Annotated in this window: 53 protein-coding genes and 3 tRNA genes (2 of these 56 running past the window's edge); 32 read left to right on the top strand and 24 right to left on the bottom strand. The window is 66.1% G+C overall.

The window, feature by feature from the left end; all coding sequences use genetic code 11:
- The 9 genes from B3349_RS10030 to serS form a co-directional block, all read right to left on the bottom strand.
- A protein-coding gene (locus B3349_RS10030) for an NAD(P)H-quinone oxidoreductase (protein WP_291588480.1) crosses the window boundary here: on the bottom strand, positions 1-884 show its 5' portion. 103 nt of this gene lie to the left of the window's left edge; 884 of the gene's 987 nt are visible here — the first part of the coding sequence; the start codon lies at positions 882-884; its stop codon lies off the left edge, out of view.
- Positions 885-1,038: 154 nt separating this feature from the next.
- Positions 1,039-3,294 carry a polyribonucleotide nucleotidyltransferase gene (gene pnp / locus B3349_RS10025; RefSeq protein WP_291588479.1) on the bottom strand — a complete coding sequence of 752 codons (2,256 nt, stop codon included), beginning with the start codon at positions 3,292-3,294 and terminating at the stop codon, positions 1,039-1,041.
- A gap of 217 nt (positions 3,295-3,511) precedes the next feature.
- A complete protein-coding gene (rpsO, locus tag B3349_RS10020; RefSeq protein WP_083520526.1) occupies positions 3,512-3,778 on the bottom strand; it encodes a 30S ribosomal protein S15 in 267 nt (88 codons plus the stop codon).
- Positions 3,779-3,937: 159 nt separating this feature from the next.
- Entirely contained in the window at positions 3,938-5,068 is a 1,131-nt protein-coding gene (gene ribD, locus B3349_RS10015; protein WP_291588478.1) for a bifunctional diaminohydroxyphosphoribosylaminopyrimidine deaminase/5-amino-6-(5-phosphoribosylamino)uracil reductase RibD, read from the bottom strand.
- Between the two features lie 287 nt (positions 5,069-5,355).
- A complete protein-coding gene (greB, locus tag B3349_RS10010) occupies positions 5,356-5,916 on the bottom strand; it encodes a transcription elongation factor GreB (protein ID WP_066539335.1) in 561 nt (186 codons plus the stop codon).
- Positions 5,917-6,001: 85 nt separating this feature from the next.
- Positions 6,002-6,078 (bottom strand) — tRNA-Arg (locus B3349_RS10005).
- A gap of 150 nt (positions 6,079-6,228) precedes the next feature.
- Positions 6,229-6,305: transfer RNA gene (locus B3349_RS10000), tRNA-Arg, on the bottom strand.
- A gap of 11 nt (positions 6,306-6,316) precedes the next feature.
- Positions 6,317-6,407, bottom strand: a tRNA-Ser gene (locus B3349_RS09995).
- Positions 6,408-6,439: 32 nt separating this feature from the next.
- Complete coding sequence (gene serS / locus B3349_RS09990) at positions 6,440-7,756, bottom strand: serine--tRNA ligase (protein ID WP_291588477.1); 1,317 nt, start codon at positions 7,754-7,756, stop codon at positions 6,440-6,442.
- A 228-nt stretch (positions 7,757-7,984) separates the two neighbouring features.
- Between serS and B3349_RS09985 the strand changes: the two genes are divergently transcribed.
- Positions 7,985-8,659 carry a CBS domain-containing protein gene (locus B3349_RS09985; RefSeq protein WP_291588476.1) on the top strand — a complete coding sequence of 225 codons (675 nt, stop codon included), beginning with the start codon at positions 7,985-7,987 and terminating at the stop codon, positions 8,657-8,659.
- A 106-nt stretch (positions 8,660-8,765) separates the two neighbouring features.
- Positions 8,766-9,050: a hypothetical protein gene (locus B3349_RS09980; RefSeq protein ID WP_291588475.1), complete on the top strand. Its 285-nt coding sequence runs from the start codon at positions 8,766-8,768 to the stop codon at positions 9,048-9,050.
- A 132-nt stretch (positions 9,051-9,182) separates the two neighbouring features.
- Here B3349_RS09980 and ispH read toward each other — a convergent pair whose 3' ends face one another.
- Both ispH and B3349_RS09970 read right to left on the bottom strand, forming a co-directional pair.
- Positions 9,183-10,172, bottom strand: coding sequence for a 4-hydroxy-3-methylbut-2-enyl diphosphate reductase (gene ispH, locus B3349_RS09975; RefSeq protein WP_291588474.1), 990 nt, complete (start codon positions 10,170-10,172; stop codon positions 9,183-9,185).
- Position 10,173: 1 nt separating this feature from the next.
- The gene (locus B3349_RS09970; RefSeq protein WP_218332731.1) at positions 10,174-10,641 is read right to left on the bottom strand and encodes an FKBP-type peptidyl-prolyl cis-trans isomerase; all 468 of its coding nucleotides are present in this window, start codon (positions 10,639-10,641) and stop codon (positions 10,174-10,176) included.
- Between the two features lie 88 nt (positions 10,642-10,729).
- On the opposite strand from B3349_RS09970, the gene radC reads away from it, so the two are divergent.
- The 5 genes from radC to B3349_RS09945 all read left to right on the top strand — a co-directional run bounded on the left by radC (position 10,730) and on the right by B3349_RS09945 (position 16,590).
- Positions 10,730-11,443 (top strand): RadC family protein, encoded by a 714-nt coding sequence (gene radC, locus B3349_RS09965; RefSeq protein ID WP_291588473.1) that lies wholly within the window; start codon positions 10,730-10,732, stop codon positions 11,441-11,443.
- Positions 11,444-11,542: 99 nt separating this feature from the next.
- Positions 11,543-12,052: a sigma-70 family RNA polymerase sigma factor gene (locus tag B3349_RS09960; protein ID WP_291588472.1), complete on the top strand. Its 510-nt coding sequence runs from the start codon at positions 11,543-11,545 to the stop codon at positions 12,050-12,052.
- Positions 12,025-13,059, top strand: a complete 1,035-nt coding sequence (locus B3349_RS09955) for a FecR domain-containing protein (protein ID WP_291588471.1) — start codon at positions 12,025-12,027, stop codon at positions 13,057-13,059. Before B3349_RS09960 ends, B3349_RS09955 begins: the two co-directional genes overlap by 28 nt.
- Positions 13,060-13,299: 240 nt before the next feature.
- Positions 13,300-15,786, top strand: a complete 2,487-nt coding sequence (locus B3349_RS09950; RefSeq protein WP_291588470.1) for a TonB-dependent siderophore receptor — start codon at positions 13,300-13,302, stop codon at positions 15,784-15,786.
- 141 nt (positions 15,787-15,927) lie between these two features.
- Entirely contained in the window at positions 15,928-16,590 is a 663-nt protein-coding gene (locus tag B3349_RS09945; RefSeq protein WP_291588469.1) for a Smr/MutS family protein, read from the top strand.
- A gap of 165 nt (positions 16,591-16,755) precedes the next feature.
- Here B3349_RS09945 and B3349_RS09940 read toward each other — a convergent pair whose 3' ends face one another.
- The 5 genes from B3349_RS09940 to B3349_RS09920 all read right to left on the bottom strand — a co-directional run bounded on the left by B3349_RS09940 (position 16,756) and on the right by B3349_RS09920 (position 22,531).
- A complete protein-coding gene (locus tag B3349_RS09940) occupies positions 16,756-17,400 on the bottom strand; it encodes a LemA family protein (protein WP_291588468.1) in 645 nt (214 codons plus the stop codon).
- 195 nt (positions 17,401-17,595) lie between these two features.
- The gene (locus tag B3349_RS09935) at positions 17,596-18,000 is read right to left on the bottom strand and encodes a group II truncated hemoglobin (RefSeq protein WP_291588467.1); all 405 of its coding nucleotides are present in this window, start codon (positions 17,998-18,000) and stop codon (positions 17,596-17,598) included.
- 137 nt (positions 18,001-18,137) lie between these two features.
- Complete coding sequence (locus B3349_RS09930; protein WP_291588466.1) at positions 18,138-18,503, bottom strand: TraR/DksA family transcriptional regulator; 366 nt, start codon at positions 18,501-18,503, stop codon at positions 18,138-18,140.
- A 57-nt stretch (positions 18,504-18,560) separates the two neighbouring features.
- Complete coding sequence (locus tag B3349_RS09925; protein WP_291588465.1) at positions 18,561-19,778, bottom strand: MFS transporter; 1,218 nt, start codon at positions 19,776-19,778, stop codon at positions 18,561-18,563.
- A 233-nt stretch (positions 19,779-20,011) separates the two neighbouring features.
- Entirely contained in the window at positions 20,012-22,531 is a 2,520-nt protein-coding gene (locus B3349_RS09920; protein ID WP_291588464.1) for an ABC transporter permease, read from the bottom strand.
- A 322-nt stretch (positions 22,532-22,853) separates the two neighbouring features.
- On the opposite strand from B3349_RS09920, the gene B3349_RS09915 reads away from it, so the two are divergent.
- Complete coding sequence (locus tag B3349_RS09915) at positions 22,854-24,515, top strand: L-lactate permease (protein ID WP_066539352.1); 1,662 nt, start codon at positions 22,854-22,856, stop codon at positions 24,513-24,515.
- A gap of 87 nt (positions 24,516-24,602) precedes the next feature.
- Here B3349_RS09915 and B3349_RS09910 read toward each other — a convergent pair whose 3' ends face one another.
- From B3349_RS09910 to apbC, 5 genes are all read right to left on the bottom strand, one after another.
- A complete protein-coding gene (locus B3349_RS09910; RefSeq protein ID WP_291588463.1) occupies positions 24,603-26,078 on the bottom strand; it encodes an N-acyl-D-amino-acid deacylase family protein in 1,476 nt (491 codons plus the stop codon).
- An 11-nt stretch (positions 26,079-26,089) separates the two neighbouring features.
- Positions 26,090-27,070: a Bug family tripartite tricarboxylate transporter substrate binding protein gene (locus tag B3349_RS09905; RefSeq protein ID WP_291588462.1), complete on the bottom strand. Its 981-nt coding sequence runs from the start codon at positions 27,068-27,070 to the stop codon at positions 26,090-26,092.
- Between the two features lie 146 nt (positions 27,071-27,216).
- Positions 27,217-28,161 carry an ornithine cyclodeaminase family protein gene (locus B3349_RS09900; protein ID WP_291588461.1) on the bottom strand — a complete coding sequence of 315 codons (945 nt, stop codon included), beginning with the start codon at positions 28,159-28,161 and terminating at the stop codon, positions 27,217-27,219.
- Positions 28,162-28,470: 309 nt separating this feature from the next.
- Entirely contained in the window at positions 28,471-29,442 is a 972-nt protein-coding gene (locus B3349_RS09895; RefSeq protein WP_291588460.1) for a LysR family transcriptional regulator, read from the bottom strand.
- Positions 29,443-29,737: 295 nt separating this feature from the next.
- Positions 29,738-30,829 carry an iron-sulfur cluster carrier protein ApbC gene (gene apbC / locus B3349_RS09890; RefSeq protein WP_291588459.1) on the bottom strand — a complete coding sequence of 364 codons (1,092 nt, stop codon included), beginning with the start codon at positions 30,827-30,829 and terminating at the stop codon, positions 29,738-29,740.
- A 146-nt stretch (positions 30,830-30,975) separates the two neighbouring features.
- Here apbC and B3349_RS09885 point away from each other — a divergent pair, with 146 nt between their 5' ends.
- From B3349_RS09885 to soxZ, 14 genes are all read left to right on the top strand, one after another.
- A complete protein-coding gene (locus B3349_RS09885) occupies positions 30,976-31,551 on the top strand; it encodes a restriction endonuclease (protein WP_291588458.1) in 576 nt (191 codons plus the stop codon).
- 75 nt (positions 31,552-31,626) lie between these two features.
- On the top strand, positions 31,627-32,898 hold the full coding sequence (locus B3349_RS09880) for a patatin-like phospholipase family protein (protein ID WP_291588457.1): 1,272 nt from the start codon (positions 31,627-31,629) through the stop codon (positions 32,896-32,898).
- A 74-nt stretch (positions 32,899-32,972) separates the two neighbouring features.
- Complete coding sequence (locus B3349_RS09875) at positions 32,973-34,766, top strand: GGDEF domain-containing protein (protein ID WP_291588456.1); 1,794 nt, start codon at positions 32,973-32,975, stop codon at positions 34,764-34,766.
- A 264-nt stretch (positions 34,767-35,030) separates the two neighbouring features.
- Positions 35,031-36,122, top strand: a complete 1,092-nt coding sequence (locus B3349_RS09870) for a transglutaminase-like domain-containing protein (RefSeq protein WP_291588455.1) — start codon at positions 35,031-35,033, stop codon at positions 36,120-36,122.
- 27 nt (positions 36,123-36,149) lie between these two features.
- Positions 36,150-36,707 carry a TlpA family protein disulfide reductase gene (locus tag B3349_RS09865; protein WP_291588454.1) on the top strand — a complete coding sequence of 186 codons (558 nt, stop codon included), beginning with the start codon at positions 36,150-36,152 and terminating at the stop codon, positions 36,705-36,707.
- Between the two features lie 189 nt (positions 36,708-36,896).
- On the top strand, positions 36,897-38,966 hold the full coding sequence (gene metG, locus B3349_RS09860; protein WP_291588453.1) for a methionine--tRNA ligase: 2,070 nt from the start codon (positions 36,897-36,899) through the stop codon (positions 38,964-38,966).
- 13 nt (positions 38,967-38,979) lie between these two features.
- The gene (locus B3349_RS09855) at positions 38,980-39,276 is read left to right on the top strand and encodes a hypothetical protein (RefSeq protein ID WP_291588452.1); all 297 of its coding nucleotides are present in this window, start codon (positions 38,980-38,982) and stop codon (positions 39,274-39,276) included.
- A 364-nt stretch (positions 39,277-39,640) separates the two neighbouring features.
- The gene (locus B3349_RS09850; protein WP_083520531.1) at positions 39,641-39,997 is read left to right on the top strand and encodes a c-type cytochrome; all 357 of its coding nucleotides are present in this window, start codon (positions 39,641-39,643) and stop codon (positions 39,995-39,997) included.
- Positions 39,997-41,274: an NAD(P)/FAD-dependent oxidoreductase gene (locus tag B3349_RS09845; RefSeq protein WP_291588451.1), complete on the top strand. Its 1,278-nt coding sequence runs from the start codon at positions 39,997-39,999 to the stop codon at positions 41,272-41,274. Before B3349_RS09850 ends, B3349_RS09845 begins: the two co-directional genes overlap by 1 nt.
- Before the next feature lie 3 nt (positions 41,275-41,277).
- Positions 41,278-42,336, top strand: coding sequence for a YeeE/YedE thiosulfate transporter family protein (locus B3349_RS09840; protein WP_291588450.1), 1,059 nt, complete (start codon positions 41,278-41,280; stop codon positions 42,334-42,336).
- A 32-nt stretch (positions 42,337-42,368) separates the two neighbouring features.
- Positions 42,369-42,725 carry a hypothetical protein gene (locus tag B3349_RS09835; RefSeq protein ID WP_291588449.1) on the top strand — a complete coding sequence of 119 codons (357 nt, stop codon included), beginning with the start codon at positions 42,369-42,371 and terminating at the stop codon, positions 42,723-42,725.
- Positions 42,704-44,044, top strand: a complete 1,341-nt coding sequence (locus B3349_RS09830) for an FAD-dependent oxidoreductase (protein WP_066539371.1) — start codon at positions 42,704-42,706, stop codon at positions 44,042-44,044. The genes B3349_RS09835 and B3349_RS09830 overlap by 22 nt, the downstream gene beginning before the upstream one ends.
- 139 nt (positions 44,045-44,183) lie before the next feature.
- Positions 44,184-44,678: a thiosulfate oxidation carrier protein SoxY gene (locus B3349_RS09825; protein WP_066539373.1), complete on the top strand. Its 495-nt coding sequence runs from the start codon at positions 44,184-44,186 to the stop codon at positions 44,676-44,678.
- 14 nt (positions 44,679-44,692) lie between these two features.
- Positions 44,693-45,028 (top strand): thiosulfate oxidation carrier complex protein SoxZ, encoded by a 336-nt coding sequence (gene soxZ / locus B3349_RS09820; protein WP_291588448.1) that lies wholly within the window; start codon positions 44,693-44,695, stop codon positions 45,026-45,028.
- 107 nt (positions 45,029-45,135) lie between these two features.
- Here the strand turns inward: soxZ and B3349_RS09815 are convergent, their stop codons facing one another.
- The 3 genes from B3349_RS09815 to bamE all read right to left on the bottom strand — a co-directional run bounded on the left by B3349_RS09815 (position 45,136) and on the right by bamE (position 47,943).
- Positions 45,136-46,269 carry a GGDEF domain-containing protein gene (locus B3349_RS09815; RefSeq protein WP_291588447.1) on the bottom strand — a complete coding sequence of 378 codons (1,134 nt, stop codon included), beginning with the start codon at positions 46,267-46,269 and terminating at the stop codon, positions 45,136-45,138.
- Between the two features lie 293 nt (positions 46,270-46,562).
- A complete protein-coding gene (locus B3349_RS09810) occupies positions 46,563-47,273 on the bottom strand; it encodes a YitT family protein (protein WP_291588446.1) in 711 nt (236 codons plus the stop codon).
- 166 nt (positions 47,274-47,439) lie between these two features.
- Positions 47,440-47,943 carry an outer membrane protein assembly factor BamE domain-containing protein gene (gene bamE / locus B3349_RS09805; RefSeq protein ID WP_291588445.1) on the bottom strand — a complete coding sequence of 168 codons (504 nt, stop codon included), beginning with the start codon at positions 47,941-47,943 and terminating at the stop codon, positions 47,440-47,442.
- A 147-nt stretch (positions 47,944-48,090) separates the two neighbouring features.
- Between bamE and B3349_RS09800 the strand changes: the two genes are divergently transcribed.
- The 10 genes from B3349_RS09800 to B3349_RS09755 all read left to right on the top strand — a co-directional run.
- Positions 48,091-48,567 carry a hypothetical protein gene (locus tag B3349_RS09800; protein WP_291588444.1) on the top strand — a complete coding sequence of 159 codons (477 nt, stop codon included), beginning with the start codon at positions 48,091-48,093 and terminating at the stop codon, positions 48,565-48,567.
- 36 nt (positions 48,568-48,603) lie between these two features.
- Entirely contained in the window at positions 48,604-48,810 is a 207-nt protein-coding gene (locus tag B3349_RS09795) for a DUF3460 family protein (protein WP_066539383.1), read from the top strand.
- Positions 48,811-48,902: 92 nt separating this feature from the next.
- On the top strand, positions 48,903-49,832 hold the full coding sequence (locus B3349_RS09790) for a segregation and condensation protein A (protein WP_291588443.1): 930 nt from the start codon (positions 48,903-48,905) through the stop codon (positions 49,830-49,832).
- Positions 49,833-50,450: 618 nt separating this feature from the next.
- Positions 50,451-51,458, top strand: coding sequence for a biotin synthase BioB (bioB, locus tag B3349_RS09785; protein ID WP_291588655.1), 1,008 nt, complete (start codon positions 50,451-50,453; stop codon positions 51,456-51,458).
- A gap of 148 nt (positions 51,459-51,606) precedes the next feature.
- On the top strand, positions 51,607-52,950 hold the full coding sequence (bioA, locus tag B3349_RS09780; protein ID WP_291588442.1) for an adenosylmethionine--8-amino-7-oxononanoate transaminase: 1,344 nt from the start codon (positions 51,607-51,609) through the stop codon (positions 52,948-52,950).
- A complete protein-coding gene (bioD, locus tag B3349_RS09775) occupies positions 52,947-53,630 on the top strand; it encodes a dethiobiotin synthase (RefSeq protein WP_291588441.1) in 684 nt (227 codons plus the stop codon). The genes bioA and bioD overlap by 4 nt, the downstream gene beginning before the upstream one ends.
- Positions 53,627-54,856: an 8-amino-7-oxononanoate synthase gene (gene bioF, locus B3349_RS09770; RefSeq protein ID WP_291588440.1), complete on the top strand. Its 1,230-nt coding sequence runs from the start codon at positions 53,627-53,629 to the stop codon at positions 54,854-54,856. The genes bioD and bioF overlap by 4 nt, the downstream gene beginning before the upstream one ends.
- Positions 54,857-54,997: 141 nt before the next feature.
- A complete protein-coding gene (locus tag B3349_RS09765; protein ID WP_291588439.1) occupies positions 54,998-55,357 on the top strand; it encodes a 5-carboxymethyl-2-hydroxymuconate Delta-isomerase in 360 nt (119 codons plus the stop codon).
- Positions 55,358-55,531: 174 nt separating this feature from the next.
- Positions 55,532-56,203, top strand: coding sequence for a tRNA-uridine aminocarboxypropyltransferase (locus B3349_RS09760; protein ID WP_291588438.1), 672 nt, complete (start codon positions 55,532-55,534; stop codon positions 56,201-56,203).
- Positions 56,204-56,290: 87 nt separating this feature from the next.
- Positions 56,291-56,481, top strand: partial view of a hypothetical protein gene (locus B3349_RS09755; protein WP_291588437.1) — the 5' portion only. Its footprint extends 61 nt past the window's final position; 191 of the gene's 252 nt are visible here — the first part of the coding sequence; the start codon lies at positions 56,291-56,293; the stop codon falls past the right edge of the window.

Below are 56,481 nucleotides of genomic sequence, written 5' to 3'. Positions count from 1 at the left end.
ACGCGGCGCTGCTCCAGCAGCGGCCACACCTTGTCCCGCAGTTCCTGGCCGATGGCAGCCTTGAACGCCTCGCTGCGCGGGCGCAGCGTGCTTCCTGTCACCGTCAGGCGGCGGCGCATCAGCAAGCCGGCATTGAAGCCCGACTCCAGACCGCCTTGCACCGCAATCACCACCAGGCGGCCGTCTTCCGCCAGGCAGCGCACTTCGCGCTCCACATAGCTGCCGGCCACCATGTCAAGGATCACGTCAACCCCCTTGCCACCCGTCAGGCGCAAGGCTTCCTGCTCGAAATCCTGGCTCTTGTAATTGATGGCATGGTCCGCACCCAGAGCCAGGCATTCGGCGCACTTCTCATCCGAACCCGCAGTCACAATGACTGTGGACCCAAAGGCCTTGGCCAGCTGGATGGCCGTGACGCCAATGCCGCTGCTGCCACCCTGGATCAACAGCGTTTCACCCGCCTGCAGACGGCCCCGCTGGAACACATTGCTCCAGACCGTGAAAAAGGTCTCGGGCAGCGCCGCAGCCTCTTCGTCGCTCAATCCCTGCGGCACCGGCAGGCACTGGCCCACCGGCACGGTGCAGTACTGGGCATAGCCACCGCCTTGCAGCAGCGCACAAACCCGGTCACCCACGGCCAGACCGGCCGCCGCCATGGCGGCCGCATCACCCGACTCGATGACACCGGCCACTTCCAGACCCGGCAGGTCCGAAGCACCGGGCGGTGGGGGGTAAGCACCTTTGCGCTGCACCACGTCCGGGCGGTTGACACCACTGGCGCGCACGCGAATCAACACCTCGCCCGCCTGCGGCTGGGGCGTGGGTCGTTCGCAGGGCTGCAGCACTTCGGGGGGACCGAAACGGCTGATTTCTATGGCCTGCATGCTTGGCGCACGTCCTTTACAAAATTCTGGCCGCCATTGCCTGCACCGTCCAAGACCTGTGCGGCAATAGCGCGCTTTTTTGACACAAAAACCGTGGGTGCTGCAGATTGCTCTGCAGCCACCCACGGCCGGCAGCATCCCTTACGGGAAGGGATTACTGCTGTTGCTGTTGCTGCTGTTGGTCAGCATCGACAGCCTGGTCACGCGGCTGACGGGGCTCACGCGGCTCGCGGGGTTCACGGAACTCGCGCGGTTGGCGGGGAGCACGGTCACCACGCTCGGCCGGGGCCGGACGCTCGCTGCGTTCCATGCCGGCGGGACGCTCGGTCAGCGCCTTCATGGACAGCTTGACACGACCCTTGTCGTCGGTCTCCAGCACCTTGACCTGGACCACTTGGCCTTCTTGCAGGTAGTCGGTGACCTTTTCCACGCGCTCGTGGGCAATCTGGCTGATGTGCAGCAGACCGTCCTTGCCGGGCAGCAGGTTGACCAGTGCGCCGAAGTCCAGGATCTTGACCACGGGACCTTCGTAGACCTTGCCGATTTCGACTTCGGCCGTGATCTGCTCGATGCGCAGCTTGGCGGCTTCGGCCTTGGCGCCGTCGGTGGCGGCAATGGTGATGGTGCCGTCTTCCTCGATGTTGATCTGGGTGCCGGTCTCTTCGGTCAGCGCACGGATGGTGGCGCCGCCCTTGCCGATCACGTCACGGATCTTCTCGGGGTTGATCTTCATGGTGTACAGCTTGGGAGCGAAGCTGGAGACTTCGGTCTTGGCTTCACCCATGGCCTCTTGCATCTTGCCCAGGATGTGCATGCGGGCTTCCTTGGCCTGAGCCAGAGCGACCTGCATGATTTCCTTGGTGATGCCCTGGATCTTGATGTCCATCTGCAGGGCCGTGATGCCGTTGGTGGTACCGGCCACCTTGAAGTCCATGTCACCCAGGTGATCTTCATCACCCAGGATGTCGGTCAGCACGGCGAAGCGGTTGTCTTCCTTGATCAGGCCCATGGCGATACCGGCCACGTGCGCCTTCATGGGCACGCCGGCGTCCATCATGGACAGGCAGCCGCCGCACACCGATGCCATCGACGAGGAGCCGTTGGATTCGGTGATTTCCGACACCACGCGGATGGTGTAGGGGAATTCTTCCTTGGTCGGCAGGCAGGCGGCCAGAGCACGCTTGGCCAGACGGCCGTGGCCGATTTCGCGGCGCTTGGTCGAACCCATGCGACCCACTTCACCGGTGGCAAAGGGAGGCATGTTGTAGTGGAACAGGAAGCGGTCTTCGAACTCGCCAGCCAGTGCGTCGATACGCTGGGCATCGCGCTCGGTGCCCAGGGTGGAGATCACCAGAGCCTGGGTTTCACCGCGGGTGAACAGGGCCGAGCCGTGGGTGCGGGGCAGCACGGAGTTGCGGATCTCGATGGGGCGCACGGTGCGGGTGTCGCGGCCGTCGATGCGGGGCTCACCGGCCAGGATCTGCGAACGCACGATACGGGCTTCGATGTCGAACAGCATGCCTTCGACCTTGACGCCGTCAAATGCAATGCCTTGCTCGGTCAGGCCGGCCTTCACGTCGGCGTAGGCCAGACGGCAGGCGTGCGTACGGGCTTGCTTGTTGCGCAGCTGGTAGGCATCGCGCAGCTTGGCGTCACCCAGTTCAGCCACCTTGGCGATCAGGGCTTCGTCCTTGGCAGGAGCGGTCCATTCCCAGGCGGGCTTGCCGCCTTCGCGCACCAGCTCGTGGATGGCGTCGATGGCAACCTTGCCTTGTTCGTGGCCGAACATCACGGCGCCCAACATCACTTCTTCAGGCAGTTGCTGTGCTTCGGACTCCACCATCAGCACAGCGGATTCGGTACCGGCCACCACCAGATCCATCTGCGAATCCTTGCGCAGGGTCTGACCGGGGTTCAGCACGTATTCACCGTTGATGTAACCCACGCGGGCGGCGCCGATGGGGCCGTTGAACGGGATGCCCGACACCGACAGGGCGGCGGACACAGCGATCATGGCGGCGATGTCGGCATCCACTTCAGGGTTCAGCGAGATGGTGTGGATGACCACATGCACGTCGTTGAAGAAACCTTCGGGGAACAGCGGACGGATTGGGCGGTCGATCAGGCGGCTGGTCAGGGTTTCCAGCTCGGAAGGCTTGGCTTCACGCTTGAAGAAGCTGCCAGGGATCTTGCCGGCGGCGTAGGTCTTCTCGATGTAGTCGACTGTCAGAGGGAAGAAGTCCTGACCGGCCTTGGCGATCTTCGAGCCCACCACAGTGGCCAGCACCACGGTGTCATCGATGTTGACCAGCACGGCGCCGGAGGCCTGGCGGGCGATTTCGCCGGTTTCCATGGTGACCGTGTGCTGGCCCCATTGGAAGGTCTTGGTGACTTTGTTGAACATCGTCATGTGTGTACTCCTGTTGGAATGGCTGCAAGCGCTCTTGCAGCATGGATTTGGAGATCAAACAGAACACGATGCCATTCCACAAACGCGCAAAACGCTATTTTTTTCAATAGCTTGCAGATTTGTGGAATGACACAGCTTCGCTCTGTCTGGGCAAACTCCAAAGTAAAAAACGCCTGAGCTAGCGCGCTAACTCAGGCGTTTTGATCTTGCACTGTGCTTACTTACGCAGGCCCAGCTTGGCGATCAGGGCGGTGTAACGGTCAGCGTCCTTGGACTTCAGGTAGTCCAGCAGCTTGCGACGACGGCTCACCATGCGCAGCAGGCCGCGACGACCGTGGTGGTCCTTGGCGTGTTGCTTGAAGTGAGGGGTCAGTTCGTTGATGCGAGCGGTCAGCAGAGCCACTTGCACTTCGGGGCTACCAGTGTCGTTTTCAGCACGGGCGTTGGCCTTGACAACTTCAGCCTTGATAGAGGCAGCGATCATGATTTTTCCTTATTGGAAGGCAGCGCAAAGCCGCCTTTGGTTACTTGCGCAAGGGCTGGAACGGCCGCCTGCGTGCGTCTTGCACCATGCAAAACCCCTTGATTATAACAAGTCGCCGCACCCCTGCCCCAGCGCACCCCTTCCGCCCGGCCCGAAGCCTCAGAATTGGTCGCGCCCAGGGACACGGGCCAGCACCCGCAGATCCCCTCCGACCTGCACCACATCGTGAAATGCCAGCGGCACGCGCTGGGCCAGATCCGTCAGCGGTCCCCACTGCGCCATGTCCGCTCCCGGCCCCAGCAAGCTGGGCGCCATGTACAGCAGCAGCTCATCCAGCATGCCGCCGGCAATCACCGCACCGTTGAGCACGGCACCGGCCTCCACGTGCAGCTCATTGACTTCGCGCTGCGCCAGGTCCCGCAGCATGGCCGGCACATCCACCCGGCCCTGGGCGTCCGGCATTTCCACCAGCACCACACCGCGTGCCTGCAGCGCCTCAGCGCGCGCCCCCTGCACCGTGGCGGTATAGATCAGCACCTGCCGGTCGGCCGCAAACAGCGCGGCATCGGGCGGCGTGCGCAGCCGGCTGTCGGCAATCACCAGACGCGGCTGTCGCTCGGTGGGCAGGCTGCGCACATCCAGGCGCGGGTTGTCCGCCAGCACCGTCCCCACCCCCGTCAGGATGGCGCAGGCCCGGGCACGCCAGGCCTGACCATCTTCGCGCGCCGCCGGCCCGGTGATCCACTGGCTTTGCCCGTTGGGCAGCGCCGTTTTCCCATCCAGCGACGTGGCCGCTTTCATGCGCACCCAGGGCTGGCCGCGCACCATGCGGCTCAGAAAGCCCAGATTCAGTTCACGCGCGCGCGCAGCCCCCTCCCCCACTTCCACGGCAATGCCATGGGCGCGCAGATGGGCAATGCCCTGCCCTGCCACGCGGGGATTGGGGTCCAGCAAGGCCACCACCACCTTGGCCACCCCGGCCTCGGACAAGGCCACGCAGCAGGGCCCGGTGCGCCCGGTGTGCGCACAGGGCTCCAGCGTGACATAGGCCGTGGCACCCTGCACCTGCTGACCGCGGGCCGCGGCATCGCGCAGCGCCATGACCTCGGCATGCGGACCACCGGCCTTCTGCGTGGCGCCTTCGCCCACCACCTGCCCTTGCGGGTTGACCAGCACACAGCCCACCCGCGGATTGGGCGAAGTGCGGTGCATCGCCTGCTGCGCCAGCTCCAAAGCCCGGTTCATAAAAAAAGCAGCCTCGCTGCGCGGCTGCTGCTGACTGTCGTCCATGTGCACTCCCATCCGAATCGGCCATTTCTTCGCCGCACCACAGCGGGGGCAGCTCGCCAGCCGCCGGCACCGCCAATACCTACGCCTTGCACTCCTTGTCCGGCGCCGGCTTGGCACCGGCAGCACGCTGGTTGCCGCCATTTTCCCGGGTTTACAACGCCGCTGCGCCAAACCGCCGCGACACAGACCTGCCATATGCGCAGCACACCAGCACCATCCCTTTCACAGGCACTGCACTGCATGCCCCGCCGCCAGCCGACCGGCGGCGCAAGGGGCACTCTCGCACGCTAGTCCGCAGGCGGCGGGTAGCGCACCTCCAGCACCTCCAGCATGCGCACACCACCCGGCGTAGGCAGCGGCACCTCATCCCCCACGCGCGCTTTCAGCAAGGCGCGCGAGACCGGGGCAATCCAGCTCACCTGCCCCTGGCTGCTGTCCGCCTCATCAATCCCCAGAATCGTGATGGTGCGCTCTTCACCTTCATCGTCGGCATAGGTCACCGTGGCACCAAAGTAGACCTGGTCGCTGCCATGGTGCACGGCAGGATCCACCACCTCGGCAATTTCCAGGCGTTTGGTCAGAAAGCGGATGCGGCGGTCGATCTCACGCAGCCGCTTCTTGCCGTACAGATAGTCGCCATTTTCCGAGCGGTCGCCATTACTGGCCGCCCAGTGCACCACATCCACGATCTTGGGTCGCTCGTTGTCGATCAGCTCCAGCAACTCGGCCCTGAGCCGCTGGCAACCTGCAGGCGTCATGTAGTTCTTGCCACCTGCGGGCAAAGGCGGCAAGCCGGGCTGATCGTCGTCGTCATCCCCGTCGGATTCTTTGGTGAAGGCCTTGTTCATAGGCTGTCCATCTTCACACATCCGCACCGCGCCCACGCCGAAAACGAAAAAGCCTCAGAACATTTCTGTTCTGAGGCTTGTCGTTTGGTGCGGCTGGCAGGAATCGAACCCACGACCCCTTGGTTCGTAGCCAAGTACTCTATCCAGCTGAGCTACAGCCGCTAAGCTATCGATTATAGGACAGTTTTAGTGTCTTACTTTCGAATTTCCAAATTTCTTTGGAAGAAGCTTGTTTTTCATGACGCTGAAAAGCAAGGCTTTCACAAATAGACAAAAGCCCCAGAGCATTTCTACTCTGAGGCTTACATCTGATGGTGCGGCTGGCAGGAATCGAACCCACGACCCCTTGGTTCGTAGCCAAGTACTCTATCCAGCTGAGCTACAGCCGCGTTCCAACAATTGGCGGAGAGGGTGGGATTCGAACCCACGGTACGTTATTCACGTACGCCTGATTTCGAGTCAGGTACATTCGACCACTCTGCCACCTCTCCGGTGTGTCGAAGCATCTATTGTAGCCTAAAAATCAGGCCTTCAGCAAAGTTTTGCCACCCATGTACGAAACCAGTGCTTCGGGCACCGTGATGGAGCCATCCGCGTTCTGGTAATTCTCCAGTACGGCGACCAGCGTACGACCCACGGCCAGGCCGGAGCCGTTCAAGGTATGGACCAGTTCGTTCTTGCCCTGGGCGTTCTTGAAACGCGCCTGCATGCGACGGGCCTGGAAGGCTTCGCAGTTGGAGACCGAGCTGATTTCGCGGTACACATTCTGGGCGGGCACCCACACTTCCAGGTCATAGGTCTTGGCGGCGCCAAAGCCCATGTCGCCGGTGCACAGGCTGACCACACGGTAAGGCAGGCCCAGCTTCTGCAGCACCTGCTCGGCGTGCCCTGTCATTTCTTCCAGCGCTTCGTAGCTCTTGTCGGGGTGCACGATCTGCACCATCTCGACCTTGTCGAACTGGTGCTGGCGGATCAGACCACGGGTGTCGCGGCCGGACGAGCCGGCTTCCGAGCGGAAGCAGGGGCTGTGCGCCGTCAGCTTGATCGGCAGCTGGTCTTCGGCCAGCACTTCGTCGCGCACCAGGTTGGTCAGCGGCACTTCCGACGTGGGAATCAGGTACAGCGCGGCGGTGTCAGGCACCGGCTCGGCATCCTGCCCGCCCTTCTTGGCCGCAAACAGGTCCTGCTCGAACTTGGGCAACTGGCCCGTGCCCTTGAGCGAGTCGCTGTTGACGATATAAGGCACATAGCATTCGGTGTAGCCATGCGCTTCGGTCTGCAGATCGATCATGAACTGCGCCAGCGCGCGGTGCAGGCGGGCGATCTGCCCCTTCATCACCGTGAAGCGGGCACCGCTGAGCTTGATGCCGGATTCAAAGTCCAGGCCCAGGGGGGTGCCCAGGTCCACATGGTCCTTGATGTCGAAATCGAAGGCCCTGGGCGTACCCCAGCGGCGCACTTCCACATTGCCTTCTTCATCGGCGCCCACGGGCACCGAGGCGTGCGGCAGATTGGGCACGGCCACCAGCATGGCCTGCAGCTCGGTCTGGATCTGCTCCAGGCGTGCGGCGGATTGCTCCAGCTCGGCCTTCATGGCGGCCACCTCGGCCTTGGCGGCTTCGGCGGCGTCTTTCTCACCCTTGCCCATCAGCATGCCGATCTGCTTGGACAGCTGGTTGCGCTTGGACTGCAGTTCCTCGGTGCGCGTCTGGATGGACTTGCGTTCCGATTCCAGTGCCTTGAAGGCTTCCACGTTCAGGAAGGCTTGGGGATTCTTGCGGGTCAGCAGTCGGGCGACGACCGAGTCCAGGTCTTTGCGGAGAAGTTGAATGTCGAGCATAGAGCGCGATTTTAGTGGTGCCGCCGCCGCTGCGCGCTGCGCAGTGGCTTGCATGCCGCGCCGAAATGGCCCCGCCCCCCGCTTTCCCCGACCACGCCCGCCAGATTGCGGGGCCTGACGGTCAGGAAACCAGGCACAAGAAAAGCGTACAGATGCCGATAGCATGGGAAGCACACTGCATTCGGCGGCCCATGGCACGCACAGACCCACCAGCCCGAGGGAGACACCATGTTTTATGTATTCGGCATCAACGGCCCCATGTACCACGGGGGACCGGAGCGACTGTCACAGATCGCTCCGGTGCGCCGCGTACAACGCCCCCAGGCATTGAACACGCTGGTCGCCGACACCGATACCGATTCCAGCCACCTGTTGCAGCACCCCTCCACCGAGACCACGCTGCGCCGCGCGCCAGCGCAAAGTGCGGTGTCGGCCTACGCCAGCGCCGCCCAGGGACCCAAGGAAGAGCGCCGCCCGCTGAGCCTGGTGCGGGATGTGATGACACGCGGCGCCCTCACCGTCTCGCCGCGCAGCATGGTCAACGATGCCTGGCAAACCCTGGCCCTGCACCGTGTCAGCCAGGCGCCGGTGCTCAACGATGCCAAGCAGGTGATCGGCTTGCTGCTGCGTGCAGACATGGCACCGCTGGACCTGCTGCCCACCCCCGGCGCGGTGCGCGACGCCATTGCACTGGCGCGCCGCCCCGTGTCTGAAGTGATGGTGACGCCCGTGCCCACCGTGGCGGAAGACACCGACCTACGCCGCGTAGCCAGTGTGCTGCTGGACAATGGGCTGCCAGGCCTGCCGGTGACCGATGAACAAGGCCACCTGGCCGGCTTCATCTCGCGCACCGACCTGCTCAAGGCGATTGCCAGCGACCCTCCTCTGGATTTGTGGAGTTGAGGCGCTCAGGGCACTCCTGTACAGACAACGCTGTCAATCCATAGCAGGCTGTGCGCATTTGGCTTGCACTGCATACTGCAAAGACTTGTTTAAGGGAGGAAGGACCATGTTCCCGCTCTGTCTGCTGGCTTTGCTGGGCACCGCCACCCTGGCTTTCTGGCCGCTGGACCGCCAGGCGCCCAATCCGGCGCGCGCCGCTGCGCTGGCCTTGCTGATGCTGGGCAGCGCCCTGGCCGCTCTGGCCCTGGCCGTACTGACCTGGTGGAGCAGCCTGTCGGGCGCCGCCACCTGGCGCGCCAGCCTGGTGCTGGCCGTGGTGACCAGCGCCTGCGCCGCCAAAGGCTTGCTGCGCCACCGTCCGCTGCCGCTGGCCCTGACCATGCACCGCTAAAACTGCCGGCCGCGGGCTGCCGGCGGGCCCACGCAGCGGCTGGATTCCCCCAAAAAGTAACGTCCCAAAAGATGGGACGTTCTGATCTTGAGAGATGGAGAGAAGCGCAGGCCGCAGCCTGCACGGCGTTTTTCAGGCGCCGGTTTCCGGCGTCTTGCGCACCTCGATCTCCAGCCCCGTGGCCGCGTCGATCTTCAGGCCCTTGGGCAAGGGGAACTTCACCGTTTCTTCGATACCGTCCATCTTGCGCACCGATACCGCGCCCAGGCTGCGCACCCGGGCGATCACATCGTGCACCAGCACCTCGGGTGCGGATGCCCCCGCCGTCAGGCCGACACGAGCCGCATTGGCAAACCACTCTTCCTTCAGCTCGCCTGCGTTGTCCACCATGTAAGCGGGCGTGCCCAGGCGGGCTGCCAGCTCGCGCAGGCGGTTGCTGTTGGAACTGGTGGGGCTGCCCACCACAATCACCACATCCACCTGCGGCGCCAGCACCTTGATGGCGTCCTGGCGGTTCTGCGTGGCGTAGCAGATATCCTGCTGCTTGGGCTGGCGCACCTGTGGAAAGCGCAGCTTGATGGCCGCCATGATGCCGGCGGCATCGTCCACGGACAACGTGGTCTGCGTGACCACTGCCAGTTTTTCGGTCTGGCGCGGCGCCACGGTGGCCACATCGGCCTCGTCTTCCACCAGGTGGATGCCTTCGGAGAGCTGGCCCATGGTGCCTTCGACTTCCGGGTGGCCCTTGTGGCCAATCATCAGGAACTCGTAGCCTTCCTTGGCCAGCTTGGCCACTTCCACATGCACCTTGGTGACCAGCGGGCAGGTCGCATCGAAGACGGAAAAACCGCGTGCCTGGGCTTCCAGCTGCACGGCCTTGCTCACGCCATGGGCGCTGAAAATCAGCGTGGCCCCGGGCGGCACTTCGTCCAGTTCCTCAATGAAGATGGCACCCTTGGCCTTGAGGTCGTTGACCACAAAGGTGTTGTGCACGATCTCGTGGCGCACGTAGATGGGTGCGCCGAACTTGGCCAGTGCGCGCTCCACGATCTCGATGGCACGGTCCACACCGGCGCAGAAGCCGCGCGGCTCGGCCATCAGGATTTCCTTGGCGCCCTGCACCTCAGAGCACCCCGATGATCTTGACTTCGAACGTCACCGGCTGGCCGGCCAGCGGGTGGTTGAAGTCGAACAGCACGGCGCCGTCCTCGCGCACCTGCACCACGGCACCGGCGTACTGGCCCAGGCCATCGGGCGTGGGGAACTGCACCACATCGCCGGCGCTGTACTGCTCGTGCGGGTCGCCCAGCTCGTTCATCAGCTTGCGCGCCACCCACTGCACCATGTCGGGGTTGCGATCGCCAAAGGCGGCACCCGCAGGCAGCTCGAACGTGGTGTGCGTGCCTTCGGCCAGGCCCAGCAACTGCTCTTCCATGGCAGGCGACAGCTCACCCGCGCCCAGCGACAAGGTGGCGGGCTTTTCGCTGAAAGTGTTGATCACGTCACCGGCCGGGCCCGCCAGACGGTAATGCAGTGTGAGGAAGGAGCCCGGCTGTACGGTGGGCGCGGATGCGTGGGTGGTGGTCGTCATGGATGTCCCGTTAATCTGCCGCTATTGTAAAAAGCCGCACATGCCCCCGCAGCATCCACGCGCATAGGGAGCTCCGGCCGCACTGCCCATGGCCCTCAAAGACCTGCCTACCGACGCCCAACCCCGCGAAAAACTGCTGGCCCGCGGCCCTGCCGCACTGGCCGACGCCGAGCTGCTGGCGATTTTGCTGCGCACCGGCCTGGCGGGTTGCGGGGTGCTGCAACTGGCGCAGAGCCTGCTCGAGGCCCCGGGCCGCCACCCGGAGACCGGCCTGCCCCAGGGCGGGTTCGACGGACTGGCCGGCCTGCTGAATGCCAACGCCCAGGATCTGGCCCGCATCAAGGGCCTGGGCCCGGCCAAGCGTGCCGAGCTGCTGGCCGTGATGGAGCTGGCCAAGCGCGCCACCGCCCAGCAACTGCGTGAGCGCACCGTGTTCACCGACCCACAGACGGTGCAGCACTACCTGCAACTGCATCTGGCACCGCGCCCGCACGAGGTGTTTGCTGCGCTGTTTCTGGACAGCCAGCACCGGCTGATCGCACTCGAAGAGCTGTTTCGCGGCACCCTCACCGCCACCGCGGTCTACCCGCGCGAAGTGGTGTTGCGCGCCCTGCACCACCAGGCCGGCGCCGTGATCCTGTCGCACAACCACCCCAGCGGCAGCGTGCAGCCCAGTCCGGCCGACAAGGAACTGACCCGCACCCTGACCTCCGCCCTGGCCCTGGTGGACGTACGCGTGCTGGACCATGTGATCGTCGGCCCCGGTGCAGCACTGTCCATGGCCGAAGCCGGTTGGATGTAGCAGCCAGACAACAGCCCGGCCCTGGCCCGGCGTGGGCGGCCGTAAGGCACGACACAGTCGTATAATGAGAAAAGCTCTCATTTGCATTCATCTACTTCCATGTCCGCGCCTGCCACCACCGATCCGGTCCACACCCTGTATGTCGACCACGGCAAATGGCTGCATGGCTGGTTGCGTCGCCGGCTCGGGGATTCGCACCAGGCGGCGGATCTGGCACAGGACACATTTGTGCGCGTGATTACCGGCCGCCAGGCCCAGGCCATCCTGGAGCCGCGAGCCTACCTGACCACCCTAGCGCAGCGGGTGCTCTACAACTTCTGGCGCCGGCGCGAGCTGGAACAGGCCTGGCTGGATGCCCTGGCCCATCAGCCGCCCGCGCTGGCCCCCTCGGCCGAGGACTATGCCCTGGTGTGCGAAGCCATCCACACCCTGGATCTCTGGCTGGGCGGTCTGCCGCCCAAGGCGCGCCAGGCCTTTTTGCTGCGCCAGCTCGATGGCCTGAGCCACGGCGATATCGCAGCCCGCCTGGGCGTGTCCCTCTCCACGGCCGAGCGCTACCAGAAGCAGGCCTTGCTGCACCTGTGCACCCTGCCCGAGCCGCTGTGGTGATGCCGCCCACACCGGCACTGCCCGGCTGGGCCCTGGAACAGGCCGTGGACTGGCTGCTGCGCCTGGACCCGCCCCACCAGGCTGATCCCCAGGTGCAACAGGCCTTGGAGCAATGGCTGGCGCAGGATCCGCTGCACCGCCAGGCCTGGAACCATCTGCACGCCCGGCTGCAAGGCAGCGTCGGTGCAGCCATGCTGCAACTGCAACGCAGCAGCGCTGGCGTCCACCACGCCAGCCGCCAGGCCTTGCTGGCCCCGGTCCCCACCCAGGCACGGCGACGCAAGCTGCTGGGCTCGGGCCTGGCCGTGGTGCTGGCCGGCCTGGGCACGTCCTGGCTGGCCAGCCGCCACACCTCTTTTCCCACCCTGGCCGCCGATCTGCACACCGGCACTGGGGAAAGGTTACAGCACCAGTTGGCCGATGGCAGCACCTTGCTGCTGGACGCAGGCTCCGCCGTGGACATTGCCTTCAGCAGCACGCAGCGGCTGGTGCAACTGCGTGAAGGCGCATTGATTGCCCAGGTGGCACGGTTGCCCGGTGTGCTTCGCCCCTTCACCGTGCAAAGTGCCCAGGGCACGACCCAGGCGCTGGGCACACGCTTCATGGTGCGCCAGCAGTCCGACAGCACCCTGGTGCAGGTGCTGGAGCACAGTGTGCGCATCACCACCGCCAGCGGTCAGCAGCACAGCTTGCAGCAGGGCGAAAGCGCCCGCTTCACCGACACGCAGATCACCTTGCTGGAGCCTGGCATCGCCCCCGCCGCCTGGGCCGATGGCCTGATCGATGTGCGCAACCAGCCCTTGGGAGAGGTCATTGATGCGCTGCGCCCCTACCAGCCGGGGATGCTGCGCATCAGCCCCGAAGCCTCGCAGCTGCGCATCTTTGGCGTGTTTGCGCTGAAGCACCCGCAGCAGGTGCTCCAGGACCTGGTGGACACCCATCCCATCCGGGTCCGCCGCTGGGGCCAGTGGCTGACGCTGATCGACCTGGCGCCCCCGCGTACCTGAGGCCAGGGCCGCGCGGGCCCCGCAGGCGGCATGACATGGGTGCCGCGCACCGGATACATCTGCAGATGGATCCCGTCTCTCCAGCCCGCACCCAGCCACAACGGCAGGCCGCCCGGGCGGAAATGCACACCGCAGCACCTTTCAAAAAATATTTCCATTTCGTGAGGGTTTTGTCCCACCTCGTTGGACAGACCAAAGAACCCGCTTTTTCTCATTCCCCTCACAAGGATGGTCTGCACCATGGTTGCACCGCTCTCGCCCTCTCCTGCATCGCTTGCCTCACACACGCCGCCCCACCGCCACTCGCCCCTGGTGCTGGCCCTGGCCTGGGGTCTGCTCGCCCAGGTCCCACTCGCCCACGCACAGGCTCCCACACCGCCCGCGCCCCGCACGGCGGCCATGCTGCAATGGAATCTACCAGCCGGTCCGCTGGGCGAGACCCTGGCGCGCATCGCCCGCGAAGGCGGTCGCCGCATCAGTGCCGATCCCGCACTGCTGGCCGGCAAACAGGCGGCAGCCGTGGTGGGTGCGCTGAGCGCCGAGCAGGCGGCACAACGCGCCCTGGCCGGCAGCGGCCTGCAACTGGCCGTGACCACTAGCGGCACCTTGACCGTGGTGCCGGGCAGCCCCTCTGCACCGGTCAGCAGCGGCGGCGACAGCGCCACCCTGAAGGAAGTCATCGTCAAGGCCGCGCCGGAACGCGATGGCGTGACCGAGGGATCCACCAGCTACACCGCCACAGGCCCCAGCCGCATGGCCACCGGCCTGTCGCTCACACAACGGGAAACGCCCCAGGCCGTCACCGTCGTCACCCAGCAGCAGATCCTGGACCAGAACATGCAGTCGCTGGACGACGTGGCCAACACGGCCACCGGCATCAGCTACTCCAAGAACGGAACCGAGCGCTCGGTTTACTACGCGCGCGGCCTGCAGGTCAGCGACCTGCAGCTCGACGGCATGTCGGTCAGCATGTCCGAGAACTACTCGATGGATGCCATGTCCATCAACAACCTGGTGATCTACGACCGCGTGGAATTTGTGCGCGGTGCCAACGGTCTGATGCAGGGTTCGGGCAATCCGTCCGGCGCCATCAATCTGGTGCGCAAGCGCCCTACGCGGGAATTCCAGCTCAAGGGCGAAGTCGGCGCAGGCTCGTGGGCCGATTACCGTGCCCAGGTTGATGTGGCCGGCCCGCTGAACGAAGCCGGCACGCTGCGCGGCCGTGCCGTGGCCTATGCCAACAACGGCAACAGCTACAAAACAGGCTCCGGCAAGGACAACCAGCTGCTCTACGGCATCCTGGAAGCCGACCTGAGCCCCAACACCTTGCTGACGCTGGGCGCCACCGTCCAGCGGGACCGCCACCGCGGCTATGAATGGGGCGGGCTGAACACCCGGCCCGACGGTTCGTTCTACCAGTTGCCCCGCTCCACCTCGCTGGCAGGTCCCTGGGCCCACCTGAACCGCGACAATTACACCCTGTTCAGTGAACTGAGCCACCAGTTCGGCAACGGCTGGAAAATCACGGGCGCGGTCAATGCCGTGCGCTCCAATGCCGACTACCTGGCCTCGTATCCGGCGCGGGTCACTGGCTCGAACGATCTCTACCGCCTGGTGGCGGTGGACGTGGACTACAGCGACAGGCAACTGGCGTTCGACCTCAAGGCCAGTGGTCCGTTCATGCTCTGGGGCCGCGAACATGAGCTGATGCTGGGAGCCAGCCACCGAAAGGATGACTTCGCCTTTCCCATCTACTCGGCCACCAACACCCCCACCATCGACATCACCAACTTCGATTACTGGGCCATTCCGGCCCCCATCATCAACTACGCCAAGCCGGCCAACTACCGCTACCAGCGCAGCGAAAAAGCCCTGTATGCCGCCACCCGGCTGCGTGCCAGCGATGCGCTCAGCGCCATCGTGGGCAGCCGCCTGAGCTGGTCCGAATACGATGTCCAAAGCCCTTATGTGAATGAGCCCTATGCCACAGGCCGTCAGTTCATTCCCTATGCTGGCCTGGTCTACGACCTGAACGGCCACCACAGCCTCTACGCCAGCTACACCAGCATCTACCAGATTCAGGGCTATTTCGGCCCCGGCGGCCTGCTGGACCCCGTCAAGGGCAACAACTACGAAACCGGCATCAAGAGCAGCTTCCTCGACGGCCGCCTGCAGACTGCGCTGTCGGTGTTCCAGTCCGAGCTGACCAATCTGCCCGAAGTGCTGGACCTCGACCCCACCTGCGGCACCTCCGGCACCAGCAACTGCTACACCGAAGGCGGCAAGGTGCGCAACCGTGGCTTTGAGATCGAAGCCTCCGGCGCCCCGCTGCCGGGCTGGAACCTGAGCGCGGGCTACAGCTACAGCCACCCCAAGTATGTGCAGGGCAGCAGCCAGGGCATGGACTATGACACCCTCACCCCGCGCAAGCTGCTGAAGCTGGCCACCGACTACCGCCTGCCCGGCGGCCACTGGCGCCTGGGCGGCGATGTCCAGATGCAAAGCGGCACCCGCAGCAGCCTGCTGCCGACTCTGGCCCAGGGCGGCTATACCCTGCTGAACCTGCACGCCAACTACCAGCATGACCGCCACCTGAGCGTGCATTTCAATGTGCGCAACGCCACCGACAAGCACTACTACCAGACCATCCCCAGCCGCGCCAACTGGGGCAATCTGATGACCGGCACCCCACGCAGCTTTGCCGTGAACGTGCGCTACCAGTACTGAGGCTGCGCAGCCGCAGCACAACAGGGTGTCCTGGCCAGGCACCCTGGGCGCCCGCCCCTTCTTGTCGCCTCTGCGGGCGGAGGGCGACAAAGCCCTGTGTGCCAGCCATGGACTTGGTTTATCCGGTACAAACAGGCTGCCATGATGCTCAAAGCCCATTCCCTGCAGGACCTCCAACCGCTGCGCCAGCACCTGGTGCAGGCTGCTGCCCGTGCAGAAGCCGAAGCCCAGGCCCGGCGCGAAGCCGCTGCCCGCATCGAGCGCGAACGCAATCTGTTCGTGCTCAGCGTGGGGGATGTGACCCCGCTGCCCTGCCACAACCAGGCCGCGCTGGAAGCGCCGGTGCCCGCACCCGAACCCATCCAGTTCGTGCTGGACGAGCAGCGCGTGCTGATGGAAGCCATGAGCGACGAGTTCGATGTCAGCACCTTGCTGGACACCGATGACCAACTGAGCTTTCGCCGCCCCGGCATTGGCACCGATGTGACGCACAAGCTGCGCGGCGGCCAGTGGAGCATCCAGCGCCAGCTGGACCTGCACGGCCTGCGCGTGGACGAGGCGCGCGAGGCGCTGGGCCAGTTCATCCGCCTGTCGCACCGCACCGGCCTGCGCTGTGTGCGGGTGGTGCATGGCAAAGGCCTGGGCTCACCGGGCAAGACGCCGGTGCTCAAAGGCCGGGTGCAAAGCTGGCTGGTGCAGAAGAAAGAGGTGTTGGCCTTTGTCCAGGCCCGCCCGGCCGAAGGCGGGGCCGGTGCGCTGGTGGTGCTGCTGCAGCCCGGCAAGCGCTGGGTCCCCGGCGGCTGACAGCCACCGAGGGCCTGCGGCCCCCTGCTGCCGCGGATGCAGTCAACACGGGCTCGTCACGGTGGCGCCCTCACCCGGCGCAAAAGCCCACCGCCGCTGCAGTGTCAGTACGCCTTCAGACCGCCAGGGCGTCCACACACGACCACCGCATGCCCCCTCAGACGATCAGCTGGCACATGGCCTGCTCGCCTGCAGCGCGGCGGCTGCAACCTCGGGATCAGAAACACCTCTGGGCTCGCCCTGCGCCGGCACACCTTCGGCAGCCTGCAGCAGGTCCAGGTGGGCAAAGCCGATCAGCCGCGCCAGCAACAGATCGGGAAAGCGACCGGCGCGGCGGTTGTAGTCCGCGACCTGGCTGTTATAGGCCTGGCGCGCCAGACCCATGCGGTTTTCGGTGCTGCCCAGTGCTTCACGCAGCTGCAGCATGCGTTCGTCGTCCTGCAGCTGGGGATAGGCTTCGGCCTGCAGACGAAACTGGCCCAGCTGCCCATTCAGACTCTGCTCGGCCATGGCCAGTGCCCCCATGGCGCCGGGCTGGCCGGGGTGCAGGCGGGCGGTGCTGGCCGCTCCCTGGGCAATGCATCGGGCACGGATCACGGCCTCCAGCGTCGGGGCTTCGTGCACCATGTGGGCGCGTGCCACCTCCACCAGGCTGGGGATCAGATCGTGGCGGCGCTTGAGCTGCACGTCGATCTGTCCATAGGCATTCTCCACCCGGTGGTGCAGCGCACGCAGACGGTTGTAAGCCATGGCCACCCACAGCAATGCCAGCACGATCACCACCAGCACGCCCCACCCGCCTGTTGCCATATGCGCCCCCTCGTCTTGTTGGATGGCGCATCCTAGCGGATACCCTAGCGTCGGCGCGTTACGCTCATCGGTCTTCCGTCCCCGAAATCGGACCGTCGTTGACCCGCATCAACACAGGAGGCTTGGCAGGCCCCCTCAAGGCGTCTCGGCCCCCACCACCGCACCGGTCTGAGCGGCAGCGCCGGGCCACCGGGGTCAGGCGCCTTTGTTGCGCATCCAGTCGGCCGTCTGGGTGAAGCTGGCCTTCAGGCGTTCGCGCAGCGCCGGGTCCAGCTGCACCTCGCCCATGGCTTGGTCCATGCACGCCACCCACTGGTCACGCTCCAGAATGCCGATGGAAAACGGCATGTGGCGCATGCGCAGACGCGGGTGACCAAAGCGCTCCACAAAGTGATCGGGCCCGCCCAGCCAACCGCACAGAAACCAGAACAGCTTGTCACGCGCGTCTTCCAGCGTGCTGCCGTGGGCGGCACGCAGCTCGGCATAGGCGGGCTCCAAGTCCATCAGGTCATAGAAACGGTCCACCAGGCGGCGCACGGCGGGCTCGCCTCCTATCCATTCGAAGGGGGTGGCAAAAGCGGGTTGGTCGTCAGAAGACATAAAAGCAGAACACGGAAAGCGCCCCAGGCCGCGCACGGCGCACAGGGCTGAAAAGGGCAATGGGAAAACGCCGCAGGCAGTGCTGCCACGCCGCACAGGATTCCCGACCCCTTGGAGTGTAGGCCCTGCCCTGCGGGCTACTTCTCAAACTGGGACTGGCAGGCGATGCAGCGTGCCGCCGCCGGGTGGGCCAGCAGGCGCGGCACGGCAATGGCCTTGCCGCAGGCTATGCACAGGCCATAGCTGCCCTCCGCCATGCGGGCCAGTGCCGCGCGCACCAACACCAGCTCGTCGTGGTCGCGCCGGGCTTCGGCATCGCTGAGCACCTCGCCTGTCAGGCGCTCCGCCTGTTCTTCCGGGTCATCCACCACCCGGTCATCCGGATCGGACGCCTGGCGCAGGTGGCTGTGCTGCACGGCCTCCAGTTCCTGCAACAGCACTTCCTTGCGATCCTCCAGGGTCGCTCGCAGTTGCTCACGTTGGGTGGCGTTCAAGGTGGTCATACCGTTCAGCATGCCACGATGGCTGGCTCCCGGTGCGGCTTTTTTCACGTAGGACACCTACGTGGTGTGCCCCGCCGCAGGGGCCTTCCAGCCCAGGATCAGCAAGGCCCCGCCGGCCAGCAGCGACAGTGCCAGCGTCAACCCGAAGGCAGCGGATCCCCACCACTGCATGCACCAGCCAAAGCCCCAGGGAGCCAGCGCCTGGGCAAAGCGCCCGGGCGCATGGATCCAGCCCATCTGCCGGCCGTAACCCGCCGGGCCGTACAGCTGCAACGGCAAGGTGCCCCGGGCAATGGTCAGCACACCATTGCCCGCTCCGTGCACCACACCAAACACCGGTGCTGCCTTGTTGCCCAGCCCCCACAGCAGCAGCACGGCGGCCGCATGGGCCAGTGCGGCCAGCCGCGCCGACCACAGCGGCGAAGCACTGCGCAAGGCCACAAAATCCAGCAGCCGTGCGGCAACCTGGGAGGGACCTATCAACGCCCCCACCATCACGGCCTCGCCCAGACTCAGGCCCTGCAGCTGCAGCAACTGGGGCAGGTGCGACGCTACGGCACTGGTGACGAAACCGCAGGCCGCAAAGGCAAAGGCCAGCAAGGCCGTGACGCGCCAGGGCACGGCGGTGGGGGATGCGGAAGTGTCGGCAGGCGCGGGCACCGCAGTCTGCGCATCCGCCGCCACGTCCGCAGCCCGCACGCCGCGCCTCGGCAGGCAGGCGGCCAGCGGCAGGCCCAGCAACAGGTGCAGCGCCGCCCAGGCCAGGCAGGCTTCACGCCAGCCCCAGGCTGCAGCCATCCATGCCGACAGCGGCCAGCCCACGGTGCTGGCAAAGCCGGCAATCAGCGTCACGCCGGTGATGGCCGTCTTGGCGTCACGCCCCCGGATCCGCACGATGGTGGCAAACGCGCCTTCGTACAGCCCCAGCGCCATGCCCACACCCAGCCACAGCCAGGCAGCCCACAACCAGGCCAGCGAAGGCGCCCAGGCCAGCGCCGCCAGGCCCAGAGCAAAGACGATGTGGCTGCCCCCCAGCACCTGGCGGCCACCGCGCTGGTCGATCAGCCGCCCGGCCTTGGGCCCCAGCAGCGCCGTCACCGCCAGCGCTGCGGAAAATGCAGCGAACACGGCAGGCGGAGCCACAGCCAGATCGGCCGCCATGGCCGGCGCCAGCACGGCGGGCAGGTAGACGCTGGAAGCCCAGGACAGCGTCTGGGTGCTGCCCAGCAGCAGCACCAATGTCCGGTTGTTCGCCCTGTCCCCGCCCTGTGCCATGGCCTGCCCCGCTGCGTTGCAGCGCCTGATCTTGGAAATGTGAATGCCCCGTGCAGGGCTGACGGGGCATCTTAATCAGTGCCACCCCAGCGATGGAGCTGACCGCTGCTGCGGCTGGCAAACCGGCGACAGCACCGGGCAGTGCCGAGGCCGCATACGCGCCAGGCTGCCCCAGGCACATTGCAGCCGTGGCAAGCCGCTGCACCCCACGCCCTGCGGGCCTGCGCAAATGGCTATTGGGCTTCGCGCAGCGTGGCCATCACCGGGCGGGTGAGCACCTCACGCAGACCCCACCAGCCGGCAGCCAGTGCCAGCACGGCCCCTGCCAGGGCACCGGCCAGCGGCACCCAGAGCGGCGCGGTCCAGCTGAATTCAAACACCCAGCGCGCCAGCGCCCAGCCCACGGCCACGGCCACGGCGCTGGCCAGGGCACCAGCCAGCAAGCCCACACCGGCCAGCTCTGCCCGCTGCACCTGCCGCAGCAAGCCGCTGTGGGCTCCCATGGCGCGCATCAGCGCGTATTCGTGCGCCCGCTCCTCGCGGGTGGCCGTGACGGCAGCAAACAACACCACCAGCCCTGCTGCCAGCGTGAAGGCGAACAGGAACTCCACCGCCCGGATCACCTGGTCCAGCACGCCCTGCACCTGGGCGATGGTGGCGGCCATATCCACATTGGTGATGTTGGGGAAGTCGCGTACCAGAGCGTTGTCAAAGCCTTGGATGTCCGGCGCGCGGTAAGCAGCCAGATAGGTGGTGGCCACGCCTTCGAGCTGTTCGACCGGGAACATCACAAAGAAGTTGGCCCGCATGCTGCCCCAATCCACCTTGCGCAGGCTGGTGATGCGCGCTGCATGCCGCACTCCGCCCACATCGAAGGTCAGCTGGTCGCCCAGCTTCAGCCCCAGGGTCTTGGCAATGCCCTCTTCCACGCTGGCACCATCGGTCTCACCGGGCGTCCAGCGACCGGCGGTGATGGGGTTGTGCGCCGGCGCCTGCAGCGCGTTGGATAGATTGAACTCCCGGTCCACCAGGCGCTGTGCGCGCTCCTCGGCGTAATCGGCAGGGCCCACGTCACGGCCATTCACCTGTACCAGCCGGCCGCGGATCATGGGATACCAGTCATAGCGCTCTACACCACCGCGCTGCAGCGCGGCCTGGAAGTCCTGCGCCTGCTCGGGCTGGATGTTGATGACAAAGCGGTTGGGCGCATCCGGCGGCGTGGCGGCGCGCCAGCTGGCCACCAGATCGGTACGCAACAGCACCAGCAGCACCAGGGCCAACAGGCCCACGGCCAGGCTGCTGATCTGCACCACCGCATAGCCCGGCCGGGCCGACAGCTGTCGCGTGGCCAGCACCAGCCAGCGCGGTGCCGTGGCCTCATTGACCAGACGGCGCAAGACCCATACCGCCAGCCAGCCCAGGCCCGCAAACAACAGCGTGGCGGCGGCAAAACCGCCCACGGCGATGCCGCCCAGCTTGGCGTCCTGGCTGACCGCCATCAGGAGGGCGGCAAACCCGGCCACCCCCACGGCCAGCACCCCTAGCGATGCGGACCGCAGCGCCCCCAGCTCGCGCCGAATCACGCGCAGCGGTGGCACCTGGGCCAGCTGCAACACGGGAGGCAGGCCAAAAGCCAACAGCAGCGTGAGCCCCATGCCCAAACCAAAGGCCACGGGCCAGCCGCTGGGCGCAGGCAGGCCGGCCTCGACCAGGCCCGCCAGCAGCCAGACGAACACATGGTGCACACCCCAGCCTATTGCCACGCCGATGGCGCTGGCCACCAGTCCCACCAGCGCAAACTCCAGCGCATAGGCGGCAGCAATGCGGCGCTGCGGCAAGCCCAGCACGCGCAGGAGCGCGGCAGCATCCAGGTGGCGGCCGGCAAAGCTGCGCGCCGCCAGGGCCACGGCCACGGCCGACAGCAACGCGGCCAGCAGCGCCACCAGGCTCAGAAACTTCTCGGCCCGCTCCAGCGTCTGCTTCATCTCGGGGCGGCCGCTGTCCATGGCTTCCACCCGCAGTCCGTGGTGTGCAGCTTTCTCGACCTCCGCCCTGGCCCAGCGGGCATAGGCATCGATGGTGCTTTCGGCATCGCCGGCCACGGCCAGCCGGTAGGTCAAACGGCTGGCAGGCTGCACCAGCCCGGTGGCGGGCACATCGGCAGCGTGGACCATCACCCGCGGCGCAAAGGCCATGAAGCCTGCGCCCCGGTCAGGCTCCACCGTCAGGATGCGGGCGATGCGCAGGCTGGCGTCGCCCAGCAACAGGCTGTCGCCCACATTCAGATTCAAGGCGGCCAGCAGCGGGGCCTCGACCCACGTGGTGCCAGGGGCGGGAATGTCCCGCGTCACACTTCCGGGCTGCTCGGGGCCCTGCGCAGTCTGCAACTGTCCGCGCAGCGGATAGCCGGCATCCACCACTTTCAGCGCCACCAGCTTGGCCGCGCCGCCATTGGCATCCGGTGCCCGGCCCATGGTGGGAAAGCTGAGCGTCTGCACCGTGCGCATGCCCCGCTGGCGGGCCTGTTCGGCAAACACCGCAGGCGGTGCGTTGTCGCTGACCACCACCACATCACCACCCAGCAACTGGCGCGCATCGCGCTGCAAGCCACCTTCCAGCCGGTCGGCAAAAAATGCCACCGATGTGAGCGCCGCCACGGCCAGCGCCACGGCAATCACCAGCAGGCGCAGCTCGCCCGCACGCGCGTCACGCCACAGCGTGCGCCAGCCCAGTTGCAAAAAACCCATGTGCATGGCACGCACGATAGCGCATGCCCCCATAACCCCAGCCGCCGCTGCGCACCCGTGCGGCGGCGGCCCACAGCGTCCCAAACTGTCGCGCGGGCGTCAGTCCTGGGCGCCTGCAGCGCATTCCGAAGTCATTGCCCACACCAGTTCCGCACCGCATTGCTGACAACCGACTGTCCACATGCCACTTGCAGATTGAAGGTATTTATGACGGTTTTGAAATTTTCTTCAGGATGACAAAACCCAGGGTTTCCACTAGACCTTGAAAACAGGCCACCGATGACCATTGCGCCCGCAACAACTTAGATAACTTGGGAGCGTTTCAATCATGGTTTGGCAACAAATCTATGACCCGATGGGCAACATGTGGATTTCCACGCTGTTGGCAGCCATTCCGGTCGTGGTCATGCTGGTGGGTCTTGGCTTTCTGCACATGAAAGCCCATATTGCGGCGGGCGCCGGCCTGGTGGCCGCACTGCTGATTTCCGTCTTTGTGTACAACATGCCCGCCGACATGGCCGGCCGTGCCGCGCTGTTTGGCGCGTTCACCGGCCTGCTGCCCATCGGCTGGATCGTGCTGAACATCATCTTCCTGCACCAGCTGACCGAGCAAAACGGCAGCTTCAAGGTGCTGCAGGACTCCCTGTCCGGCATCACGGAAGACCGCCGCATCCAGCTGCTGCTGATTGCTTTCTCGTTTGGTGCGTTCTTTGAAGGCGCGGCAGGCTTCGGCACTCCCGTGGCCGTGACCGCCGCCATCCTGATCGGCCTGGGCTTCTCGCCACTGGCCGCTTCGGGCCTGTCGCTGATCGCCAACACCGCTCCCGTGGCATTCGGCGCGCTGGGCACGCCAGTGATCACGCTGGCCAAGGTGCACGGCTACGACCTGATGGAAGTGACGGCCATGATCGGCCGCCAGTTGCCCTTCTTCTCGGTGCTGGTGCCTTTCTGGCTGATCTGGGCCTTTGCCGGCCGCAAGGCGATGTGGGAAATCTGGCCCGCCATCCTGGTGGCCGGTGTGTCCTTCGCCATTCCGCAATACCTGGTGTCCAACTTCATGGGCCCCGAGCTGGTGGACATCATCGCCGCACTGGTCTCCATCGCCTGCCTGGTGGGCTTCCTGCGCGTGTGGAAACCCAAGAACATCTGGACCTCGGCTGCCATCCGCGGCAAGGACATCAGTGCTTCGGAAGCCAAGCCGCCCCAACCTCGCGTGCAGCACAGCAAGAGCGCACTGATCGCCGCCTGGACCCCCTGGGTCATCCTGTCGGTCTTCGTGTTCATCTGGGGCATGCCTCCCGTCAAGGCCTGGCTGAACAGCCTGTTCGCCCCCGCCTTCCCGATGGTTGGCCTGCACAACCTGATCGAGAAGATGCCCCCCGTGGTGGCAGGTCCGACCAAGGAAGGCGCGGTCTACACGCTGAACCTGCTGTCGGCCACCGGTACCGCCATCCTGTTGGCTGCGATCGTCAGCGCCTTCGTGATGAAGTACAACCCGGTCGCCATCGTGCGCACCTTCTTCAAGACCATCTGGCTGGTGCGTTTCTCGCTGCTGACCATTGTGCTGATGCTGGCCCTGGGCACGCTGACACGCTACTCCGGCACCGACACCACCTTGGGTCTGGCCTTTGCCAATACCGGCGTGTTCTATCCCTTCTTCGGCACCTTGATGGGCTGGCTGGGCGTGGCGCTGACCGGCTCGGACACCGCTTCGAACGTGCTGTTCGGCGGTATGCAGAAGGTGGCTGCCGAGCAACTGGGCCTCTCGCCCAACCTGATGGGCGCTGCCAACAGCTCCGGCGGCGTGATGGGCAAGATGATCGATGCACAGTCCATCGTCGTGGCCTCCACCGCCACCCGCTGGTTCGACCGTGAAGGCGACATCCTGCGCTATGTGTTCTTCCACTCGATCGCCCTGGCTTGCCTGATGGGTCTGTTCGTGACGCTGCAGGCGTATGTCTGGCCGTTCCACCTGATGGTCGTCCACTAAGCACCTGGCTTGCACCAGGCAAAAGGCCCATGCGCACTGCATGGGCCTTTTTTTATAGCCTGCAACCGCAGGCTGCGGGCAAGGGCTTCAGGCGGCAGCCACTGTGCGCGCCAGCACCCGGCCCGGGCGGGCTCCGGTGCAGGCCTGCGCCTGGTAGACCGGCTGGCCGTTGACCAGCACCCATTCAATGCCCTCTGCCGCCTGCTTGGGCTGCTCGTAGCTGGCACGGTCCCGCACGGTGACCGGGTCGAACACCGTCAGATCGGCGAAACAGCCTGGCGCCACCTGGCCGCGTTGCGCCAGACCGAAGACACTGGCCGTCAGTCCCGTCATCTTCCACACCGCCGTTTCCAGCGGGAACAGGCCCACGTCGCGGCTGTAGTGGCCCAGCACGCGGGGGAAGGTGCCCCACAGGCGCGGGTGGGGCTGCTCCCCTGTGGGAATGCCATCGGAGCCGATCATCGTCGGCTCGAACGCCAGAATGCGCTGCACATCTGCCTCATCCATGCTGAAGTAGATGGCGCTGGCCGGCTGCAGGCGCGCCGAAGCCTCAGCCCGCGAAACGCCCCACAGCGCGGCAATATCCCCCAGCTCCTGGCCGCGCATTTCCGGATGGCTGCCGCTGGAAGCAATCACCACCTTGCCCTGCAGGCGCTCTTCCTCCAGGTGCAGCATGGTGGAGCTGGCGTTGTAGGGGTAGCAGTCCAGCGCCACGCACTGGCACTGCATCTGCTCGGCAATGCGCGCCAGCGTGGCCGTCGACTGGCCGAAGTTGGGCTCGCGCATCAGCTTGTGGTGCGAAATCAGCACCGGCGTCTCCACCGCCTCGCCAATCGCAAAGGTTTCCTCGATGGAGGCCATGCAGCCCTCGGCCTCGTTGCGCATGTGCGTCACATACAGTGCCTGGCGAGCCCCCAGCGGGCGCGACACGCCAATCACTTCCTCGGTGCTGGCCGCCGCTGAAGGCGGGTAGTAGGTGCCGGTGGACATGCCCACGGCACCCGCGTCCAGGGCTTCCTCCAGCAGGACCTGCATGGATTGCACTTCCGGCCCGGTGGCACTGTGCCCCAGATCGTCCATGCTCAGCACGCGCAGATTGGCATGGCCCACCATGGGAACCACATTCACGGCGGCGGGCTGGGCCTTCAGCGCATCGACATAGCCTCGGAAAGTGGGAAAGCTCAGGCTGCCGTCACCCAGCAGGTTCAGCGGTGCGGGCAAGGCCTGCCCCGCGCGCATGGGCGCCAGGCTGATGCCGCAGTTGCCGGTGACCACCGTGGTCACCCCTTGCGAGACCTTGAAGACCATGTCCGGCTGGCACAGCACCGCGTGGTCGTCGTGGGTGTGGGCATCGATGAAGCCGGGCGCCACGATCTTGCCCCGGGCATCGATGCGCAGCCGTGCCGGCTGCCCCTGCAGGTCCCCCAGTGCCACGATGCGGTCACCGATCACCCCCACATCGGCCCTGAAGCGCGGGCGTTTGCTGCCGTCTATGACTTCGCCTCCTTCGATCAGTACATCCCAGATGGCGTCAGGCAAGGCTTGTTCCGGTTGCAGTTCCATGTGCAAGGTCCTTAATCGATGCGCGCGCCGCTCTTGCGCACGATGTCCTGCCAGGTGCCGCGCTCGCTGCGCACCAGCTCGGCAAAGGCCTGTGGCGTGCCCCCCAGCGGCACAAAGGCGATCTTGGCCAGTTGCTCACGCACCTCGGGGTCGGCCAGCACCGCATTCATTTCCTGGTTGACGCGCTGCACCGCCTCGGCAGGGGTGCCAGGCGGCATCACCAGCCCGCCCCAGGCGCGCACTTCGAACTGGGGCAGCCCGGATTCGGCCACCGTGGGCAGATCGGGGAAGGTGGCCAGGCGGGTACGCGAGGTCACCGCCAGGGCATGCAGGCGCTTGCCCTGCACCATGGGCCCCACGGAGGCGATGTTGTCGATCAGAAAGTCCACATTGCCGGCGACCAGGTCATTGATCGCCTGCGGAGCGCCCTTGTACGGCACATGCAGCGCCTGGATGCCGGCCTGCACCTTGAACATTTCGGCCCCCAGGTGGCCCGACGTGCCGTTGCCGCCCGATGCAAAGGTCAGCTGTCCCGGATGCTGTTTGGCGTAGCCCACCAGCTCCTGCACCGTCTTCACCGGCAGGCGCGGCGACACCACCAGCAGGCTGTGGGTGGACACCAGGCCGATCACCGGCAGCAGCTTGGCTGGGTCATAAGGCAGGTTGGCGAACAGAAACTGGTTGGTGGCCAGCGTGGCATTGTTGGCATAGCCCAGGGTGTAGCCGTCGGGCACGGCCGTCATCAAGGCCTGCATGCCGATGTTGCCGGCGGCACCCGGACGGTTGTCGACCACCACGGCCTGGCCCAGGCGCTTGGACAGGGCATTGCCCAGCAGCCGGGTGACGATGTCCGGGCTGCCGCCTGCCGCCGAAGGCACGATCACGCGCAGCGGCTTGCTGGGCCATTCAGCGGCCTGGCTGGCCAGGCACCAGCTCCAGGCCAGGGTGGCAACAGCGGCCACGGTGGTGCGACGCAGAACCTGATTTTTCATGGGAAGACTCCGAGAAGGGGGATGGGAGGGAGAGAAAGACGAACCACTGGAAAACGCGCGCAGCATTCCTCCTGCCCGACAACCATCGGGCACAGGGCGTCAAGGGAATGCAGCACCGCAGCAGCGCTGCGGTCACGCCGCCGCGCTCAGGCGCCGGTACGGCCGCTGGCAGCCTGCCAGGCGCTGTAGGCGGCCACCACATCGGTCAGGCCAATACCCACCGACTTGAACACCACGATGTCCTGCGCGCTGCGGCGCCAGGGTGTCTCGCTGCGGTAGAGCTGGGGCAGGTCCACCACATCGGCCTCCGTCAGCACCCCGGCCAACAGGGCCTGCACCACTTCGCCGGCTTCGACCAGGCTTTGCGGCTTCCATTCCACCAGCAGCCGCCCGGCGCGGCGGAACGTGGCATCGTCCAGCTCCGAACCATTCGGCAGGCTGGTGCCCATGGCCACCACCACGGCCCCGGGCTTGAGCCACTCGCCGTCCAGCACGGGCTTTTTGGAGCGGGAAGCCGTCACCACCAGGTCGGCATCGGTCACGGCGGCCTGGGGCGTGCACAGCTGGGCATCGACCCCCAGGCGCTGGCCAAAGGCCTGCACCCAGGCGGCATCGCCCGCAGGGTCGACAAAGCACACCTGCTGCAACGCGAATTCTTCGCACAACACCTCGGCCTGGGTACGGCCTTGCAGGCCGGCACCAAACACCGCCAGCTTGCGAGGAGCCGGGATGCCGGCCGTGGCCTTGCGTGCCACCAGACGGGTCAGCGCGGCCGTGCGAAACCGTGTCAGCTCATTGGCTTCCAGCACAGCCAGCGGCTTGCGCTGGGCGGTATCGAACAGGTTCACCAGAAAGCTGAACTGCCCATCCACGGTGATGTAGGACTTGACGGCCGCGGCATGGCGCGCCTGCCAGATGCCGCCCATATTGCTCAGCTTGGCAGCGCCGCAGTCGATGCGGTGGCGCGCCTGCACCGCAGCTTCGCCTTGCGCCAGATCAGCAAAGGCGGCATCCAGCGCGTCCACCAGCGGACCGTGCTGCAGCAAGGTGCCGACTTGGGCGTCGGTGATCAAAGGAAGACCCTGGGACATTTTCAATCCAACTTTCTATCGCACATCAACCAGCGGACATCGGCAGGCAGAAGCGGTCGATGCAGACTTCATGCCCGGAACCCGGTAAGCCGCGAATTTATGGCATGGCCAATGCGCTGGGCAAACCAAAGATTCTCATTGCAGCATCAATTGAATTCATGCATCCCTGTCTGGTGCGTGACACGCCGTTTCCCGCAAAAAGACCGCCCCAGCGTGGCTCAAGGCACAGCCGCAGCCTGTGCACTGCAGCATTCAATGCACCAAATCAATGCATACCCGGTGACACCTCCTCCGGCGCAAGTGCTCTGATCAAGGGATGGCCGTTGGCGGGCGGATGCTGTCCATCCATGCACAGAACTTGCGCAGCGCAGGCTGACCGCTTTTCCAGCGGGGAAAGCGCAGGTAATAGGCCTTGGAGGATGTCCAGGACACCTCGGACAGCCGCTGCAGCTGTCCCGTCTGCACTGCCGCATCGGCAATGTAGCCGGGCAGCAAGGCCACCCCCAGGCCTGCGATCGCGCCGTTGAGCGCCATGGACAGCAGGTCATAGCGCGAGCCCCGTGCGCAGTGTTCCAGCTGCACCTGCTGCGCCAGCCCCGCGGCCTCCAGCCAGCCGGGCCAGGCTTCCATCAAGGTGTTCTGGTGGATCAAGGGCACGGTCTGCAGCAGCTGCGCCAAGGGCTGTCCGGCATGCTCCGCCAGCAGCAAGGGGGCGCCATAGGGGTGCACCACCACATCGGCCACCTTGTGCGCGCTGAGCTCCGGCGTGGCACCAGGGCTGAATTCCACCGCCGCATCGTGGCGCATGCTGGAGAAATCGACCTCGCCGATGTGCATGGAGATGTTCAAGGTCACCTCCGGGTGCTGGGCCAGAAAGCCGCCCAGGCGCGGCAGCAGCCAGTAGGTGCCAAAGCTGGAAGCCGTGCTCAGGTTCAGCATGCCGCCTTGCACGCCCTGCATGCGGATGCTCTGGGTGGCCCGCTCCAGCTGTTGCAGCGCCAGCAGCACATCATTCCAGTACGCCCTTCCGCAAGGCGTCAGCACCAGACCGCTGCGCTTGCGCTCGAACAGGGGCACGCCCAGGTCTTCCTCCAGCTTCAGTATCTGGTGGCTGACGGCGCCTTGCGTCAGATGCACCTCCTGGGCGGCGCGGGTGAAAGAGCCCAGTCGGGCGCTGGCGTCCAGGCAGCGCAAGGCCGTGAGACTGGGAATGCCCCGCCCCACGCCCACAGACGAAACCGTGGGTGTGGCGGGCAATGGGCGCAGAGGATCAGAGGTCATGGCATGCGGGAGAGAGGTCTGCACCGGCAGTCACCATGCTCCGGCTTCAGCCCCAACTTTAGAGCGGCTGACACAACCCAGCAAACCGTAGGTTGGCGGTCGAGATGGGGCGTGAGGCCGCAGACCATACACCCGGTATGGCAAGGCGAAACAAGGACGCATCGAGGGTGGTGTGAGTCGCTCTTGCGGCCTGCCCGTGCGGCTCCCGCCGGGCAGCGGGCACAAAAAAACCGGCGCGGGATGCGTCCCTGCGCCGGTCGGAGCATGGCACCGCCAGGTGCCTGGCCTGTGTCGGTCAGGTGTTCTGGCTTACCGTGATGGAGGGGAACTTGGCCGAGAAGTCCTTGGCCTTCTGCGCCACCTTCACCGCCACGTCGCGTGCCAGCTTCTTGTAGATCTGGGCGGCCTCGCTGTCCGGAGACGCGACCACCGTGGGCGTGCCACTGTCGGCCTGCTCACGGATCTGCATGGACAGGGGCAGCGAGCCCAGGAAGTCGATGTGGTAGTCGGCCGCCATCCGGGCGCCGCCGCCGTTGCCGAAGATGTGCTCCACATGGCCGCAGTTGCTGCAGACATGCATGGCCATGTTCTCGACCACGCCCAGAATGGGCACGCCCACCTTCTCGAACATCTGGATGCCCTTCTTGGCGTCCAGCAGGGCAATGTCCTGCGGCGTGGTGACCACCACGGCGCCGGTCATCGGCACGCGCTGGCTCAGGGTCAGCTGGATGTCACCGGTGCCGGGCGGCAGATCGATGATCAGATAGTCCAGGTCTTTCCAGTTGGTCTGGCGCAGCATCTGCTCCAGCGCCTGCACCGCCATGGGGCCACGCCAGATCATGGCCTGGTCGTTGTCCACCAGCAGGCCGATGGACATCACCTGCACGCCATGGTTGATCTTGGGCTCCATGGTCTTGCCGTCGGAACTCTCCGGCTTGCCGGACACGCCCAGCATCATGGTCTGGCTGGGACCGTAGATGTCGGCATCCAGCACCCCCACGCGCGCGCCTTCGGCGGCCAGCGCCAGCGCCAGGTTGGCCGAGGTGGTGCTTTTGCCCACGCCGCCCTTGCCCGAAGCCACGGCGATGATGTTCTTCACGCCCGGCAGCAGCTGCACACCGCGCTGCACCGAATGCGACTGGATCTTGGTGGCAATGTTGACCGAGACATTGTCCACGCCCGCCACCGTCTTGGCGGCCGCAATGAAGGCGCGGCGCAGCTCGGGCACCAGGCTCTGGGCGGGGTAGCCCAGTTCCACATCAAAGGCGACATCCCCACCGCTGATCTGCACATTGCGCACGGCACGGGTGCTGACAAAGTCTTTGCCGGTATGGGGGTCCTGGACGCTGGTCAGCGCCGCCAGCAGGCTGGATTCGGTGAGTGACATTCTTCTGGAGGTTCGAAGGGGAACGTTTGTTGTACGTATGGGTCGATTAGTCTATCGAAGCACAGCACCCCCTGCGCATGCGGGAGAATCTCCGGCTTCCGTTCGCGCATTCCCCGACGACAAAGGTCCCCTCCGTGAAGTTCCAAATGGCCCCCAACTCCCTGTTCGCCATCCTGCTGCGCTCGCGCTGGTGGATCAGCTTTGCCATCACCGGGGCCATCGTGCTGCTGGCCCTGGCCCTGCTGCCGCCGGACTACAAGCTGGTGGGCGCACTGGGCGCCACGCCGTTCTTCGCCGTGGGCATCGTGGCCCTGGTGCGGCAGCTGAACGCCCCCAGCCCGGCGCGCGTGCAGGCCTTGCTGGACCTGGCTGCAGCCCAGAACTGGAGCCAGTTCTCCGCCACGCTGGAAGCGGCCTGGAAGGCCGAGGGCTATACCGTGCAGCGCATCGGCAGCCCGGCCGCCGACTTCCGACTGGAACGCCAGGGCAAGACCGCCCTGGTCTGCGCCAAACGCTGGAAGGCCGCCCACCACGGCGTGGAGCCGCTGAAGCTGCTGGACAACGCCCGCAGCGCCGAAGGCCTGCAGGACGCGGTCTACATTGCCCTGCAGCCGCTGCACGACAACGCCCGCGCCTTTGCCCGCGACCAGAACGTGGTCGTGCTGCAGGACAGCGATCTGGCCGGGCTGCTGTCCAAGGCCAAGTCCCCGCCCTCCGCCTGACATTCCCGCTGGCACCAAACGCTGGGGGATGCCCGCACTGTCATCCCCCCTCCCCGGCGCCATACTGTGCAGGCCATGCCTGCCATTCCTCCTTCACCGAAGTACGCGCTACCGACGACCGCCTTGCTGTTGTCCGGTGGCGGTGCGCGCGCGGCCTACCAGGTCGGCGTGCTGGAAGCCATTTCCGATCTGCGCCGGGCCTGCTACGCCCACCACACGCCCAACCCCTTCGGCGTACTGGCCGGCACCTCGGCAGGTTCCATCAACGCCACGGCCCTGGCCTGCGGAGCCGACCACTTTGACCTGGCCGTGCAGCGCCTGGCAAGCCACTGGCGCGCCCTGGATGTAGGCAGCGTCTACCGTGCCGACCACCCCAGTCTGCTGCGCACCGGCATGCACTGGCTGGGCATGCTGGCGCTGGGCTGGGCCCTGCCCAGCCGCCGCCGCATGCGCCCCCGCTCCCTGCTGGACAACAGCCCGCTGCGCCAGCGTCTGCAACATCTGCTGCCCATGCACCGCATCCCCGCCCTGCTGGACCATGGCTACCTGCACGCGCTGGCCGTCACCGCATCCAGCTACACCACGGGCGAGCATGTGACGTTCTTTGATACCCGGGTCGAGCTGGAGCCCTGGAAGCGCTCCCAGCGCAGTTCGCGCCGTACCACGCTGACCCACGAGCATCTGCTGGCCTCGTCGGCCATTCCGTTCGTGTTTCCCGCCAGCCCGCTGCCACACCATGCCCCACAGGAATACTTTGGCGATGGCGCCATGCGCCACACGGCACCGCTGTCCCCGGTGATCCATCTGGGGGCCCAGCGCGTGCTGGTGGTGGGTGCAGGCCGCATGTGGGAACAGCCGTCCATGGCGCCGCTCCCGCCGGCCAACTACCCCAGCCTGGCACAGATGGCCGGCCATGCGCTGTCCAGCATCTTTCTGGACACCCTGCCACTGGACGTGGAGCGCGCCCTGCGTATCAACCAGACGCTGTCGCTGATCCCCGAAGCCGAGCGCGCCCGCAGCAACCTGCGGCCGCTGGAACTGCTGGTCATCAACCCCAGCGACCGTCTGGACAGACTGGCGGCCGCCCACCTCCCGGCCTTGCCGCAGGGCATGCGCAACCTGCTGCGCGTGCTGGGGGTGGACAGCCAGCACCCCGAAGCCCAGAGCACAGCCCTGGCCAGCTACCTGATGTTCACCCCCTCCTACATCCACGCACTGATGACACTGGGCCGCGCCGACACGCTGGCCAAGCGGGAAGACGTGGTGCGGTTTTTCGGCTGGCACGATCGGGGTGTTGCAGTTCCGCTGCACCACAACCTGGCCCGGCACCGAGGCTTACCGCTGTAACCAGGCTTTTGTCACCACAATGCGATGTTTTCCGGCGGTGGCTGCGTCGTCGGCCCGCCCCGCCTTTCCTTGCCATGCCCGACTCCCCCGCCCCTGCCCCTCCCGCTGCTGCTACGCCGGTCTCCACCAAGTCCTGGAACAACACGCTCAAGCTGAGCCTGCTGCTGCCCTATGTGGGCCTGATCGTGCTGCTGACCGCGACCATCGGCGGCATCACCTACTGGGCCGGTGCCCGTACCGTGTCATCACTGACGGAGCGCATGCTGCAGGAGATGGTGAACCGCATCGGCCAGTCGGTGGTACACCATGTCAGCGGCTCCGGTGCGGTGCTGGAGGCCGTCTTCCCCACCGGCATGCCTGCGCCGGACCGCATCGAAGACGGGTGGGCCGATCTGCGCACCCGCCTGTGGGCCGCCACCACGCTGCACCCCAGCACCAATGACTATGTGTACTACGGCAATCTGCGTGGGCAAGGCGCAGGCCTGAAGCGTTTGCACGACCATGCGGCCGAGCTACGGATAAAAACCGAATCGACGGCCCACCGGCGCTATTTCCGGCTGGAACAGATCGATGGCGAAGAGCAATTCCTTTTCACGGAAAAAGGGCTGTTCGATCCCCGCACACGGCCCTGGTTCCAGCAAGCCCAGGCGTCCCCCAGTCACACCTGGACCTCGGTCTACATCGACTTCAGCGCGCACGATCTGGTCGTGACGCGCGCACGCCGTGTGCTCGACACCCGCGGCGAATTCCAGGGCGTCGTGGCCACCGATGTGTCGCTGCTGGCCCTGAACCGCTTTGTCAATGAACTGGGCAACAGCGTGCAGGGACGCGCCTTCATCATCGAACCCAGCGGCGATCTGGTGGCGGCCTCGGGCATGGCCAATGTGCGCCAGAAGGAAAACGGGGAGATGGAGCGCATTTCCGTGCACAGCGTGGACGATCCGCTGATGGAGGGCGTGTACAAGGAAATTCGCCATCTGTTCAACGTGCCGGCCCGCGACGATGAATCCTCCGTGGCCGGCAAGACCATGCACATGCAGGACAGCCAGGGCAATAACCTGCTGGTGGCGTACCGCCGCGTGCTGGACGGTGCCGGCATGAACTGGGTGGCCGTGGTGGCCGTGCCCCGCACCGCCATGCTGGCCGATGTGTCCAACCTGGTGGAGATGGTGACCATCGCGGGGGTCTTGGCACTGGCCTGCGCCCTGATCATGGGCATGCGCGTGTTCGGTAAGGTGGCAGACGAGGTGCACCAGCTCTCGGAAGCCGTGCGCAGCATGGGCCAGGGGGCCATCGACACCCCCATCGATTCGCGCCGTACCGATGAACTGGGTGATCTGGCACGCACTTTCCAGGGCATGCGCCAGGAACTGTTCACCGACCGCCTCACCGGCGTGTCTAACCGCAGCGCCCTGCAGCATGTGCTGGCCGCGCTGACGGCAGGCGATGCCGCATCGGCCCAGCCTTTCGCCTTGCTGTTCATGGACCTGAACCTGTTCAAGGCATTGAACGACCGTTGGGGCCATGACAACGGCGACCGCGCACTTGCCGAAGTGGCGCAGCGCCTGCGCCAGCAGGTGCGTGCAGCGGACCATGTGGCCCGCTTGGGCGGCGATGAGTTCGTGGTGGTGCTGCGCGGCGTGGCAACACCGGAAGTGGCGCACGCGCTGGCCGACAAGCTGGTGGCCGCGCTCAGCGCCCCCTTGACCACGCTGGAAGGCATTCCCGCCGGAGAAATCGTCCATCTGGGCGCCTCGGTGGGGATTGCCCTGTACCCGGCGGATGGCAAGGATGTGCAGACCCTGCTGCGCCAGGCCGACCAGCAGATGTACCAGGACAAAGCCCGGCGCGGGGCACCTGCACGCTAGCTGCAAACCGGACGGTCGCATTCCTGCAAGGGTGATCCCGTACGGCACCGCCGCAGCCGGCGGCCCGGTGCTACGATCGCGCCACTCTTGCAGGTCCTGCAGTGCGGAACGATGGATGTGGCCCTGGCGTGAAGCCCGGTTGCACCGTGGCCCTCCGGCGACCGTGCAACCTTGCGCCTTGGAGGTGGTCGTGCTGTGACACCCCATTCAGCCAGGCGGGATGTGCAAGTGTTTTGATTACCACCACTTGTGAGGGACCTTCACATGCAACGCCGCCAATTTATCCAACTCTCCACCATTGCTGCATCGGCCGGCAGCTTTGGCTCCGTCTTCGCCGCCGTCTCCGGCACGACCGCCGGATGGCGCAATTTCGAGATCACCACCACCGTCGATCTGAGCGAGAAGACCGCCCAGTCCAAGGTGTGGATCCCTGTGCCCGCGGCCGAACTGCCGGGCTACCAGCGCACGGTGGACGTGTCCTTCAACGCCCCCGGTGCCACCAAGGCCGAGTTGTACCGCGTCCCCGGCTCCGATGCCCGCATGATCGCCGTGCAATGGGCAGATGCCAGCGCGGCCCACACCGTGGAAGTGACCAGCCGCATCGCCGTGCTGGACCGCGCCACCGACCTGGGCAATGCCGGCACCGCCCGCAAGCTGTCGGCCGCGCAGCTGCGGCCCTACCTGCAGCCCACTTCGCTGGCACCGCTGGACGGCATCGTCAAGGAAACCGCCGACAAGATCCAGGCCGAAGCAGGCAAGCCCCAGGATGCCGTGGGCAAGGCCCGCGCCATTTATGACTGGATGGTGGCCAACTGCACACGCAACGGATCCGTGGCCGGTTGCGGTACGGGCGATGTGCGTTACACGCTGACCAGCGGCAATCTGTCCGGCAAGTGCGCCGACCTGAACGGCCTGTTCACGGCCCTCTCGCGCGCCAGCGGCGTCCCAGCCCGCGACGTGTACGGCGTGCGTGTGGACGATTCTGTGCACGGCTTCAAGAGTCTGGGCAAGAGCGGCGACATCTCCAAGGCGCAGCACTGCCGGGCCGAGTTCTACGCCGACGGCTACGGCTGGGTGCCTGTCGATCCCGCCGACGTCGCCAAGGTCGCGCTGGAAGAGCAACCCGGCGGCCTGCCCAAGGATGCCCCCAAGGTGCGCGCTGCCCGCGCCATGCTGTTCGGCGGCTGGGAAGGCAACTGGATGGCCTACAACACGGCCGCCGATGTGCGCCTGCCCGGTGCGGACAAGACCGTGGGCTTCTTCATGTACCCCCACGGCGAAACCGCCCAGGGCCGCCTGGACAGCCTGGACCCCGCGCACTTCGCCTACCGCATCACCTCCAAGAAGCTGGCCTGACCGGCCCTTGCTGACACGGTGCACCCCATGCCCCCCAACCGCCGCCGCTGCCTGCAACTGCTGGCCGGTGCCTTGGGGGGTACCTGGGGCGGCCATGCCCTGGCCCGTGAAGCCGCTGCGTCGCCGCCTGCCCAGGTTGTGGGTCGGCTGGCGCCCTGGCCTGCCCGCCAGGCCACGCCGGCCCTGAAAGCCCTGGCGCTGGACGGGCACAGCCGCAGCCTGCCGGACTTCGCGGGCGCCCCCCTGATTCTCAATTTCTGGGCCACCTACTGCGCGCCTTGCCGCCTGGAAATGCCCCAGTTCAACCAGTTGCTGGTCCGCCACCAGGCCCAGGGCCTGCGCGTGCTGGCCGTCAACCACGGCGAAATGCCGGCACGCGTGCTGCAATTTCTGCAGACCGTGCCTTTCCACGGCGATGTGCTGCTCGACCGCAGCCAGACCCAGTTGCCTGCCTGGGGCGGCATGGCCCTGCCCACCAGTTTTGTGATCGATGCCCAGGGCCGAGTGCGCTTCTGGCACATGGGCGAAATCGACTGGCTGGGCGCGGACGTGCAAGCCGCGCTGCAGACGGTACTGCAGGGCTGAGCCCCCGGCGCCTGCCGCACCCCCACACCAGAATCCCCGTGCGACCGGCCCGCGCCACAAACGCCTAGAATTGGCCGGTTCTGGTGCGCCGCGGGGCGCAGACGGCTGGCAACAGCCGTCCACGTGACCAGAACCGGTGCCCGGCCTCCTGCCGTGCGCCCCTCAGCGATCAGAAAGTTCCGCAACCCTATGTCTCAACGAAAGTTATTCGTCACCACCGCCCTGCCGTACGCCAACGGCAACTTCCATATCGGCCACATCATGGAATACATCCAGGCCGACACCTGGGTGCGTGCGCAGCGAATGCAGGGCAATGCGGTCAACTTCGTGGGTGCCGATGACGCCCACGGCGCTCCCATCATGATTGCCGCCGAAAAGGCCGGCAAGACGCCCCAGCAGTTCGTGGCCGACATCGCCGCCGGCCGCAAGCCCTACCTCGACGGCTTTCACATCGCCTTCGACAACTGGAGCAACACCGACAGCCCGGAAAACCACGCGCTGTCCAAGCAGATCTACCTGGACCTGAAGCAGGCCGGCTTCATCGAAACCCGCACCATCGAACAGTTCTTCGACCCCGAGAAGAACATGTTCCTGCCCGACCGTTTCATCAAGGGCGAATGCCCGCGCTGCCACGCCAAGGACCAGTACGGCGACAACTGCGAAGTCTGCAGCTCGGTCTACGCACCCACCGACCTGATCAACCCGTTCTCGGCCCTGTCCGGCGCCACGCCCGTGCTCAAGACCTCGGAGCACTTCTTCTTCAAGCTATCCGACCCGCGCGCCGTCGAGTTCCTGACCGAGTGGACGCAGGACGGCAAGCATGTGCAGCCCGAAGTGGCGGCCAAGATCAAGGAATGGTTCGGTGTGCGCACCAACCCCGATGGCTCGACCAGCGAAGGCCTGGATGACTGGGACATCAGCCGCGATGCGCCCTACTTCGGCATCGAGATCCCCGATGCACCGGGCAAGTACTTCTATGTGTGGCTGGACGCGCCCGTGGGCTATCTGGCGTCGCTCAAGGAACTGCTGAACAAGCGCGGCGAGGACTACGACGCCTACATGGCCGATCCCGACCTGGAGCAGTACCACTTCATCGGCAAGGACATCATCACTTTCCACACACTGTTCTGGCCTGCGATGCTGAAGTTCAGCGGCCGCAAGACGCCGACCCGGATCTGCGTGCACGGCTTCATGACCGTCAACAACGGCGAGAAGATGAGCAAGAGCCGCGGCACCGGACTGGATCCGCTGAAGTACCTGTCCCTCAAGATGAACCCCGAGTGGCTGCGCTACTACCTGGGTGCCAAGCTCAACGGCCGCAACGAAGACATCGACTTCAACCCGGAAGACTTCATGCTGCGGGTCAACTCCGATTTGATCGGCAAATACGTCAACATCGCTTCGCGCGCTGCCGGCTTCATCAGCAAGCGCTTTGAAGGCAAGCTGGGTGCGGTCAGCGAAGACGGCCAGACCCTGCTGGCAGCGCTGCGCGAGCAAAAGGACGCCATCGTGGCCGCCTACGAGGGCCGCGACACGGCCCGTGCGGCCCGTGAAATCATGCTGCTGTGCGACAAGGTCAACAGCTACGTGGATGCCAACAAGCCCTGGGAACTGGCCAAGCAGGAAGGCATGGACGCCCGCCTGCAGGATGTCTGCACCACCTGCATCGAAGCCTTCCGCCTGCTGACGATTTACCTCAAGCCCATGCTGCCTGCCGTGGCCACGCAGGTCGAAGCCTTCCTGAACGTGCAGCCGCTGCAGTTTGCCGATGCTGCCACCTTGCTGGGTGCCGGCCATGGCATCGGCAAGTACGAACACCTGATGCAGCGCGTGGTGGTAGAGCAGCTCGACGCCCTGTTCGAGCCACCCGCAGCCCCCGTGGTGGAAGCGGTGAAGCCCGGTGGCGAAGAAATTGCGCCCACCATCACCATCGATGACTTTGCCAAGATCGACCTGCGCATTGCCAAGATCGTCGAATGCAAGGCCGTGGAAGGTTCGACCAAGCTGCTGCAGCTGACGCTGGACGCCGGCGAAGGCAAGATGCGCAATGTGTTCAGCGGCATCGCCAGCATGTACCGCCCGGAACAGCTGGAAGGCAAGCTGACGGTGCTGGTGGCCAATCTGGCACCGCGCAAGATGAAGTTCGGCATCAGCGAAGGCATGGTGCTGGCCGCCAGCCACGCGGACGAGAAGGCCGAGCCCGGCATCTATGTGCTGGAGCCCTTCCCGGGCGCCCAGCCGGGCATGCGCATCGGCTGATGCCCAGACCCTGATGCGCTTTCCGCCCATCACCCAGCCCCTGCGGTCCCTGGCCGCCGGGGCTTTTTTCTGTGCGCTGCTACCACTGTCCGGCTGTACCGTGATCGCCGTGGCAGGCACGGCCGTCAGCGTGACGGCCGGTGCCGTGGGTCTGGCGGCCGACGCCGCGATCGGCACGGCCAAGATCGTCGGCAAAGGCGTGGGCAAGGCCGCCGATGCGCTGATGGACGACGACCCGCCCGACACCTCCGGCGTGAACGTGCACTACCGTGACGCAGTGGCCCCGGTGGCATCGGCCCCACAACAGTGATTCCACAGCGCTCCAGCGCTCCACAGACAAACAGCGTGCTGCGCCGCCCCATGCTGCAGCGGATGCCATGCCATTCACTGCCTGTACACACCAGCGCCGGCACGGCCAAGCACATTGCAGCGGCATAAATAAATAACCAATAACTTCCTGTAACAGTGCTCCGTTATTGGCCGCTGTGCCGCTGCGTCTGTTCCTAGAATCCGCCCACCCACCGCTTTGCTTGCGGCGGGCGACAAGGCCGCGAGAGCCTGCACCCTGGGTGCCACCGCGTCCCCCTGTCGCCAGGAAGTCCGAGCAGCCAGGCTTTTCCCTAGGATGCGAAAGCCTGCGATGGTGTTGCCCCACAGACTCTTCAGGAGACCCCATGCCTCTTGCATTTCGCTCTTCCCGAGCCCCCCGTGCTGTCCTGGCGCTCTGGCCCGTGCTGGCCCTGACGACGGCATTCCACGCCCAGGCCGCCACCGACGCACCCGCCCCCCTGCGTGCCCAGGATGTGGCGGTGCTCGCCGCCACCTGCGCCAACTGCCACGGACCCGACGGCCGTTCGACGGGCGGCATTCCACAGCTGCGCGGTGTGGGCGAGGCCCATCTGCTGCAACGCCTGCAGGCCTTCAAGGCCGGCACCGCCAAGGATGCCACCGTGATGACCCGCCTGGCCAAGGGCTACGAAGACGAACAAATCAAGGCGCTGGCCGCATGGTTCAGCAAGGAGGGCAAGTGATGCAATTCAACCGTCGTCAAATGCTGGGCGGTGCCGCAGCCGGCGTCACCAGCCTGGCCCTGCCGTCCATCGTCCGCGCCCAGGCCGCATCCGCCCATGTGGTGGTGATCGGCGGCGGCTTTGGTGGCGCCACCGCCGCCCGCTACCTGCGCCAGCTGGCCCCCCAGCTGCGTGTCACGCTGGTGGAGCCTGCCGCACGCTTTTACACCTGCCCCTTCTCCAACCTGTACCTGGCCGGCCTGCGCAGCTGGGAGAGCATCGGCCACAGCTATGACGGGCTGCGCAAGGCCGGCGTGCACGTGGTCCACGCCCGCGCCGACCATGTGCTGACCGACACCCGCCGGGTGCTGCTGTCCAACGGCCAGGCGCTCTCTTACGACAGGCTGGTGCTTTCGCCCGGTGTGGACATGCGCTGGAACGCGCTGGAAGGCTATGACGAGGCTGCTTCGCAGCTGGCCCCCCATGCCTGGAAGGCGGGCCCGCAGACCCAGTTGCTGAAGAAGCAGCTGGAAGCCATGCCCGATGGCGGCAAGTTTGTGATGGTCATCCCCGCCAACCCTTTCCGCTGCCCGCCCGGCCCCTACGAGCGCGCCGCCATGGTGGCCCACTACCTCAAGCAGCACAAACCAAAGAGCAAGATCCTGCTGCTGGACGACAAGGACGCCTTCTCCAAGCAAGGGCTGTTCATCCAGGGCTGGAAGGCGCTGTACGGAGACATGATCGAGTGGGTCAAGCAGTCCGACGACGGCAAGGTCACCCGCGTGGACGCCAAGAACCTGGAAGTGGAAACCGCCTTCGGCACCAAGCACAAGGCCGATGTGCTGAACGTCATCCCGCCCCAGAAAGCCGGCTTCATCGCCGACCGCGCTGGCGTGACGGACGCCAGTGGCTGGGTGCCCGTCAAGGCCGGGTCGTTCGAATCCTCCAAGGTGCCGAACGTCTATGTGCTGGGCGACGCCACCATCGCCGCCCCCATGCCCAAATCAGGCTTTGCCGCCAACACCCAGGGCAAGGTGGCCGCTGCGGCCATTGCGGCCGAGCTGACCGGCCAGCCATTGCCCGCCGCCTCATACGCCAACACCTGCTACAGCCTGATCGGCAACGACTACGGCATCTCCGTGGCAGGGGTCTACCGCGCCCAGGAAGGCAAGCTGATCGAAGTGCCCAACTCCGGTGGCGTGAGCCCGCTGGATGGCAATGCCGCCTTCCGCAAGGCCGAGGCCGACTACGGCTCGGCCTGGTACAAGGCCATCAGCACCGACATCTGGGACCGCTGATCCATGCCGCCCACCACCCAGCTGGCTGCCGCATTCGCTTTGGGCTGCGCTTTTGGTCTGGCCGCACGGCTCAGCCGCTTCTGCCTGCTGCGCGGCCTGCGCCAGGCGCAGGGGCTGGATGGAGATGTCGCACGCGGCAGCGCGCCGGCGCTGCAGGCATTTGCGCTGGCCCTGGCGGTGGCGTTGCTGGGCACGCAGGCCCTGGTCTGGGCCGGCCAGCTGGACTGGAGCCAGGCGCCCATCGTGCGCACGCAGTTCTCGCTGCCCGGCGTGCTGCTGGGCGGTGCGCTGTTCGGTGTGGGCATGGTGCTGGCACGCAGCTGCGGTGCGCGGGCCCTGGTGCTGCTGGGGGGCGGGAATCTGCGCGCACTGGTCACGCTGGTGTTTCTGGGCCTGGCAGCCCAGGCCACATTCACCGGCGTGCTGGCGCCACTGCGCCAGTGGTGGCAGAACCTGGGTGCGGTGGCGCTGGAACACAGCACCCTGCCAGCGTTCCTCTCCGCAGCGGACGGAAACAGCACCACGGCCATGGCGCTGTGCACCGCCCTGCCAGCGGCTGCGCTGCTGGCGTACGCGATGTGGAACCCCGCTCTGCGCCGCAGCCCGGTGCAGTGGCTGGGGGCCGCGGCCATCGGCGCCCTGGTGGCCGCTGGCTGGTGGATCAGCAGCCATGTGGGGGTGGACCCGTTCGAGCCCACACCCACCACATCGCTGAGCCTGATTGCGCCGGTGTCCGAAAGCCTGCTCTACCTGCAACTGGCCGTGGGACGCGACTTCAGCTGGGGCCCGGCCCTGGCCGCCGGCATTCTGGCCGGTGCCGCAGCGGGCGCACTGCTGGACCGCAGCGCCCGGTGGGAGGGGTTTGACAGCACGCCACGCCTGGTGGCGTCGGCACTGGGCGGCACCTTGATGGGCCTGGGCGGGGTGCTGGCGGCTGGCTGCTCCATAGGCCAGGGCCTGAGCGGGCTGTCCACCCTGGCCGTGGCCAGCCTGCCCGCCGCAGTCGGGATTGTGCTGGGTGCCTGGCTGGCACTGCGCCTGCTTCCGGCCACCTTGCGCTAAGTGAGTGCACTCTCACGTCGCACCACTGCGGCATGCGCACCACAGCGGTGCGGTACCGTCCGGTCGCTGTCCTAGAATCCGCGCATCAGACAGTGCTGTATGTGCCGCGTGACGGCTGTGACGGATCCCCGGATACCGTCTGCCTGCCCAGCCTTGCCAGGGTGTTCCACCCTGCGCCCACCGACCACATTCCCCTGCTGACGCCTTCGCTGATCGCATCGGCGCTGGCTGCCGCCGCCAGACCCCTGGCTGCTGCTGCGCTGGTGCGCGGCGGTGTCTCCGGGGCGCCTGGAACCGGGCTGGCTGCCGGGCTGCTGCGCTGCCTTTTGGTCTGCGTCATTCTTTTTCTTTTGCAAGGTCCCGCCACATGCAACGTCGCCACTTTCTGACCCGTCCGCCCGTCATGGCGGCTGCCGCCATCGCAGCGCCTTCGCTGGCCCTGGCAGCACCAGCCATCCTGACACCCCAGTCGCGCATCCTGCCCCGCCAGGGCAAGGGCCCGCGCATCGTGATCTGCGGCGGCGGCTGGGGCGGCATGACGGCGGCGCGCTACCTGCGCGAGCTGATGCCGACGTCCGAAGTGGTGCTGCTGGAGCGCAATGCGACCTTCTGGTCCGGCCCGATGAGCAACAAGTGGCTGATCGACATCGTGAACACCGATTTCGTCAACCGCGACATGCTGCACCCTGCCAACAAGTACGGCTACACGCTGCTGCAGACCGAGGTGACCGGCTTCGAGCGCGACCAGAAGCTGGTGCGCACCAGCCATGGCCTGATCGAATACGACTTCCTGATCCTGTCGGGCGGTATCCGCAACGACTACGAAGCCTGGTTCGGCAACGACCAGCGCGCCATTGAATACACGCGCACGCACTTCCCCAACGCCTACATCCCCAACCAGGAGATGCTGTCGCTCAAGAGCAAGGTCAAGAACTTCAAGGGCGGCACGCTGGTGATGACCCTGCCACCGCCGCCGCACCGCTGCCCGCCCTCGCCCTACGAGCGCGCCTGCCTGATTGCCTGGCACATCAAGAAGAACAAGATCCCCGGCAAGATCCTGATCCTGGATCCCAAGCCCAAGATCGCCCCCATCAGCATGGGCTACCAGCAGGCCTTCGAAGAGCTGTATCCGGACATCATCACCCACGTGCCCAATGCGCGTGTGCAAGAGGTCGACCCCTTCAACAAGAAGATCAAGACCGCCGCCGGCGAATTCAAGTTCGATGATGCCATCCTGATGCCGCCGCACCAGGCGGCCGACATGGTCTGGCAGGCCGACCTGATCGGCAAGGACCCGGCCACCGGCAAGCCCACCGGCTGGGCCGATATGCACAACCGCCTCTACCATGCCAAGACCGACGACCGCGTCTACTTTGTGGGCGACCTGATGGGTGCCATCTCGCCCCAGTTCGGCCACTACCCCAAGAGCGGCCACGTGGCCAACTACATCGGCAAGATCGTGGCCAAGAACATTGCCCAGCGCGTGGCCGGCAAGGAAGTCACGCCGCTGCTGCCGGACAACCTGTGCTACATGATGGTCAACGGGGATCCGCAGGAAGAAATCTCGGTCAAGTTCGAGTACGAAGTGGACGCCGCCAGCGGCAATGTGATCCAGCACCAGATCGACATGGACGTGCGCACGCCCGATCTGGTCAAGGAAGACTTTGCCTGGATCAACAGCAAGTTCAGCGACTTCCTGGGCGTGTAAGCCCTCCGGGCGGGCGTGCCCGCCCGCTGCACCCAAGGGGAACGTCGCACTGCTGCGGCGCCCCTCCTGCCCGGGCTCCGATGGGATTCCGCCCGGTCTTTTGCATAGCGACCGATAGCAAAAAAGGTAAACCGACTTCATGCTCCACCACACCTCCCGCAGAAGCCTGGTACTGGGCGCGGCAGCGCTGGCCCTGCCGGTAGCCGCACTGGCCCAGCAAAGCAGCGCGACCGGCGCCAAGGCGCCGCTGGTCGGCCCGCTGGCCCCGAATCCGGCCGAATTCAAGAAGCAGGTGGACCAGTTCACCGGCAGTGCCACGCCCGTGGCCGACGGCCTGCAGCTGGACGTGCCGGCCCTGGCCGACAATCCCAGCGCCGTGCCGGTCAAAGTGAAAGTCACGGCCCCCATCACCGAACAGGACTGGTGCGAGGAAATCATCGTGCTGGCCGAACTCAATCCCTCGCCGCTGACCTGCCGCCTGCACTTCACCGCGCTGACGGGTACGGCCGAAGCAGCCGTGCGCGTGCGCCTGTCGCAGACGCAGACCATCCACGCCCTGGCCCGCATGAAAAGCGGCAAGGTGCTGGTGGCCAAGCAGGCCGTCACCGTCGCCGCCAGCGGCTGCGGCATGTGAGCCAAGGAGTTGCCATGAATCCCTCCAAGCCCCCCCGCATCTGGGTCAGCAATGCCAGCCCCAAAAAAGGTGAAGTGCTGCGCGTGCGCGCACAGATCGAACATGTGATGGAAAGCGGCCTGCGCACCGATCCGGCCACCGGCAAACTGCGCCCGCGCAACATCGTCAACCGCTTCGAAGCCCGGCTGGACGATGCCCTGCTGTTTGCCTGGACACCCGGCATCTCCGTGGCCCAGAACCCGTACATCGAATTCACCTTCCTGGCCCGCCAGAGCGGCACGCTGCACTTCCACTGGAAGGATGAGGGCGGCCAGGCCGTGAAAGCCGAAAAAGCCATCACCGTGGCCTGAAGCCACTGGATGCGCCATGCAAGGCGCTCGCCCACCCGACCCCGCCCTGCGGGGCTTTTTTCATCCCGGTGCAGCACCACCCGCAGCGGCTTCCAGCAACCTGGTGGTTACAGCGCGGTGCAGGCAGTGCGCGCATCCGGCTGGCCTGCGGCACACACCACCACGCGGTTGCGCCCCTGGGCCTTGGCCCGATAGAGCGCGTCGTCCGCACGCTCCATCAAGGCCTTGGCCTCATTGGCATGGGCGGGAAATGCCGCCAGCCCGCACGACAACGTGGCATGCACCGTGTGGCGCTCCAGCCGCCGTGGACGGCCGGCAAATGCCTGGCGCAGCGTCTGGGCGCGCTCCCAGGCGACCTCGATCGGCGTATCGGGAAACAGCACCAGAAACTCATCTCCGCCGTAACGGAACACCATGTCCTGCGACCGGCAGGAATGCTGCAGATGGCGGGCCAGGGACTGTAGCAACTGGTCGCCCGCCGCATGGCCGTGGCGGTCGTTGGTCTGCTTGAAAAAATCCACGTCCAGCAGCATCAGCGCCAGGCTGGTCTGGCGCACCCGGCAGGACTCCAGCAGGCGCGGTAGGCTGTCTTCCAGCATGCGGCGGTTGAGCAGGCCGGTCAGCGGGTCGCGCTCGGCCTGCTCGGTCAGGCGGTCCTTGAGTGCACGGATCTCATCGAGCTTGTTGCGCAACTGGCTGCGCTGCTGGTGCAGCATGGTGGCACGCCGGTAGCTGTCCTGGGCAAACACCGCCAGAAACGCCATCAGCGTGGCCATGCACAGCACCGTGGTCAGCATGCTGCTGTCGGGCACAAAGTGCAGCGGGCGCACCAGCCCCACCAGCAGCACCCCCGCCGCCATGGCCACCAGTGCTTCCAGCCAGCCCACCCAGCTGCGGAACGCCAGCAGATTGACACTGGCCCCCACGAACAGGATGAAGCTCACCCACAGCGAAAAATCCAGCACCGCCGCCCAGGCACCAAAGCACAGCGCATCGGCCAGCATATGCTGCACTTCGGCCTTGCGCGGGTGGGCGGCATACAGGCCGCGCACATACAGCAGGTGGGGATAGACCAGAAACTGCAGCACCAGCAGTCCCCACAGCCAGACCGCACCGTGCTGCACCTGAACCTGGCTGCCCAGGGCCAGGCCCAGCAGGGCGAACGAGGTGCTGCGGTTTTTCCAGTTCATGCGCACCGCCCAATGGGCGCGCGGGGCAACAGCGGTGTGACTTGCGGCCATACGGTGTGATCCACAGAAGGTGTGCAACCTTCTGCAGGGCCGATCAAGCATGGGCTCGACCTGTCTCCTCCCTGTGGCACGGTGGCCTGCGGCTGCTGTTGATGTGCCAAGCGCGCCGGAGCTTTGCCCCAGCTGGCGCTTTTATTATTTATTAGCTTTTAATTATAGAAATCTAAATTTCAATACAGTTAATTTATCAATTCCCGAGTGCATTCCATGTGATTGCAGGGATACAAAAAAAAGGCCTCTTGCGAGGCCTTTTTATCGATGGACGGAGGACAGGCATCCATACCCTAGTTGCCGCGATAACGCCCCGGCCGGTGGCTCACCGCCAGAAACACGCCCATCACCACCGCCGCCAGCACGGACCAGGCCACGCGCTCCCACGGCACCACCCACAGCGCCAGCAGCACCACCGTGCAGTCGATGGCCATCTGCACCTTGCCGGCGCGAATGCCGTAGCGTTCCTGCAGGTACAGCGAGGCAATGGTGGCTCCGCCCAGGCTGGAGCGGTGACGTGCCAGAAACAGGATGCCGGTGCCCATCAGCAGGCCGCCTGCGATGGCCGCAAACACCGGGTGCAGATAATCGATATGGATGAAGCGGGGTCCCAGCTCCACAATCAACGAAAGTATGCCCACACTTATAAATGTCTTGATCGTGAAGATGCGACCGATATGCTTCCAGGAAAACCAGTAAAACGGGATATTGATGGCGAAGTAAATCGCACCAAACGACCAGCCGGTGGCGTAGTGCAGCACAAAGGCCAGACCGGCCGTACTGCCCGTCAGCAGACCGGCCTGGGAAAACATCATCATGGTGATGCCCACGAACAGGGAGCCGGTGAACAGGGCCTGGGCGTCTTCGAAAGTGCCGTGGCGTAGGCCGGAAGGGGGTTCAGCCGTTGCGAGGGGGCTGGTGCCGGAAGCCGGACTGGAGGCGGTGCCGGCAGAAATGCCGGCCGCCAGGGGGGCGGAAGTGGATGCAGTGACAGTGTGAGCCATGGTATGGACCTTTGCGACGTTGCACCGGCAGTTGTGCCGCCGGCAAAAAAACGCTTGCAAGATGGATGCCTGCAAGCACGTCGCTCAGTCCGTATTTTGCTGCAACGCAGCAACCCCGTTCACTGCCGTGGTGCAATCACCACGCACACCCGGGGCCACACGGCGATCAGTGGTCGCCTGACGAACGTTTTTGCACCGAAGCGCTGCGGATCACCCGGCCTTCGTCGCTGAAAGTCACCGTGAACACCATCTCGCGGTTGGGTGGATCGATCCACTGCCAGTCCCAATCCGTCTCCTGCTTCAGTGCAAACCGCATGCGCTTGGCCGGCATGCCCAGCATGCGACGAACCTGCTCGTCCGTCATGCCGGGCTGGATCTTGTCGAACATGTGCGGTGCCAGCACCTGGCGCAGCGCGCTCATCTTGCCGTCCGGACCGATGGTGACCATGTAATTGCGGTGGCCAGCTGGCTGGCGGTTGTATTCAAAGGTGCGCGAGCCATCGGACTCGTTCCACACATAGGCCGGCTCACCGAATTCGGCACGCACATCGGCTTCCGTGGACAGACCCTCTTCCAGCTTGTCGATCTTGTGTTGGTCACATCCCACCAGGCCCACGGCGCCCAGCGCCACGGCCGCCAGCATGCCTGCGATACGCGAGAAAGATTTCATGGGCGTTGTCCTGTCCATCATGCTGCACTGCAACCATACAGTCCCGCCAGTCTAGCGGGCTTGCAGACCCCCTGCGCGCAGCACCTTGGCAGTTCCGCCCGGCGAACAGGGCATGATGACGTTCTTTCACCGAGTATCCGCCCGCCCATGTCAGCTTCCCTGTCCGATCTGTTCGCCCACTTCCACGCCTGTGCCGCCCAGGCACTGCAGCAGGACAACAAATGGCTGGTGATCGACCCCGTGTACGACCACATGGAACAGCTGGCCGCCCAGCCCCTGGAACAGCTCCTGCCTCAGATCCTGCAGCTGATCGAAACCTATCCCACACTGGACTATGGTGGCCCCGGCCCGTTTGGCAGCCTGATCGAAGAACACCCACTGGCCGCCTACACCCCGGCGCTGCTGGCCTCGCTGCAACGCCAGCCCAGCGTGCAGGTCATGGGCTGGCTGGACCGCGCCGTGCGCGCCGAGGGGCTGGATCTGCCCTGCGGCCCCAACCCGGTGCGCCCGGCCGATTACGCCGCCGTGCTGGAGCAGTTGCTGCAGCACCCCCTGGCCTCCGAGGAGTGCAAGGCCTTCGCCCAGGACAGCCTGGACGACGCTCGCCAGGCGATCCGCCCCTGACCCGCTAAAATCCCCGCTTCTGAGAGGTTTACCCACATGTCCATCTTCCGCCGTCCCGACTACCAATCCGAAACCACCCAGTTCCTGAACGAGCTGAAGAAGCAGAACCCCGCGCTGGAATCCCAGCAGCTGGCCGGTCGCGCCCTGCTGTGGGACAAGAACGTGAACTATGAAGTGGCGGCAGACACCGCCCAGGCCCAGGTGGCCCAGAAGCCCTACGTCTACCAGACCAACGCCAGCTGATCCCTGGCGGTCTGCCCGGGGCTGTGCACCCTGCACAGTCCTGCGGGCCGTGCGTGCCCCCTGTGCACCCGCAGCCCTGAATTGCAGCACCCATGAAGCAGCGCGCCTCCCAGGCCGGTGACAACGACGCGCTGGCCGCGTCGTCCGCACTCACGCCCCTGTCGCCCGACGGCCTGCCCGACGTGGTGGACCAGGTGGCGTTGGCACGCCTGTACGGGGAGCCGCTGTTCAACCTGCCCAATGACCTCTACATTCCGCCAGATGCACTGGAGGTTTTCCTCGAGGCCTTTGAAGGCCCGCTGGACTTGTTGCTGTATCTGATCCGCAAGCAGAACTTCAACATCCTCGACATCCCCATGGTGGATGTCACTGCCCAGTACCTGCGCTATGTGGACGAGATCCGCACGCGCAACCTGGAACTGGCGGCCGAATACCTCTTGATGGCAGCCATGCTCATCGAGATCAAGTCGCGCATGCTGCTGCCGCCCAAGAAGAAAGAGGGCGAGGAAGAAGTCGAAGACCCGCGTGCCGAACTGGTACGCCGTCTGCTGGAGTATGAGCAGATCAAGCTCGCTGCCGCCCAGCTGGGCCAGATTCCACAGTATGGCCGCGACTTTCTGAAGGCCCAGGTCCATATCGAGCAAAGCCTGCAGCCGCGCTTTCCGGATGTGGACGTCTCCGAGCTGCAGGCAGCCTGGCAGGACATCCTCAAACGCACCAAGCTGGTCCAGGCCCACCGCATCACCCGCGAAGAACTGTCGGTGCGCGAGTACATGAGCCAGATCCTCAAGCAGTTGCAGGGCCGCCGCTTTGTGCCGTTCGAGGACATCTTCGTACCCGAAAAAGGCAGCACCGTGCTGGTGGTGACCTTTATCGCGCTGCTGGAGCTGGGCAAGGAAACCCTGATCGAAATCACCCAGGCAGAGGCCTACGCACCCATTTATGTGCGCCTGGCCTATCGCCCTGTCGAGCCCGTGCTGGCCCCGTTGGACGCCGAAGAAGGCGTGTACTCGACGGACTGAATCCCCCCACGTTCCAGGCCCTTGTTTTCGACCCCGCTGCGCTGCGCGGAGCCCAGGAATCAGGGCCAGCCCGCCATGCGGCTGCGTTGATGCAGCACGCCAGTGCCCGACCACCACCGCCAAACGCTGCGGCGCGCGCCATACCCGGGCCCGGCGCTCGGAATTGCAGCGGCTTTTTTCTTCCCCAAAGCCGCCAGACCCGGTCACCAAGGCCGTCACAGCGCTGGCACTTTTTGCAACCACCCACCGGGTGGCCGATTTCCGCAACGAAAACAGCGGCAACACCGCCCAATCCGGTCGGTTTGGCAGCGCCACAACGGGCAGCGGAGTGAAAATTAACAGCCATTTGCACGAAGATGCACTCACCTTGCATGCAACCTGCGGCAACACCTCATCAACGTCGCGCAAACTCTCCCCAAAAAACACGCTGACACCGCATGGCCCGCTCAGCCCCATCTGGCGCAATTTGCACCCACTGCAGCATGCCCACAATGCCCGGCATTCCCTGTTCGACCCGGAGCTTTCGCCATGCCGCACGCCACCTCTTCCACGGACTGCGCCAGCCACGCTGCCCCCCACACCGCTGTTGCCCCTGCTTCTCCGCCTGCCGCACAGGCCATGCGCTGGCACCAGCCCGTCACCCGCACCTCTGCACAGGAGGCCGGCACGACCGGCCAACGCTGGTCGGTGGATGCCATCCAGGCCCTGCTGGACCTGCCTTTTCTGGACCTGCTGCACCAGGCCCAGAGCGTGCACCGCCAGCACTGGCCGGCCGGTGAGATCGAGCTGGCCACGCTGCTGTCGGTCAAGACCGGAGGCTGTCCCGAAAACTGCGGCTACTGCCCGCAGTCAGCCGAGTTCGACACCGGCGTGCAGGCCGACAAGCTGATGAGCGTGGAAGAAGTCACCCGCGCTGCCAAGGCCGCACAGGATGCCGGGGCCACGCGCTTTTGCATGGGCGCCGCCTGGCGCGCGCCCAAGGACCGCGACATCGAAAAAATGAACGTGCTGATCAGCGCCGTGAAGGGGCTGGGCCTGCAGACCTGCGCCACGCTGGGCATGCTGCAACCACACCAGGCCAAGGCACTGCACGACGCCGGGCTGGACTACTACAACCACAACCTGGATACCGCACCCGAGTACTACCAGGACGTCGTCAGCACCCGCCAGTACCAGGACCGGCTGGACACCCTGGCCGCCGTGCGCAACGCCGGCATCAGCGTGTGCTGCGGCGGCATCATCGGCATGGGGGAAACCGAAGTCCACCGCGCCGGGCTGATTGCCCAGCTGGCGAACATGGAGCCCTACCCCGAGTCCGTTCCCATCAACAGCCTGGTGCGCGTACCCGGCACCCCGCTGGCCGACAGCGAGCCCGTCGATCCGCTGGATTTCGTGCGCGTGATCGCCGTGGCCCGCATCACCATGCCCCAGGCCCGCGTGCGCCTGTCGGCAGGTCGCCAGCAACTGGGCGAGGCGGTGCAGACCCTGTGCTTCATGGCCGGCGCCAATTCCATCTTCTACGGCGACAAGCTGCTGGTCACAGGCAACCCCGATGCCGATGCCGACCGCCAGCTGCTGCACAAGCTGGGGCTGCACGGCCTGCAAACCCAGACTTCCGCCGCCTGAAGACCTGCGCGCCATCGACGGCCGCGGCGCCTGGCCGGTATGAACGCCTCAGCCCCCTGCAGGACGGCCCCACCGCCCTGCGCTCCTTGCCACCATCACGGACCACTCCCGCAGCCCCGCGCTGCGGCCCTGGCCCAGGGAGTTCCGCATGACCTCTACCCTTGCCCGCCGCAGCATGGCGGCCGTCTGGCACCCTTGCACCCCCATGCAGCGGCACGAAGCCGCGCCCCCCTTGGCCATTGACCGCGCCAGCGGCCCCTGGCTGTATGACACCGACGGACGGCGCTACCTGGATGGCATCAGCTCCTGGTGGGTCAATCTGTTCGGCCACGGCCACCCGCATATCCGCGCCGCACTGGCGGACCAGCTGGAGCGCCTGGACCATATCCTGCTGGCCGGCTGTACCCACGCACCGGTGGTGGAACTGTCCGAACGCCTGGCCGTCCTCACCGGTCTGGGCCATGCCAGCTATGCCAGCGACGGTGCCTCGGCCACCGAAATCGCGTTGAAGATGAGCGCCCATTACTGGCGCAATCTGGGCCGGCCCGAGAAAAACCGCTTTGTCGGCCTGGCGGGCGGCTACCACGGCGAGACCGTGGGCGCGCTGTCCGTCACCGATGTGGAGATTTTCCGCAATGCCTATGCCCCGCTGACCCGCCTGTCCGCCACCGTGCCCAGCCCGGATGCACGCAACGCCTTGCCTGGGGAAAGCGCTGCCGATGTGGCCCTGCGTGCGGCAGCCGCACTGGACGACTGGTTGCAGGCCCACCACCAGGAAACCGCCGCGCTGATCGTGGAGCCGCTGATCCAGTGTGCCGCCGGCATGGTGATGTATGACACCGCCTACCTGCGCGAGGCCCGCCAGCTGTGTGACCGCTACCAGGTGCATCTGGTGGTGGACGAGATCGCCACCGGCTTCGGCCGCACCGGCAGCCTGTTCGCCCACCAGCAGGCGGGCATCACACCGGACTTCATCTGCCTGTCCAAAGGACTGACCGGCGGCACACTGCCGCTGTCGGTCGTACTCACCACTGACACCGTCTACCAGGCGTTCTACGGCACTGATGCGGCACGGGCGTTCCTGCATTCCCACTCCTACACCGGCAACCCGCTGGCCTGCCGCGCTGCCCTCGCCACCCTGGACCTGTTTGCGCAGCGGGATGCGCTGACCACCAACCAGGCCATGGCGGAGCACATCAGCGCCGCCTTCGCACCGTTGAACGCCCACCCCCGCGTGCGCCACGCCCGCCACCTGGGCATGGTCTGGGCCTGGGACATCGACACGGCCTTGCCCGACTTTGCCCAGCGCTACCACCAGGCCGCCTTGCGCCACGGGCTGCTGCTGCGCCCCATCGGCCGCACGCTGTATTGCATGCCACCCTATGTGCTGGACGCCCCCTCCATCGCCCACCTGGGCCGCGCAGCCCTGGCGGCACTGGAAGACTGCCTGCAGCAGGAAGCGGCGCTGCGCCTGCGCACGGAGGCCGCATGATCGGCTGCTTTGTGACCGGAACCGATACCGGCGTGGGCAAGACCCTCGCCAGCTGTGCACTGCTGCACGCCCTGGGCCGCCACCACGCCCGCGTGGTCGGCATGAAGGCCGTGGCCGCGGGGGCCGAGCCTGACGGCCACGGCGGCTGGGCCAATGAAGACACGCTGGCCCTGCGCGCCGCCTCGACCCTGGCGGTGCCCGCCGCCTGGGACAACCCGGTGCTGCTGGCCGATCCGCTGTCGCCCCACATCGCCGCCCAGCGCGCCGGGGTGGAGGTGACGCTGCCCCCCATCCTGTCCGCCTACCGCCAACTGGCCGCCCAGGCCGACGCCGTGGTGGTGGAGGGCGCGGGCGGCTGGCGCGTGCCACTGTCGGACAGCCTGTCGATTGCCGATCTGGCCGTGGCGCTGCAACTGCCCGTGGTGCTGGTGGTCGGCCTGCGCCTGGGCTGCCTGAACCATGCCCTGCTGACGGCCGACGCCATCCGCGCCAGCGGTCTGCCGCTGGCTGGCTGGATCTGCAGCCGCGTGGACCCCCACATGCTCGCCCCCGAGGACAACCTGGCCACGCTGCGCCGTGCACTGGGCAGCCTGGGTGCGCCGCTGCTGGCCGACCTGCCCCACCAGGCCCGGCCCGATCCCCGCACCGCATCCGTACAACTCCCGCAGGAATGGCAATGACCTCCACCACCGCACCCTCCACCGGTTCCTGGCTGGACGAACTCCCCCTGCAACTGGCCGCGCTGGACGCCCAGCACCTGCTGCGCACACGGCGCGCCGTGGCGCCGCTGCAGGGGGCGCACATCCGCGTGGACGGCCAGCCCCTGCTGCAGTTCTGCAGCAACGACTACCTGGGCCTGGCCGGCCACCCGGCCCTGGCCGAGGCGGCCTGCACCGGCGCCTGGGACTTTGGCGTGGGCTCCGGCGGCTCGCCCATGGTCAACGGCCACAGCACGGCCAATGCCGCACTGGAAGCCGATCTGGCGCAGTTTGTGCAATTGCCGCGTGCACTGTACTTCTATGCCGGCTTTGCCACCAATGCCAGCGTGATCCCTGCACTGGTGGGCGCGGGCGATGCCATCTTCTCGGACGCCCTGAACCACGCCAGCCTCATCGACGGCTGCCGGCTGTCACGCGCCAGCATCCACCGCTATCCGCACGGCGACCTCGCTGCGCTGGATGCGCTGCTGGCCAGCAGCACCAGCCGGCGCAAGCTGGTGGTGAGCGACGCCGTGTTCAGCATGGATGGCAATATCGCCGACATTCCCGGCCTGCTGGCCTTGTGCGAACGCCACGATGCCCTCCTGATGCTGGACGACGCCCACGGCCTGGGCGTGCTGGGCCCGCAAGGGCGTGGCAGCCTGGCCGCTGCCGGGCTGACGGGTGCCGCCGCCTCCCCCCGGGTGCTGTACATGGCCACACTGAGCAAGGCGGCCGGTGTCTCCGGGGCCTTTGTGGCCGGCAGCGAGGTCCTGGTCGAATGGCTGCTGCAAAAGACACGCAGCTACACCTTCGCCACCGCCGCGCCCGCGTTGCTGGCGCGGGCGCTGCAGGCCAGCCTGCGGTTGATGGAGCACGAGACCAGCTTGCGCACCCAGTTGCAGGCCCGTATTGCCCAGTTGCGCCAGGGGCTGCAACCCCTGCTGGCACACACCGGCTGGCGGCTGCTGCCGTCGGACACTGCCATCCAGGCGCTGGTGGTGGGCAGCAATACCTCCGCCCTGGCGCTGATGGATGGCCTGCGCCAGCGCGGTCTGTGGGTTCCGGCCATCCGCCCACCCACCGTCCCCGCGGGCACGGCACGGCTGCGCATTGCCCTGTCGGCCGCACACACCGAAGCCGATGTGCAACTGCTGCTCAATGCCCTGACAGCGCTGGCGCCCACCGCAGAAACCGCCCTGGCGTGAGCCGATTTGCAGCCGACTGTGAACGGCTTTCAGCCCCGGCATCCCGGTGGCTGCCGCACTTGGCCTGACAATCGGCAGTGTTGCAGACCGGCTCATGCCCGGTCTGCCGCCTTTTCCCATCACACCGCCCGAGGAGACACCATGCCCCACCTGTACGTGGAATACAGCAACAACCTGACCGGCCTGAACGAACAAGGCCTGCTGGAAAAGCTCAATGCCGTGGTCTGCGCCCACGCCACCGTGGCCGATGAAGCCGACGTCAAGGCACGCATTGCCGCGCTGCAGCAATTCCGCATCGGCACCAACCCGGCGCAACGGGGCTTTGTGCACGTGCAACTGCGCCTGCTGGCGGGCCGTACACCCGAGGTGAAGAAGGAACTGTCCGACGCCATCGCTGCCGTGCTGCGCGCTGAAGTCCCCCAGCCTGCTGGCGTGATGGTGCAACTGAGCGCCGAGATCGCCGACATGGACAAGGCCAGCTACTACAAGGACCGCCTGTAATCCCCTGGCAGCAATATGCACCCGGGTGGGCAGATCGACCACCCGGCTGGTGCACGGCGCGCAACGGCTGCACCATGCATGCTCCGTGCCGTGCTGTCACCGCGCCCGTCTGCGGCCAGACCGGTACGCAGGCATCCGCTGCGGCCGCATTCCCCTTGGCACCCGCCACTTTCCGTGAATACCGCGCCCCCTTCCACCCGCCGTGCGCACTGCACTGACTGCCTGCGCCCTGCCAGCACCTGCATCTGCGCGTGCGTGCAGACGGTGGCGCACGCCACCCAGGTGCTGCTGCTGCAGCATCCGTTGGAGGTGCAGCACCCCAAAGGCACAGCGCGGCTGTTGCACCTGTGCCTGCCACACAGCCGCATGGCACAAGGCGAGTGCTGGCCTGCCGACAGCCTGCAGGCCCTGCTGCAGGACGCATGGCCGGCAGCGGGCCACAGGCAGGCAGAGCCGGCCCCGACGCTAACGCTGTTGCTCTACCCGCCCTCCCCTCCTGATCCGGCACTGCCGCTGCTGGAGCCTCCGCCCTGGGGCATGGCCGATCTGGCCGCATTGCCTGCAGGCGCTGCGCTGCGCCTGGTGGTGCTGGACGGTACCTGGCGCAAAAGCCGCAAGATGCTGTACCACAACCCCGCACTGCAGCAGTTGCCCCGCCTGCCCTTGCGGGAGCTGCCGGCCAGCCGCTACGCCATCCGCAAGGCGCACAAGCCAGGCCAGCTGTCCACGCTGGAAGCCAGTTGGGCGGCGCTGCGCCAGCTCGAGCCCGGCAATCCCACGCTGGACGGTCTGCTGCAGGCCATGGCCGCCATACAAAACCACTACCGCGCGCAGCTGACGCTGTAAGCAAGCCCCTGCACAACAGCAGGCGATGAGGCGTTTTTAGGCTGTGCAGCCTGCAATCCAGGGGAAATGCATGCAGCACTCCCTGGCATGCGTTCTTTCGGCACCCTGCAGGGCCATGCCAACCAGGCCCTGTACCAGTCCAGGGCCTGGGGCGCGGGGCTTGCTGCTGCCGCCGCTGACACGGCGGAGAGACACCTGCCGCGTCACCGGTTCCGCCGATACCGCCGCACCGGCATGCGCCACGGCGGCCCGGCCAGGCACAGCCACGTTGGCGCCGC

It is taken from the genome of Comamonas sp. UBA7528 (genome assembly GCF_002479375.1).
Taxonomy (GTDB): domain Bacteria; phylum Pseudomonadota; class Gammaproteobacteria; order Burkholderiales; family Burkholderiaceae_C; genus Comamonas.
Note: the sequence above shows the minus strand (reverse complement) of the source record. Positions and strands in the feature narration are given on the sequence as shown.

Bases quoted from the DNA above. Each gene is read 5' to 3' on its own strand.
- pnp (WP_291588479.1), bottom strand. From the start codon at position 3,294: ATGACGATGTTCAACAAAGTCACCAAGACCTTCCAATGGGGCCAGCAC.
- rpsO (WP_083520526.1), bottom strand. From the start codon at position 3,778: ATGATCGCTGCCTCTATCAAGGCTGAAGTTGTCAAGGCCAACGCCCGT.
- ribD (WP_291588478.1), bottom strand. From the start codon at position 5,068: ATGGACGACAGTCAGCAGCAGCCGCGCAGCGAGGCTGCTTTTTTTATG.
- greB (WP_066539335.1), bottom strand. From the start codon at position 5,916: ATGAACAAGGCCTTCACCAAAGAATCCGACGGGGATGACGACGACGAT.
- serS (WP_291588477.1), bottom strand. From the start codon at position 7,756: ATGCTCGACATTCAACTTCTCCGCAAAGACCTGGACTCGGTCGTCGCC.
- B3349_RS09985 (WP_291588476.1), top strand. From the start codon at position 7,985: ATGTTTTATGTATTCGGCATCAACGGCCCCATGTACCACGGGGGACCG.
- B3349_RS09980 (WP_291588475.1), top strand. From the start codon at position 8,766: ATGTTCCCGCTCTGTCTGCTGGCTTTGCTGGGCACCGCCACCCTGGCT.
- B3349_RS09970 (WP_218332731.1), bottom strand. From the start codon at position 10,641: ATGACGACCACCACCCACGCATCCGCGCCCACCGTACAGCCGGGCTCC.
- radC (WP_291588473.1), top strand. From the start codon at position 10,730: ATGGCCCTCAAAGACCTGCCTACCGACGCCCAACCCCGCGAAAAACTG.
- B3349_RS09960 (WP_291588472.1), top strand. From the start codon at position 11,543: ATGTCCGCGCCTGCCACCACCGATCCGGTCCACACCCTGTATGTCGAC.
- B3349_RS09950 (WP_291588470.1), top strand. From the start codon at position 13,300: ATGGTTGCACCGCTCTCGCCCTCTCCTGCATCGCTTGCCTCACACACG.
- B3349_RS09945 (WP_291588469.1), top strand. From the start codon at position 15,928: ATGATGCTCAAAGCCCATTCCCTGCAGGACCTCCAACCGCTGCGCCAG.
- B3349_RS09940 (WP_291588468.1), bottom strand. From the start codon at position 17,400: ATGGCAACAGGCGGGTGGGGCGTGCTGGTGGTGATCGTGCTGGCATTG.
- B3349_RS09935 (WP_291588467.1), bottom strand. From the start codon at position 18,000: ATGTCTTCTGACGACCAACCCGCTTTTGCCACCCCCTTCGAATGGATA.
- B3349_RS09930 (WP_291588466.1), bottom strand. From the start codon at position 18,503: ATGACCACCTTGAACGCCACCCAACGTGAGCAACTGCGAGCGACCCTG.
- B3349_RS09925 (WP_291588465.1), bottom strand. From the start codon at position 19,778: ATGGCACAGGGCGGGGACAGGGCGAACAACCGGACATTGGTGCTGCTG.
- B3349_RS09920 (WP_291588464.1), bottom strand. From the start codon at position 22,531: ATGCACATGGGTTTTTTGCAACTGGGCTGGCGCACGCTGTGGCGTGAC.
- B3349_RS09915 (WP_066539352.1), top strand. From the start codon at position 22,854: ATGGTTTGGCAACAAATCTATGACCCGATGGGCAACATGTGGATTTCC.
- B3349_RS09910 (WP_291588463.1), bottom strand. From the start codon at position 26,078: ATGGAACTGCAACCGGAACAAGCCTTGCCTGACGCCATCTGGGATGTA.
- B3349_RS09905 (WP_291588462.1), bottom strand. From the start codon at position 27,070: ATGAAAAATCAGGTTCTGCGTCGCACCACCGTGGCCGCTGTTGCCACC.
- B3349_RS09900 (WP_291588461.1), bottom strand. From the start codon at position 28,161: ATGTCCCAGGGTCTTCCTTTGATCACCGACGCCCAAGTCGGCACCTTG.
- B3349_RS09895 (WP_291588460.1), bottom strand. From the start codon at position 29,442: ATGACCTCTGATCCTCTGCGCCCATTGCCCGCCACACCCACGGTTTCG.
- apbC (WP_291588459.1), bottom strand. From the start codon at position 30,829: ATGTCACTCACCGAATCCAGCCTGCTGGCGGCGCTGACCAGCGTCCAG.
- B3349_RS09885 (WP_291588458.1), top strand. From the start codon at position 30,976: ATGGCCCCCAACTCCCTGTTCGCCATCCTGCTGCGCTCGCGCTGGTGG.
- B3349_RS09880 (WP_291588457.1), top strand. From the start codon at position 31,627: ATGCCTGCCATTCCTCCTTCACCGAAGTACGCGCTACCGACGACCGCC.
- B3349_RS09875 (WP_291588456.1), top strand. From the start codon at position 32,973: ATGCCCGACTCCCCCGCCCCTGCCCCTCCCGCTGCTGCTACGCCGGTC.
- B3349_RS09870 (WP_291588455.1), top strand. From the start codon at position 35,031: ATGCAACGCCGCCAATTTATCCAACTCTCCACCATTGCTGCATCGGCC.
- B3349_RS09865 (WP_291588454.1), top strand. From the start codon at position 36,150: ATGCCCCCCAACCGCCGCCGCTGCCTGCAACTGCTGGCCGGTGCCTTG.
- metG (WP_291588453.1), top strand. From the start codon at position 36,897: ATGTCTCAACGAAAGTTATTCGTCACCACCGCCCTGCCGTACGCCAAC.
- B3349_RS09855 (WP_291588452.1), top strand. From the start codon at position 38,980: ATGCGCTTTCCGCCCATCACCCAGCCCCTGCGGTCCCTGGCCGCCGGG.
- B3349_RS09850 (WP_083520531.1), top strand. From the start codon at position 39,641: ATGCCTCTTGCATTTCGCTCTTCCCGAGCCCCCCGTGCTGTCCTGGCG.
- B3349_RS09845 (WP_291588451.1), top strand. From the start codon at position 39,997: ATGCAATTCAACCGTCGTCAAATGCTGGGCGGTGCCGCAGCCGGCGTC.
- B3349_RS09840 (WP_291588450.1), top strand. From the start codon at position 41,278: ATGCCGCCCACCACCCAGCTGGCTGCCGCATTCGCTTTGGGCTGCGCT.
- B3349_RS09835 (WP_291588449.1), top strand. From the start codon at position 42,369: ATGCGCACCACAGCGGTGCGGTACCGTCCGGTCGCTGTCCTAGAATCC.
- B3349_RS09830 (WP_066539371.1), top strand. From the start codon at position 42,704: ATGCAACGTCGCCACTTTCTGACCCGTCCGCCCGTCATGGCGGCTGCC.
- B3349_RS09825 (WP_066539373.1), top strand. From the start codon at position 44,184: ATGCTCCACCACACCTCCCGCAGAAGCCTGGTACTGGGCGCGGCAGCG.
- soxZ (WP_291588448.1), top strand. From the start codon at position 44,693: ATGAATCCCTCCAAGCCCCCCCGCATCTGGGTCAGCAATGCCAGCCCC.
- B3349_RS09815 (WP_291588447.1), bottom strand. From the start codon at position 46,269: ATGGCCGCAAGTCACACCGCTGTTGCCCCGCGCGCCCATTGGGCGGTG.
- B3349_RS09810 (WP_291588446.1), bottom strand. From the start codon at position 47,273: ATGGCTCACACTGTCACTGCATCCACTTCCGCCCCCCTGGCGGCCGGC.
- bamE (WP_291588445.1), bottom strand. From the start codon at position 47,943: ATGAAATCTTTCTCGCGTATCGCAGGCATGCTGGCGGCCGTGGCGCTG.
- B3349_RS09800 (WP_291588444.1), top strand. From the start codon at position 48,091: ATGTCAGCTTCCCTGTCCGATCTGTTCGCCCACTTCCACGCCTGTGCC.
- B3349_RS09795 (WP_066539383.1), top strand. From the start codon at position 48,604: ATGTCCATCTTCCGCCGTCCCGACTACCAATCCGAAACCACCCAGTTC.
- B3349_RS09790 (WP_291588443.1), top strand. From the start codon at position 48,903: ATGAAGCAGCGCGCCTCCCAGGCCGGTGACAACGACGCGCTGGCCGCG.
- bioB (WP_291588655.1), top strand. From the start codon at position 50,451: ATGCGCTGGCACCAGCCCGTCACCCGCACCTCTGCACAGGAGGCCGGC.
- bioA (WP_291588442.1), top strand. From the start codon at position 51,607: ATGACCTCTACCCTTGCCCGCCGCAGCATGGCGGCCGTCTGGCACCCT.
- bioD (WP_291588441.1), top strand. From the start codon at position 52,947: ATGATCGGCTGCTTTGTGACCGGAACCGATACCGGCGTGGGCAAGACC.
- bioF (WP_291588440.1), top strand. From the start codon at position 53,627: ATGACCTCCACCACCGCACCCTCCACCGGTTCCTGGCTGGACGAACTC.
- B3349_RS09765 (WP_291588439.1), top strand. From the start codon at position 54,998: ATGCCCCACCTGTACGTGGAATACAGCAACAACCTGACCGGCCTGAAC.